General features: G+C 64.6%; 45 protein-coding genes, 2 tRNA genes and 3 rRNA genes (2 of these 50 running past the window's edge). 26 read left to right on the forward strand and 24 right to left on the reverse strand.

The genetic code is table 11. The features are described from left to right. Positions 1 to 646, reverse strand: partial view of a sensor domain-containing protein gene (locus tag RA164_RS00675; protein ID WP_329742069.1) — the 5' end (the start) only. The gene continues 1,844 nt to the left of window position 1, outside the view; the window shows 646 of its 2,490 coding nt (coding positions 1–646); its start codon is at positions 644 to 646; the stop codon falls past the left edge of the window. A gap of 73 nt (positions 647 to 719) precedes the next feature. Then, positions 720 to 1,853, reverse strand: coding sequence for a hypothetical protein (locus RA164_RS00680; protein ID WP_329742070.1), 1,134 nt, complete (start codon positions 1,851 to 1,853; stop codon positions 720 to 722). A 118-nt stretch (positions 1,854 to 1,971) separates the two neighbouring features. Between RA164_RS00680 and RA164_RS00685 the strand changes: the two genes are divergently transcribed. After that, on the forward strand, positions 1,972 to 3,261 hold the full coding sequence (locus tag RA164_RS00685) for an acetyl-CoA C-acetyltransferase (protein ID WP_329742071.1): 1,290 nt from the start codon (positions 1,972 to 1,974) through the stop codon (positions 3,259 to 3,261). Between the two features lie 11 nt (positions 3,262 to 3,272). Then, positions 3,273 to 3,821, forward strand: coding sequence for an energy transducer TonB family protein (locus RA164_RS00690; protein WP_329742072.1), 549 nt, complete (start codon positions 3,273 to 3,275; stop codon positions 3,819 to 3,821). 15 nt (positions 3,822 to 3,836) lie between these two features. Here RA164_RS00690 and RA164_RS00695 read toward each other — a convergent pair whose 3' ends face one another. The 5 genes from RA164_RS00695 to RA164_RS00715 form a co-directional block, all read right to left on the reverse strand. Then, complete coding sequence (locus tag RA164_RS00695; RefSeq protein ID WP_412731051.1) at positions 3,837 to 5,696, reverse strand: phospholipase D-like domain-containing protein; 1,860 nt, start codon at positions 5,694 to 5,696, stop codon at positions 3,837 to 3,839. Between the two features lie 50 nt (positions 5,697 to 5,746). Next, entirely contained in the window at positions 5,747 to 6,367 is a 621-nt protein-coding gene (locus RA164_RS00700) for a YceI family protein (protein ID WP_329742073.1), read from the reverse strand. 139 nt (positions 6,368 to 6,506) lie between these two features. Then, positions 6,507 to 6,980, reverse strand: coding sequence for a SixA phosphatase family protein (locus tag RA164_RS00705; RefSeq protein ID WP_329742074.1), 474 nt, complete (start codon positions 6,978 to 6,980; stop codon positions 6,507 to 6,509). Between the two features lie 22 nt (positions 6,981 to 7,002). Continuing rightward, positions 7,003 to 7,635, reverse strand: a complete 633-nt coding sequence (locus RA164_RS00710) for a ParA family protein (RefSeq protein ID WP_329742075.1) — start codon at positions 7,633 to 7,635, stop codon at positions 7,003 to 7,005. Positions 7,636 to 7,739: 104 nt separating this feature from the next. Then, positions 7,740 to 8,783 (reverse strand): hypothetical protein, encoded by a 1,044-nt coding sequence (locus tag RA164_RS00715; protein ID WP_329742076.1) that lies wholly within the window; start codon positions 8,781 to 8,783, stop codon positions 7,740 to 7,742. Between the two features lie 169 nt (positions 8,784 to 8,952). On the opposite strand from RA164_RS00715, the gene RA164_RS00720 reads away from it, so the two are divergent. Next, the gene (locus RA164_RS00720; RefSeq protein ID WP_329743580.1) at positions 8,953 to 9,129 is read left to right on the forward strand and encodes an antitermination protein NusB; all 177 of its coding nucleotides are present in this window, start codon (positions 8,953 to 8,955) and stop codon (positions 9,127 to 9,129) included. A 21-nt stretch (positions 9,130 to 9,150) separates the two neighbouring features. Here the strand turns inward: RA164_RS00720 and speE are convergent, their stop codons facing one another. Beyond that, positions 9,151 to 10,002: a polyamine aminopropyltransferase gene (gene speE, locus RA164_RS00725; protein ID WP_329742077.1), complete on the reverse strand. Its 852-nt coding sequence runs from the start codon at positions 10,000 to 10,002 to the stop codon at positions 9,151 to 9,153. A gap of 253 nt (positions 10,003 to 10,255) precedes the next feature. Between speE and speA the strand changes: the two genes are divergently transcribed. From speA to RA164_RS00745, 4 genes are all read left to right on the forward strand, one after another. Further along, entirely contained in the window at positions 10,256 to 12,142 is a 1,887-nt protein-coding gene (gene speA / locus RA164_RS00730; protein ID WP_329742078.1) for a biosynthetic arginine decarboxylase, read from the forward strand. A gap of 49 nt (positions 12,143 to 12,191) precedes the next feature. Then, positions 12,192 to 13,031, forward strand: coding sequence for an undecaprenyl-diphosphate phosphatase (locus RA164_RS00735; RefSeq protein ID WP_329742079.1), 840 nt, complete (start codon positions 12,192 to 12,194; stop codon positions 13,029 to 13,031). 69 nt (positions 13,032 to 13,100) lie between these two features. Continuing rightward, complete coding sequence (locus tag RA164_RS00740; RefSeq protein WP_329742080.1) at positions 13,101 to 13,886, forward strand: 3-hydroxybutyrate dehydrogenase; 786 nt, start codon at positions 13,101 to 13,103, stop codon at positions 13,884 to 13,886. Positions 13,887 to 13,891: 5 nt separating this feature from the next. Continuing rightward, positions 13,892 to 15,064, forward strand: a complete 1,173-nt coding sequence (locus RA164_RS00745) for a patatin-like phospholipase family protein (RefSeq protein ID WP_329742081.1) — start codon at positions 13,892 to 13,894, stop codon at positions 15,062 to 15,064. Positions 15,065 to 15,080: 16 nt separating this feature from the next. Here RA164_RS00745 and RA164_RS00750 read toward each other — a convergent pair whose 3' ends face one another. From RA164_RS00750 to radC, 4 genes are all read right to left on the reverse strand, one after another. Then, positions 15,081 to 15,833 carry an SDR family NAD(P)-dependent oxidoreductase gene (locus RA164_RS00750; protein WP_329742082.1) on the reverse strand — a complete coding sequence of 251 codons (753 nt, stop codon included), beginning with the start codon at positions 15,831 to 15,833 and terminating at the stop codon, positions 15,081 to 15,083. 105 nt (positions 15,834 to 15,938) lie between these two features. Continuing rightward, a complete protein-coding gene (locus tag RA164_RS00755) occupies positions 15,939 to 16,628 on the reverse strand; it encodes an SPOR domain-containing protein (protein WP_329742083.1) in 690 nt (229 codons plus the stop codon). Then, positions 16,628 to 18,316: an arginine--tRNA ligase gene (argS, locus tag RA164_RS00760; RefSeq protein ID WP_329742084.1), complete on the reverse strand. Its 1,689-nt coding sequence runs from the start codon at positions 18,314 to 18,316 to the stop codon at positions 16,628 to 16,630. The genes RA164_RS00755 and argS overlap by 1 nt, the downstream gene beginning before the upstream one ends. Before the next feature lie 487 nt (positions 18,317 to 18,803). After that, the gene (gene radC / locus RA164_RS00765; RefSeq protein ID WP_329742085.1) at positions 18,804 to 19,475 is read right to left on the reverse strand and encodes a RadC family protein; all 672 of its coding nucleotides are present in this window, start codon (positions 19,473 to 19,475) and stop codon (positions 18,804 to 18,806) included. Positions 19,476 to 19,571: 96 nt separating this feature from the next. On the opposite strand from radC, the gene coaBC reads away from it, so the two are divergent. The 3 genes from coaBC to RA164_RS00780 are packed head-to-tail and all read left to right on the forward strand — an operon-like array spanning position 19,572 to position 23,597. Beyond that, positions 19,572 to 20,777: a bifunctional phosphopantothenoylcysteine decarboxylase/phosphopantothenate--cysteine ligase CoaBC gene (gene coaBC, locus RA164_RS00770; protein ID WP_329742086.1), complete on the forward strand. Its 1,206-nt coding sequence runs from the start codon at positions 19,572 to 19,574 to the stop codon at positions 20,775 to 20,777. Further along, positions 20,774 to 21,229, forward strand: a complete 456-nt coding sequence (dut, locus tag RA164_RS00775; protein WP_329742087.1) for a dUTP diphosphatase — start codon at positions 20,774 to 20,776, stop codon at positions 21,227 to 21,229. Before coaBC ends, dut begins: the two co-directional genes overlap by 4 nt. 40 nt (positions 21,230 to 21,269) lie before the next feature. Beyond that, positions 21,270 to 23,597, forward strand: coding sequence for a phosphomannomutase/phosphoglucomutase (locus RA164_RS00780; protein ID WP_329742088.1), 2,328 nt, complete (start codon positions 21,270 to 21,272; stop codon positions 23,595 to 23,597). 49 nt (positions 23,598 to 23,646) lie between these two features. Here RA164_RS00780 and RA164_RS00785 read toward each other — a convergent pair whose 3' ends face one another. Continuing rightward, entirely contained in the window at positions 23,647 to 24,297 is a 651-nt protein-coding gene (locus RA164_RS00785; protein ID WP_329742089.1) for a DUF4124 domain-containing protein, read from the reverse strand. Between the two features lie 80 nt (positions 24,298 to 24,377). Beyond that, the gene (gene pyrE / locus RA164_RS00790) at positions 24,378 to 25,025 is read right to left on the reverse strand and encodes an orotate phosphoribosyltransferase (protein ID WP_329742090.1); all 648 of its coding nucleotides are present in this window, start codon (positions 25,023 to 25,025) and stop codon (positions 24,378 to 24,380) included. 142 nt (positions 25,026 to 25,167) lie between these two features. Between pyrE and RA164_RS00795 the strand changes: the two genes are divergently transcribed. The 3 genes from RA164_RS00795 to RA164_RS00805 all read left to right on the forward strand — a co-directional run bounded on the left by RA164_RS00795 (position 25,168) and on the right by RA164_RS00805 (position 27,633). After that, positions 25,168 to 25,938 carry an exodeoxyribonuclease III gene (locus tag RA164_RS00795; RefSeq protein ID WP_329742091.1) on the forward strand — a complete coding sequence of 257 codons (771 nt, stop codon included), beginning with the start codon at positions 25,168 to 25,170 and terminating at the stop codon, positions 25,936 to 25,938. Then, complete coding sequence (locus tag RA164_RS00800; RefSeq protein ID WP_329742092.1) at positions 25,928 to 27,181, forward strand: AmpG family muropeptide MFS transporter; 1,254 nt, start codon at positions 25,928 to 25,930, stop codon at positions 27,179 to 27,181. The genes RA164_RS00795 and RA164_RS00800 overlap by 11 nt, the downstream gene beginning before the upstream one ends. Positions 27,182 to 27,321: 140 nt before the next feature. Then, on the forward strand, positions 27,322 to 27,633 hold the full coding sequence (locus RA164_RS00805; protein WP_329742093.1) for a hypothetical protein: 312 nt from the start codon (positions 27,322 to 27,324) through the stop codon (positions 27,631 to 27,633). 21 nt (positions 27,634 to 27,654) lie between these two features. Here the strand turns inward: RA164_RS00805 and RA164_RS00810 are convergent, their stop codons facing one another. After that, positions 27,655 to 28,776: an anhydro-N-acetylmuramic acid kinase gene (locus tag RA164_RS00810; protein WP_329742094.1), complete on the reverse strand. Its 1,122-nt coding sequence runs from the start codon at positions 28,774 to 28,776 to the stop codon at positions 27,655 to 27,657. 17 nt (positions 28,777 to 28,793) lie between these two features. Next, entirely contained in the window at positions 28,794 to 30,215 is a 1,422-nt protein-coding gene (locus RA164_RS00815) for a peptidoglycan DD-metalloendopeptidase family protein (protein WP_329742095.1), read from the reverse strand. A 214-nt stretch (positions 30,216 to 30,429) separates the two neighbouring features. On the opposite strand from RA164_RS00815, the gene tyrS reads away from it, so the two are divergent. From tyrS to RA164_RS00855, 8 genes are all read left to right on the forward strand, one after another. Continuing rightward, entirely contained in the window at positions 30,430 to 31,641 is a 1,212-nt protein-coding gene (gene tyrS / locus RA164_RS00820; RefSeq protein ID WP_329742096.1) for a tyrosine--tRNA ligase, read from the forward strand. 439 nt (positions 31,642 to 32,080) lie between these two features. Beyond that, a 16S ribosomal RNA gene (locus tag RA164_RS00825) occupies positions 32,081 to 33,625 on the forward strand. A 100-nt stretch (positions 33,626 to 33,725) separates the two neighbouring features. Beyond that, positions 33,726 to 33,802, forward strand: a tRNA-Ile gene (locus tag RA164_RS00830). A 13-nt stretch (positions 33,803 to 33,815) separates the two neighbouring features. Next, a tRNA-Ala gene (locus RA164_RS00835) sits at positions 33,816 to 33,891 on the forward strand. Positions 33,892 to 34,073: 182 nt separating this feature from the next. Continuing rightward, positions 34,074 to 36,953 (forward strand): 23S ribosomal RNA (locus tag RA164_RS00840). A 111-nt stretch (positions 36,954 to 37,064) separates the two neighbouring features. Further along, positions 37,065 to 37,177: ribosomal RNA gene (rrf, locus tag RA164_RS00845) — 5S ribosomal RNA — on the forward strand. Together the 16S, 23S and 5S rRNA genes with 2 tRNA genes alongside form the textbook arrangement of a ribosomal RNA operon. 171 nt (positions 37,178 to 37,348) lie before the next feature. Further along, on the forward strand, positions 37,349 to 38,032 hold the full coding sequence (locus RA164_RS00850; RefSeq protein ID WP_329742097.1) for a rhomboid family intramembrane serine protease: 684 nt from the start codon (positions 37,349 to 37,351) through the stop codon (positions 38,030 to 38,032). Between the two features lie 10 nt (positions 38,033 to 38,042). Continuing rightward, complete coding sequence (locus tag RA164_RS00855) at positions 38,043 to 38,366, forward strand: DUF1820 family protein (protein ID WP_329742098.1); 324 nt, start codon at positions 38,043 to 38,045, stop codon at positions 38,364 to 38,366. Between the two features lie 26 nt (positions 38,367 to 38,392). Here RA164_RS00855 and RA164_RS00860 read toward each other — a convergent pair whose 3' ends face one another. Together RA164_RS00860 and RA164_RS00865 are read right to left on the reverse strand one after the other, a co-directional pair. Next, positions 38,393 to 39,115, reverse strand: coding sequence for a glutamine amidotransferase (locus RA164_RS00860; RefSeq protein ID WP_329742099.1), 723 nt, complete (start codon positions 39,113 to 39,115; stop codon positions 38,393 to 38,395). A gap of 23 nt (positions 39,116 to 39,138) precedes the next feature. After that, the gene (locus tag RA164_RS00865; RefSeq protein ID WP_329742100.1) at positions 39,139 to 40,950 is read right to left on the reverse strand and encodes a GspE/PulE family protein; all 1,812 of its coding nucleotides are present in this window, start codon (positions 40,948 to 40,950) and stop codon (positions 39,139 to 39,141) included. A gap of 97 nt (positions 40,951 to 41,047) precedes the next feature. On the opposite strand from RA164_RS00865, the gene glyQ reads away from it, so the two are divergent. Together glyQ and glyS are read left to right on the forward strand one after the other, a co-directional pair. Next, on the forward strand, positions 41,048 to 41,959 hold the full coding sequence (gene glyQ / locus RA164_RS00870) for a glycine--tRNA ligase subunit alpha (protein WP_329742101.1): 912 nt from the start codon (positions 41,048 to 41,050) through the stop codon (positions 41,957 to 41,959). Next, the gene (gene glyS, locus RA164_RS00875; protein WP_329742102.1) at positions 41,956 to 44,109 is read left to right on the forward strand and encodes a glycine--tRNA ligase subunit beta; all 2,154 of its coding nucleotides are present in this window, start codon (positions 41,956 to 41,958) and stop codon (positions 44,107 to 44,109) included. The genes glyQ and glyS overlap by 4 nt, the downstream gene beginning before the upstream one ends. Before the next feature lie 55 nt (positions 44,110 to 44,164). Here the strand turns inward: glyS and RA164_RS00880 are convergent, their stop codons facing one another. After that, positions 44,165 to 44,740: a helix-turn-helix domain-containing protein gene (locus tag RA164_RS00880; protein ID WP_329742103.1), complete on the reverse strand. Its 576-nt coding sequence runs from the start codon at positions 44,738 to 44,740 to the stop codon at positions 44,165 to 44,167. A 588-nt stretch (positions 44,741 to 45,328) separates the two neighbouring features. Here RA164_RS00880 and RA164_RS00885 point away from each other — a divergent pair. Next, positions 45,329 to 46,171 carry a YbaY family lipoprotein gene (locus RA164_RS00885; RefSeq protein WP_329742104.1) on the forward strand — a complete coding sequence of 281 codons (843 nt, stop codon included), beginning with the start codon at positions 45,329 to 45,331 and terminating at the stop codon, positions 46,169 to 46,171. 85 nt (positions 46,172 to 46,256) lie between these two features. On the opposite strand, the gene RA164_RS00890 is transcribed toward RA164_RS00885, so the two are convergent. The 4 genes from RA164_RS00890 to mnmG all read right to left on the reverse strand — a co-directional run bounded on the left by RA164_RS00890 (position 46,257) and on the right by mnmG (position 53,768). Next, positions 46,257 to 48,287, reverse strand: a complete 2,031-nt coding sequence (locus tag RA164_RS00890; RefSeq protein WP_329742105.1) for an autotransporter domain-containing protein — start codon at positions 48,285 to 48,287, stop codon at positions 46,257 to 46,259. A 276-nt stretch (positions 48,288 to 48,563) separates the two neighbouring features. After that, on the reverse strand, positions 48,564 to 50,894 hold the full coding sequence (locus RA164_RS00895) for a Tex family protein (protein WP_329742106.1): 2,331 nt from the start codon (positions 50,892 to 50,894) through the stop codon (positions 48,564 to 48,566). Positions 50,895 to 51,035: 141 nt separating this feature from the next. After that, positions 51,036 to 51,815 (reverse strand): RDD family protein, encoded by a 780-nt coding sequence (locus RA164_RS00900; protein WP_329742107.1) that lies wholly within the window; start codon positions 51,813 to 51,815, stop codon positions 51,036 to 51,038. A gap of 78 nt (positions 51,816 to 51,893) precedes the next feature. After that, positions 51,894 to 53,768, reverse strand: coding sequence for a tRNA uridine-5-carboxymethylaminomethyl(34) synthesis enzyme MnmG (mnmG, locus tag RA164_RS00905; protein ID WP_329742108.1), 1,875 nt, complete (start codon positions 53,766 to 53,768; stop codon positions 51,894 to 51,896). A 657-nt stretch (positions 53,769 to 54,425) separates the two neighbouring features. Here mnmG and RA164_RS00910 point away from each other — a divergent pair. Beyond that, positions 54,426 to 54,611 (forward strand): hypothetical protein, encoded by a 186-nt coding sequence (locus tag RA164_RS00910; RefSeq protein WP_329742109.1) that lies wholly within the window; start codon positions 54,426 to 54,428, stop codon positions 54,609 to 54,611. Positions 54,612 to 54,676: 65 nt separating this feature from the next. Here RA164_RS00910 and pepN read toward each other — a convergent pair whose 3' ends face one another. Then, positions 54,677 to 57,328, reverse strand: coding sequence for an aminopeptidase N (pepN, locus tag RA164_RS00915; protein ID WP_329742110.1), 2,652 nt, complete (start codon positions 57,326 to 57,328; stop codon positions 54,677 to 54,679). A 50-nt stretch (positions 57,329 to 57,378) separates the two neighbouring features. Between pepN and RA164_RS00920 the strand changes: the two genes are divergently transcribed. Then, positions 57,379 to 57,671, forward strand: the start of a protein-coding gene (locus tag RA164_RS00920; protein ID WP_329742111.1) for an aldose 1-epimerase. It continues 721 nt past the right edge of the window; the window shows 293 of its 1,014 coding nt (coding positions 1–293); its start codon is at positions 57,379 to 57,381; the stop codon falls past the right edge of the window.

Here is a 57,671-nt window from a genome sequence, read left to right on the forward strand (position 1 = left end):
AGGACTCGGCCCGGCCGCTGACCAGGCTGTCGATCTGGGCCATGTCGGCGACCAGGTCGTCCGGATGAGTGATCTCGGCCAGGGTCAGCTTGAGGAACTCGTCCTCGCTGTAGCCCAGCATGCGGCAGACCGCCTGGTTGACCCGCATGAAATGGCCGTCCGTGCTGATCAGGGCCATGCCGATGGCGGCGTGCTGGAAGGCGGTCTGGAAGCGCAGCTCGCTCTCGCGCAACTTGCGTTCCAGCGTGTAGCGCGCGGTGATGTCGGTGAATGCGGTGATCACGCCGCGCAGGTTGCCCTGTTCATCCAGGTCGGGCTGGAAACTGCCGTGCACGTAGCGCCGGGCGACGCCGCTGAACAGTTCGCCCTCGTAGCTGGCCGCGTGTCCCGCCAGCGCGCGGTGCAGCGTGGACTGCGCCTGGCGGTAACTGTCCTTGTCCATGACGTCGACCAGGTTCTTGCCGACCAGTTTCTCCGGTGCGATGCCGAACCAGCGCTGATGCGCGTCGTTGACGAAGCAGATGCGCTCGGAGGGGTCGATGTAGGCGATCAGCACGGGTGCATCGTGCAGCACCCGTGCGGCCAGTTCGGACGACGAGGCCGGAGCCGGTGGCCGGCTGCTGTTGGGCGACGCTGGCGCGGACATGCCCCTCCCCGATGGCTGGCCCCGTTCGCAGAACCTACATCATGCGCCAGCCCGGAAAGCTTTCAAAGGGGGGTCAGTGCAGCGACACGGCCGGTGCTCCGAGCCAGCCGCTTTCGTCCAGCACGATGCGTCCCAGCGCATGGATGTCGGTGGAAATGCCATGGCGGGCGGCCAGCACGGCGGCCAGCGGCCCCAGCGCCGCCGGATGCAGCGGGTAACCATGCGCCAGTGCGCGGGCGTGACCGCCCTGGCCGCGCTGGGCCACGGTAAGGGCCACGACACCCAGGCCGGGGGCTTCGTGAGCGAACAGTGCGGGCGGATCGTAACCCGGGTCGGTGTCCGCGAGCGGCTCCAGCAGGTAGCCGTCGGTTGCCGACGCCTCGCCGTTCTCCAGGCTTAGCGGAACATGGTGTGCGGCCAGCAGGGCGGCGTACTGGCGCAGCTCGAAGACCAGCCCGGCAAAGGCATGCGCGCGTTCAGCGGGGTCGCCGGCCTGATCGGCCAGCCATTGCGCGGGCGACCGGGCGTGGATGCCGTCGTGGGCGTAACGGAGTGCCAGGCCACGCGCGCTGAGGGTGGATTCCTCGCGGTAGGGCGTGAGCAGGGCAGTCTCCAGCAGTGTCCACAGCGGCGCCAGGTTCACGTGTTCGTATTGCACGCAGGTCAGCGCGATCAGGTCGTTGCGGCTGAGATAGCGCGCATGTTCCAGCTGTATGCCTAGCGTGCGCATCAGCCAGTCGGCGGTGCGGGCGCCGGTTTCGCCGCGGCCGACCAGTTGGACTTCCAGCTGCTCGGAAAGCTCGTCGGCCAGCGCTTCGGGCACCAGCAGGGACAGCGGCAGCAGGCGCATCGGTCCATCGGCATAGGCCTTTTCCGGTTCAAGCGGCTGGGCTGGCATGTGGCCGTCGTGCGTGCCGAAGGCGACCACGTTCTCCAGATGGCCTCGGGGGACGCGGCGGGCCAGCTCGTCCAGCGTGGCCCATACCGGGAAACCGGGACGCAGCAGCTCCACCGTGTCGAACAAGGCGCCCGCCACGGCGAGGCGGGCAGAGGCCACCTGCGGAATCAGGGCCTGCAGGTCGGCAGCGATCAGGCCCGCCAGCTCGGCGGCCTCGTCACGACTGAGCGTTGTCCGTGGCGGCACGACGCCGGCCGGGAGTTCCAGGGCCAGCACCACGGGCAGGGCTACAGGCTGCGAAGTCTCCACGTGAACAGCTCCGGAAAAGGCAAACGGGTGATTCTACCATTCACGGATTCGGGCTTTCGCCGAGGCAGCGCGCGGGTTAGCCTTGCCCAGTCAAGACGTATTTGGACAGCTGATGGCAATGGAAAACACGCAAAAGCAGCGCGTTGGCGTGATCGGCGGGGTTCGGATTCCGTTCTGTCGCAACAACACGGCCTATGCCGATGTCGGCAACTTCGGCATGTCGGTCAAGGTGCTCGGTGCGCTGGTCGAACGCTTCGGCCTGCACGGTCAGGAGCTGGGCGAGGTGGCGATGGGGGCGGTGCTCAAGCATGCCTCCGACTGGAACATCGCGCGCGAGGCGGTGCTGTCGTCCGGACTGGCGCCGACCACGCCGGGCATCACCACCGCGCGAGCCTGCGGCACCTCGCTGGACAACACCATCATCGTCGCCAACAAGATCGCCACCGGGCAGATCGAGGCGGGCATCGCCGGCGGTTCGGACACCACCAGCGACGTGCCCATCGTGTACAGCCCGCGTCTGCGCAAGCGCCTGCTGGCGATCAATCGCGCCAAGGGCTGGCAGGACAAGCTGGCCGCCGCAACCCGCGGTTTCGCGCTGAGCGAGCTGAAGCCGGCGTTCCCCGGCGTGGCCGAGCCGCGCACCGGCATGTCGATGGGCGACCACTGCGAGAAGATGGCGAAGGAGTGGCGCATCGGCCGCGAGGCACAGGATCAGCTGGCGCTGGAAAGCCATCGCAAGCTGGCCGCCGCCTATGACGCCGGCTTCTTCGAAGGGCTGGTGGTGCCGTTCCGCGGCCTGCAGCGCGACGGTTTCCTGCGGCCGGACTCCAGCATGGAGAAACTGGCCGCGCTGAAGCCCGCCTTCGACAAGATCTCGGGCCATGGCACGCTCACCGCGGGCAATTCCACCGGCCTGTCCGACGGAGCCGCGGCGGTGCTGCTGGGCAGTGACGAATGGGCTGCCAGCCACGGGCTCGCGGTGCAGGCCTATTTCCGCGATGCCGAGGTGGCTGCGGTGGACTTCGTGCACGGCGAGGGCCTGCTGATGGCGCCGACCGTGGCGGTGCCGCGCCTGCTCAAGCGCAATGGCCTGAGTCTGCAGGACTTCGACTTCTACGAGATCCACGAGGCGTTTGCGGCGCAGGTGCTGTGCACCCTGCGTGCGTGGGAAAGCCCGGACTACTGCCGCAACCGGCTGGGTCTGGATGCGCCGCTGGGCAGCATCGACACGGCCAGGCTCAACGTGCACGGTTCATCGCTGGCATCGGGCCACCCGTTCGCCGCCACTGGTGCGCGCATCGTCGCCACGCTGGCGAAGCTGCTGGAGCAGAAGGGTTCGGGCCGTGGCCTGATCTCGATCTGCACGGCGGGCGGCATGGGTGTCACGGCGATCCTGGAGCGGCCGTAAGCGGCCCGACGATGTTGCGTCTGCGCACCACCGCCAGCCTCAGCCTGCTTGCCTTGCTCATCGGCATCGGCGGAACGGCCTGGCTCAGCGCGCAGACTGCCGGATGGCCGGGGCCGCCGGCACATGCGGCGGTCTGGCCCAGATATCGTCCGCCGGCACAGGTTGCACGTGCCGTGCGGTCCCGGTCGCGTTCGCATGCGCCGTGGCTGGCGGTCCAGACCCGGCAGCATCGCGCCGTGCAGCAGAACGTGGCTGCCGTAGCGGCTGCGCCGGTCGAGCTGGTGCCGGTGGCGATGCCTTCGCGCCCAGTTCCGTACGAATCCATGCGTCATCACCTGCACGGCACGGTCGTGCTGCGTCTGCAGGTGGACGGACAAGGCGTGGTACGTGCCGCGGCCGTGGCAGTTTCCAGTGGCGATGCGGTGCTCGACGCGCATGCTGTCGACGTGGTGCGCGACTGGCGCTTCGCCGTGCCGCCCGGTCAACCTTCGGGCTTGAGCGGCGAGCTGCCGATGCGCTTCACGGTGGGTGACGGGCAGCGCCTGGCACAGGCCCCCTGAGCTCGCCTGCGCTGATCAAAGAATGCCTTTCACACCGGCGCCGAATGCGGTGATCAGCCGGGTGATGATCGACTTGCCCGACAGGGCCACGTCCGGAAAGTCCCCTACCGCCGTGTAGCAGGCATAGAATCCTGGCGCGTAGGGCGGCTTTGGCGTGCAACCGGGGTTGAGCTGGTAATCGGTGGCGTAACGGAACGGCCACAGGTCGAACAGGGGCAGCTTGGACGAGACATCGCCGATGAACTCGCTGATGCCGCCAAGTACCGGCACGTCCTGACGGCGCGGCGCGACGACCCAGGCGTTTTCCGGCTCGGTATCGCGCAGGATCGATGCGCGCAGTTCGCTGGCGAAGCGGGGGTCGAAAACGATCACGCCGGCCTCGGTGTTGAAGTGGTCCGAGCGTGGGTCGAAATTGTGCGAGCCGACCATCGCAAAGTGATCGTCGACCACCATCGACTTGGCGTGCAGGGCGAAGCGGCGCCCGGTGCTTTTCAGCGGAGCGGGCCGGTTGCGCCGGCCGCTGCTGCCGAACAGGCCGGGGCGGCGCTCGGTGCCGGGAAAGTGTCGGTGCGGGTGGCCGGGGACAATTGCCAGCGATTCGGTCGGTATCTGGTTGTCGGTCTGCTGGTTCGCCCGGTCGTAGGCGCGGATCGCGCTGGGCGGGTGCGGTTTCAGTTCGTGGATCTGGAAGCCAAACTGGGTCAGGTAACGCTTGCGGTGTTTGTACGACAGCGCATAGACCGCAAAGGCATCGGTCGAGGCCAGCGAATTGGTGGAAACAATGATGTGCGGCGCCGGTTTTTCCTTCCGCAGCTTCTTGAAAATCCGGCCCGCGCGGTTGCTCATCACCAGGTAGGGCGTCTGCAGCACCACTTCGTGTTTCGCATCCGCGACCATGTGCATCAGGTAGGACGTGAATTCGTGGTCGCTGCGCTTGTCCGGATCATCGGTCTTGGCCGGCAGATCGCTGAAGTAATCGACCTTGCCGGTGCGCAGGCCGGGGGCGATCAGGTGCTGCTTCAGCCAGTCCGGATTCTCGGCTTCGGCCTGCAGGCGTGCGACCCGTCGTGGGTCGAGGTAGTGCGGTGCCGGCCAGGTCGGTGCCACGGCATCGCTGCGGATGCGATGGTTCACGTCGCGCAGGCGGATCAGCGGCACCGAGCGCTTGTGGTGCCAGAACAAGGCGAAGCTGGCTGCCATCTGTTTGGCAGCGGCGCCGCCGACCATCACCTCGCGGTCGACGTAGTCGAAGTTCTCGTCCCAGTTGAAGTAGCGATCCTGATAGTTGCGACCGCCGGTGATGCCGATGCTGTTGTCCACCAGGAACAGCTTGTTGTGCATGCGCTGATTGAACTTCATGAAGCAGCACAGGATGCCGGCGGCGAACTCCAGCGGGGGCGTCTGCGCGTCGTCGAAGGTGGGGTTGTACAGCTTCACCTTCAGGTTGGGACTGACCCGTGCCAGACGGTCGAGCAGGCTGAGGTTCTCGAAGGAGAACAACTGGTCGGCGAGGATACGCACCTTGACGCCGCGGCGTGCCGCGCGCACCAGCTCGTCGAGCATCAGCTGGCCGACATCGTCCTGGTCCCAGATATAGGTCTGGATATCGATGCTGTGCTGTGCGGCGCGGATCAGGTTGACGCGCGCGGCCAGTGCCGGGGCGCTGTCGTCGAGCAGTGTGACGATGTTGACCGGGTGCTGCGGCGTGGAGTCGGCCAGGGCCTGATCGGCGGCCTTCAACAGTGGCGACGGCGTCGCGCAATGGTCGGCACGGTGGCATTCGGTCTGGCGGTCAGGGCTGGCGGCCACGATCGCGCGGGCTTCGCGGATCTGCGCGCGCGACACCGTGCAGCCCTGCAGCAGGGCCGCGCACATGAGGATCAGGAGGGCACACCAACGCAGACGCATCCCTACCATGATAAAGCTTATTGCGACTCGGTCATGGCATTTTCATGGCTGTCGGCGGGCCGTGGCGTGCCGGGCACGATCGGCAACAGCACGATGGCCAGGTTAAGCCTGACCCGGTTCGACAAGGTGGCGCGGTGGGCGGTCATGCCAAACTCGCTGCGTATCAGCGTGCCGTCCAGCTCGATCCGGCAGGGTGCCGGGGCCGGTCCGCTGCAGTGCATCGGGTGCAGGGTGAAATGTTCCGCGGCCGTCACGCCGCGTACGCTCAGTTTTCCCGGCAGTGGCCCGCCATGCTCCAGCGTGCTTCGCGGCACGGGGTCGGATATGAAGCGGATGGTGGGGTAGCTGGCGGCGTCGAAAAACTCCTTCGCCAGTACCCAGCGACGCATACGCGCGGAATCCATCGTCACGCTGTCCACATCGATATCGGCGGCCACGATCATCGAGTCGGCATGCGGCCCGGGCTGCACCGAACCCTTGATGTGGTGGAAGCTGCCACTGATTTCATGCAGCCAGAGCAGGCGGACGCCGAACACCGCCTGCGAGCTGTTGCTGTCGATGCGGTAACCGGCGGCATGGATCGGTGCCAGGGGCAGCAGCGGCAGCAGCCACGCCGCGACAGGTCGGTGCGGCCGCAACGTCCGTCGTGGCTGCGGGTGATGCGGAGGCAGCGTGCGACATCGGTCGGGACACAGCGCCCGAAGCGATGCCGCGAGCCTTGCCATCACCGGCGGCCGGCCTCGATCAGCGGTGGCAGGTGATGGCCGGAGTGGGGACTCATGGTGACCAGAAGGCATCCAGGCGGGCGCAACCCGGTTCCAGCGGGCCGTCCAGATGCAGCACCGCAAGCCCGGCTGGCGGCATGCCCCGGAATTCGTCCGAGCGACCTTCCACCAGCAGCGCGACCAGGCGCTCGATGCCGGGGTTGTGGCCGACCAGCATGAGTGTCCCCGCGTCTTCGTGCTGGTCCAGCAGCGCCAGCAGCTCGCCGGGCGTGGCGTCGTAGATCTCGTCCGCGGGCTGCACCTGTGGCGCGTCCGCGAATTCGGCCAGTGCCAGCGCAGCGGTGGTGCGGGTTCGCTCGGCCGGCGAGCAGAGCACACGGTCGGGACGCGATCCGTGACTCGCCAGCCATTTGCCGGCTGCGTGGGCTTCCTGTTCGCCGCGGCTGCTGAGTCGGCGTTGCGGGTCGGCGTTGCCCGCGCTGGCAGCCAGTGCTTCGGCGTGGCGCAGCAGGATGAGTTCGTGCATGGCGTGCTCCCGGTATTTCGGTTCAGTGCTGACGCTTGATCCAGCGCAGCAGTGGCATCCAGTCCTGCTGATGACTTCGGACCTGTTCCGAAGCGTAGTCGAAAATTCCTTTGCCGAGTGCGGTCAGCAGGACGTAGGCCTGGCTGTCGCGCAGCTGCGCCACGACCGGGTAGGGCGCCAGCTCGGCCAGCTCGGCCAGGGCGTCCTGGCTTGCGTGGGTCCATGGCTTGAGCCGGTTGGCGACCAGCGCCACCGGCAGTTTGCCGCGCTTGATGCGGTTGATGCCCTGCAGGTGGCCGAGGAAGTCCAGCGTGGCGTCGAGGTCGAAGGTCGAAGGCAGCACCGGCACCAGCAGCACGCTGGCCTGCTCGAGATAGGGCTCCAGGTCGCGCTCGTAGGCACCGGCAGGGGTGTCGATGAGCACCCGCTCGGTGTCCGAAGGAAGCTTATGCAGGCCCCTGCGACCGCCTTCCAGCCCGAGCACGCCGGGAACACTGTCCGGTCGGCGGGTGGCCCAGCGAAAGCTGGAGCCCTGCCGGTCGCCGTCGACGATGGCCGTGCGTCGGCCCTTCTGCGCCCAGCGCGATGCCAGCTGGGTCACGATCGTGCTCTTCCCGCAACCGCCCTTGCTGCTTGCCACCAGCACGGTCAGCATCGGCCCACCTCCATTGCGAAAGGTGGCCCAAGCCTACCGGGGTGTGGCGTCGCAGGGAACCATCTGCACAAAAGTCGCGGTCTGCACGATACCCGGTGCCGGATTTATTCGGCGGCCTTGGGCTTCCAGCCGGCCGGTGCTTCGGTCGGAATGCCGGCATCGCGCAATGCGGCAAGCATCAGGCTCATCTGGGTGCCGCCATTGCGCGCCAGCATCAGCAGGTGGATGGCTTCGGCGGGGTCGTCCTGGGCGTGGATGGCCAGTTCCGCAAAATTCTGCACCTGCCAGACCAGGTCGCGCCGGGCATCATGCAGGCTCTGTTGCTGGGACGGGTCGTTGCCGAAGGTGGCCGACAGGTACAGGCCCAGCGAACGCGACAGCGGGCTGGAGCCCCACTGCAGCAGCTGGCCGAGCTTGAGGCAGTCGGCCTTCACGCCCGGTTCGTCCGACTTGTCCTTGCACAGCCCGGCGACCACGCGCAGCGCCGGCTGCGGCTGGGCCGCAGCGAGGCCATAGGCGATCATCACCTGCACCCCGGCGGCACCGGCCTTGGCGGACGGGTCGATGGTGGCTGCGGGTGGAGGTAGCGTGGCGACCGCGTTGGCGAGTGCCTTGAGGCTGATGCCAGCGTAGTCGTCGTACAGCTTGGCGTTGGCGGCATGTGCCAGGTCGGCGAGCGCGTCTTTCTTGCGCATGTTGCGCACGTCCTGGCCCAGCTTGAGCAGCCAGACCGCGGCGTTGTCGGGCGCCTGCGTCGTCAGGTGCTCAAGAGCCTTGGCATTGGGGCAGGTTTCGGCCTTGCGGTCGCAGTCAGACAGCTGCGCCCAGGTCACGGCCGGACCGGCGTCGGAAGCCTGTGCCGCACGCGTGATCAGGGTGCGGAAGTTGTCGACCACGGGCTGGTCGGCAAGCGGTCGCGCCAACAGGGCGGCGCCGAGCAGGTGTTGCGCGTCGACGCGCGTCGCCAGCACGCTGACCAGGTCGCGCTGGAAGCCGGTCAGGGCCTTGTTGCGGGCGATCTGCTGCGCGCGGATCTGTTTCGCCGTCGAATGCTTCGGTGTTGTCGCATGGCTGCTGCTGGCTGCCATGGCCGGAATGGCGACCAGGCTGCAGGCAAGACCGAAGGCGAGAATGCGCAATCCACGCATGGGGTGCTCCATCACGTAAAACGCCAGCATAACGGTCGCTTGTTAAAGCGCGCCTGATTCGCCTTCCGGCGATGCGTACCGATGCCGGGAGCGGCTTGTTAGCATGATGGTTCCCCCGACGTGGTGCCGTGAGGCACGGGAGATCCAAGTGGTGGCATCGCTCGAGATGATGGCTGCGTCCGCACCCTGGTTTGCCGGCTGGGGCACGCTGGCACTGGTCAATGCGGGTCTGGCACAGGGCAAGAACCGCAGCGGATTGGCGTGGTTCCTGCTGTCGCTGCTGCTGGGGCCGGTCGCAACCCTGGCGCTGGTGTTGCTGCCGAAGCTGCGCGCCAAGATGTTCTGAACGGCCTGCCGGGCCGGGCGCTTATTCGCCCAGCGCCTCGCGCATGAACTCCGGCATCGCCAGCGCGCCCTTATGGATCTCGGCGTTGTAATAGCGGGTGGGGAAACTCTTGGCCGAGGCGCCACGCTCGCGGAAGCCGGCCAGGTCGCCGCCCTTGCGCGCCATGGTGCAGCTCCACCAGCCGGTGGGATAGCACGGCTGCGGGAACGGCAGCGTTTTCACCGCGTTGAAGCCGGCCGTGCGCATGGAGGCGCGCATCGACTTGATCAGCTCCAGGTGGGCCAGCGGGGATTCGGACTGCTGCACCAGGATGCCGCCATGGCGAAGCGCCTTGTGGCAGCTGGCGTAGAAGGCTGCATTGAACAGACCCTCGGCGGGGCCGATCGGGTCGGTGGAGTCGACGATGATCAGGTCCAGCGACTCCGGTTCCGCTTCGGCCATGTACTTGATGCCGTCGATGAACAGCAGCTCGGCGCGCGGATCGTCGTTGGATTCGCACAGTTCCGGGAAGTACTGCTCGGCCAGGCGGGTGACGCGCTCGTCGATCTCCACCTGGGTGGCCTTTTCCACTTCCTCATGGCGCAGCACCTCGCGCAGGGTGCCGCAGTCGCCGCCGCCGATGATCACCACGCGCTTGGCGCGCGCATGGGTGAACAGCGCCGGATGGGTCATCATCTCGTGGTACAGGAAGTTGTCGCGGCTGGTCAGCATGACGCAGCCGTCGATCACCATCAGGTTGCCCCAGTCGGTGGTCTGGTGGATCTCGATGGTCTGGAACGGGGTTTTCTCGGCATGCAGCAGCTTCTCCACGCGGTATCCGATGGAGGAGCCGGAGGCCTGATGGGCCTCGGTGAACCAGCTGGGCTGCGACATGGCGGGTGTTCCTGACGATGCGGGGAAGGTTAAAGAAGTGCAATTGTAGCCGGTTCCGCGGTGGGTGCGGGTCCGCACATCGTCATGGAGCGCCGTTACAATAGAGCGATTCCGCCCCCGTCACGGGGGCTGCGTCTGTCCGGCCCCGCGGCGTGCGAGGCTTCCGGCCGGCAGGCCGCTCCACCGTCAAGGCTCGCCGCTGCGACGACATGTTCCATGTGCGCCCATGCACGCCCACAAGGAGATGCTTTCCATGTCGAAGCCTTGGACCGTCGACAGTGCCCGCCATACCTATGCCGTGGCCCACTGGAGCGACGGTTATGTCGACGTCGGCGAAACCGGCGATATCGTGATGCGTCCGCGCGGGGCGAATGGCCCGGCGCTGTCGTTGCCGGCCATCGTCCAGCGGGCCTGCGCCGAAGGGCTCCGCCTGCCCCTGCTGGTGCGCTTTCCGGACATTCTCGCCGACCGCCTCGCACGCCTCCAGGGCGCCTTTGCCAAGGCCATCGACGAATGGAGCTATGCCGGCGGCTATACCGCCATCTATCCGATCAAGGTGAACCAGCAGCGTGGCGTGGCCGGCGAGCTGGTGGCCGCGGGTGTCGAGGGTTTCGGCCTCGAAGCGGGCTCCAAGCCCGAGCTGATGGCCGTGCTGGCGATGGCCCGGCCCGGGTCCATCGTCATCTGCAACGGCTACAAGGATCGCGAGTACATCCGCCTGGCGCTGATCGGTCGCAAGCTGGGCCTGCGCGTGCACATCGTGATCGAGAAGCTGTCCGAGCTGGACCACGTGTTTGCCGAAGCCCGCGCGCTGGACGTGGAGCCGCTGCTCGGCGTGCGCGTGCGGCTGGCCTCGATCGGTGCCGGCAAATGGCAGAACACCGGTGGCGACAAGGGCAAGTTCGGACTCTCGCCCGCGCAGGTGCTGACCCTGGTCGAGCGGCTGGACAAGGCCGGCCTCAAGCACACGCTGAAGCTGCAGCATTTCCACATGGGCTCGCAGATCTCCAACGTGCGCGACATCGCCAACGGCATGCGCGAGGCCACCCGCTATTTCGTCGAGCTGATCCGGCTGGGCGTGCCGCTGGAGATCGTCGACGTGGGCGGTGGCCTGGGTGTCGACTACGAAGGGTCGCGCTCGCGCAGCCACAACTCGATCAACTACTCGATCGAGCAGTACGCCGCCACCATCGTGCAGTCGCTGGCCGAGGCGGTGCAGGCGGAAGGCCTGCAGGCGCCGCACATCCTTACCGAAGCCGGTCGCGCGATGACCGCGCACCATGCGGTGCTGGTGGTCAATGTCAGCGAGGTCGAGCCGGTGCCGACCGGGCATCTGCCGGCACAGCGCGATGACGAGCCGGTGGTGCTGCGGCACCTGCGCGAGGTGCACGCCGAGCTCGACCAGCGTCCGCCGCTGGAGTTGTACCACGAGGCGCAGCATCACCTGGCCGAGGGTCAGACGCTGTACGCGCTGGGGCAGCTCTCGCTGGCCGACCGCGCGCGCCTGGACGAGCTTTACTACGCCATCGTCAATGCCGTGCGTGCCCGCCTGACGCCGGTCGAGCGCGCGCACCGGCAGGCGCTGGACGAGCTGGACGAAAAGCTGGTCGACAAGTATTTCGTCAACTTCTCGGTGTTCGAGTCGGTGCCGGACATCTGGGCGATCGACCAGATCTTCCCGATCGCACCGATCGCGCGCCTGGACGAGCAGCCGACCCGGCGTGGGGTGATCGTCGATCTCACCTGCGATTCGGATGGCCGCATCGATCATTACGTGGATGCCGAAGGTGTGGACGTGAGCCTGCCGCTGCACGCGCTGGAACCCGGCGAAAGCTATCGCCTGGGCATCTTCATGGTCGGCGCGTACCAGGAGACCCTGGGCGACATCCACAACCTGTTCGGCGATACCGATGCGGTGAACGTGCGCGCAGAGGGCGATGGCTACACCTTCGCCCATACCCGTCGCGGCGACACCACCGACCTGATGCTCGACTATGTCGGCTATGACCTCGAGGTGCTGCGCACAAGCTATCGCGAGCGCATCGCCGCAGCCGGCATCAGCGGCGAGACGGCGGCGGCGCTGTATGCCACCCTCGACGCCGGCCTGACCGCCTACACCTACCTCGCCGAGTCGCCCTGACCTGTGATCGGCGCGTGCTGCCACCCTTCCTATCGACCCGACCATCACGATGAGCCTTCTCCTGCTGATTTTCCTGAGCGTGCTGCAGGGCGTGACCGAGCTGTTCCCGGTCAGCAGCCTCGGCCACACCTTGCTGGTGCCAGCCGTGCTCGGTGTGCGGCTTGACCGGCATGCCCCTGCATTGCTGCCTTTCCTGGTCGCCTTGCATCTGGGTACCGCGCTGGCGCTGCTGCTGTATTTCCGGACCCGCTGGATCGCGCTGGCGAAAGGTTTCCTGGGCAGTCTGCGCGGTCGGCACAGCGCCGACGGGCATCTTGCGTGGGGGCTGATCGTCGGCACGATTCCGGCCGGGCTGGTCGGCCTGCTTCTGGAAAAGCCGCTGGCGCACCTGTTCCATGACCTGAAAGTGGTCGCCCTGGCGCTGATGATCAACGGCATCGTGCTTAGGCTCGGTGGCCGCAGGGATGCCGATGCCGCGCCGGCATCGCCGCCCGTCGAGGCGCAGCGCCTGACCCTGCGCCAGGCCGCCCTGGTGGGGCTGGCCCAGGTCGGCGCGCTGATTCCCGGGTTCTCGCGCAGCGGACTGACCATGGTCGCCGGCCTGCGTGCGGGCCTGAGCCGCGCGGCGGCGGCGGAGTTTTCCTTTCTGCTCGGCACGCCGATCATCCTGGCCGCCTGCGTGCTCGAGCTGCCCAAGCTGCGCCACCATCACACCCAGTTGGCCAGTGCCGCGCTGGGTGGCCTGCTGACCGGACTGGCCGCCTATCTCAGCGTGCGCTTCCTGATGCGTTACTTCGAAGGCCGTGGTCGGCTTGCCACATTCGGCGCCTATTGCCTGGTGGCCGGCGCGCTGTGCCTGGGCTGGCTGGCCTGGCATCCATTGGTCTGACTGGCCACCGGTCCGGCCGTGCAGGTCCTATCATGAGGGTTCCCTCCCCCCCATGCTTAGGAGTGCGACATGACAGGTCTGGACGGCAAGGTTGCCTTGATCACGGGCGCGGCCAGCGGTATCGGCAAGGCGATCGCCGAGCTCTACGCCAAGCACGGTGCGAAAGTCGCGATCTGCGACATCAACCAGCAGGCTGCCGATGCGGCCGCCGCCGAGATCAACGCAGCCGGTGGCCAGGCGATCGGTATCGCCATGGACGTCACCGACGAGGCTGCCGTGGATGCGGGCACCGACAAGGTGGTCGAGGCGTTCGGTGCGCTGGACATCCTGATTTCCAACGCCGGCGTGCAGATCATCAACCCGATCGACCAGTTCGCGTTCGCCGACTGGAAGAAGATGCTGGCGATCCATCTCGATGGCGGCTTCCTGACCACCCGCGCGGCGCTCAGGCACATGTACAAGGGTGACCGTGGCGGCATCGTCATCTACATGGGTTCGGTGCACTCGCACGAGGCGTCGAAGCTGAAGGCGCCGTATGTCACCGCCAAGCACGGCCTGCTGGGCCTGGCCCGCACGCTGGCGAAGGAAGGTGCGGCACACAACGTGCGTTCGCATGTGATCTGCCCCGGTTTTGTCCGCACGCCACTGGTGGAACGGCAGATTCCCGAGCAGGCCAAGGAGCTGGGCATCAGCGAGGACGAGGTGGTCAGGAACGTGATGCTGAAGGACACGGTGGATGGGACGTTCACCACCGTCGACGACATCGCCGAAACCGCGCTCTTTCTGGCCACATTCCCGTCGGCGGCACTGACCGGGCAGAGTTTCGTGGTCAGCCACGGCTGGTACATGCAGTAAGCGCCGTGGCGGGCGACAAACAGGCGCCGCCGCTGGCCGAGGCGGTGGCGCGCGATTACCGGACCGTGGCCCTGGTGCTGCAGGGCGGCGGCGCGCTGGGCGCCTATCAGGCGGGCGTGGTCGAGGCGATGGCGGGCGCCGGCCTGTGGCCGACCTGGGTGGCCGGCATCTCGATCGGTGCGTTGAATGCGGCGATCATCGCGGGCAACCCGCCGGAGCAGCGGGTTGCCAGGCTGCGCACGTTCTGGCGGACGATATGTCAGTCGCCGCTCTGGCCATCGGTGCCGGCGCCGCCATGGTTCGACGACGAGGCATGGCCGCTGGCCGTGCGTAGTGGTCTCAGTGGACTGGCCGCCTGGCGCGCGCTGGTCGCCGGGCAGACGGGCTTCTTCCGACCGCGCCTGCCGGCGCCGGTGCTGCAGGCGCATGCCGGTCCGGCCAGCACCAGCTGGTACGACACCGCGCCGTTGCGCTCCACGCTGGAGCGTCTGGTGGATTTCGATCGCATCAACGATCCGCGCGGCATGCGCGTGTCGGTGGGTGCAGTGAATGTGCGAACCGGCAATTTCGCCTATTTCGACAGCACCCGGGAGCGCTTGCGGCCCGAACATTTCATGGCCTCCGGTGCGCTGCCGCCGGGGTTTCCCGCGGTCGAGATCGATGGCGAGTTCTACTGGGACGGCGGTATGGTTTCCAACACGCCGCTGTATCAGGTGCTGACCGAGCGGCCGCATCGCGACATGCTGGTGTTCCAGGTGGATCTATGGAGTGCGAGGGGTGGGCTGCCGCGCGACATGGCGGGCGTGGCCGAGCGGGTAAAGGACATCCAGTACTCCAGCCGGACCCGCCTGGTGACCGAGTACATGCGGCAGAGTCGCGAGCAGCAGCGGTTGCTGCATGCCCTGATGGAGCTGGTGCCGCCGGAACGGCGCGACACCCCGGTCTGGCGCTGCGCCGAGTCGGCGGCCAACGGTTCGTTGACCAACCTGATCCACTTGATCTACCAGGACAAGCCCTACGAGGGCCACTTCAAGGACTACGAGTTCAGCCTGTCCAGCATGAACAGCCACTGGCAGAGCGGCATGGACGACATGCGGCACACGCTGGCGCATCCGCAGTGGTTTGCCGCACCGCCGGTGGAGCAGCCGTTCGTCAGCCACGACGTGCATCGCGGCTGAGCGGGTTTCGACAGGATCAGCCGCGGTGGACCTGCAGGCCCGCCGCGGACTGGCTGACCGGCATGACCTCGATGCGGTTGACGTTGAGATGCGGCGGCAGGTTGGCGATCCACCACAGCGTGCCGGCGATGTCGTCGGCGGTGATCGGGTGGCTGCCGGCGTAGAGCTTGTCCGAGGCGGCCTGGTCGCCGCCCGTGCGGACCAGCGTGAACTCGGTTTCGGCCATGCCGGGTTCGACCGAGGTCACGCGCACGCCGGTGCCGTGCAGGTCGGTGCGCAGTCCCAGCGAAAACTGGGTGACAAAGGCCTTGGTGCCACCGTAGACGTTGCCGCCCGGGTAGGGGTAGCTGCCCGAGATCGAGCTGATGTTGATGATCGCGCCGCGGCGTGCGATCAGTCGTGGCAGCAGCAGGCGGGTCATCGTCACCAGGGCGGTGACGTTGGTGTCGATCATCTGCTTCCACTGCGCCAGATCGGCCTGCTGTGCCGGCGCCGTTCCCAGCGCCAGCCCTGCATTGTTCACCAGCAGGTCGATGTCGGCGAAGTCGGCCGGCAGGTTAGCGATGGCCTTGCGCATGGCGGCTTCGTCGCGGATGTCGAAAGCCAGCGGAAGCACGTGGTCGGAACCATGCGTGTCGACCAGTGCCTGCAGGCGTTCGGCGCGTCGGCCGCTGGCGATCACACGCCATCCACCGGCGACGAAACGCTCCACGGTGGCGGCACCAAAACCGGCTGTGGCACCGGTGATCCAGGCAATCTTGCTAGTCATCCGCGAAGTGTAACGGCACGGACGCGGTGATGTGTCATTTCATGACACAAGGGCCGCACCATGGGTGCGGCCCTTGTGGGAGTCGACAGGTATTGCCGGTCGACTTCAGTGGCCTTCTTTCAGCGCGATCGCGGGAATGCCGGCCTTGGCCAGCCGCTGCTTCACCGCTTCCAGTGCCATGGCGGACTGGAACGGGCCGAGGCGGACGCGGTGGTAGGTCTGCCCGCCGACATTCACCGTCCGCACATTGGCGACGAAGCCCTGCAGCGCCAGCTTGGCCTTCAGCGTTTCCGCGTCGGCGGGGTTCGGGAAGGCGCCGACCTGCAGCAGGTAGCCGCTGCCCGACGAGGCCTGCACGCTGGCCTGGGGCGCCGCCGTCACGTTCTGGCTGGTCACACCCGGCGTCCCTGCGGGGGCTGCGCTCGGCGCGGCGGTGGTCGTCGGCGATGCCTGGGCTGCCGCTTGCTGCTTCTGTTGCTCGGCGCGTGCCTGCGCGCTCAGCTCGGCGTCCGGAATGCGCACCTCCTTTTCCGACAACACCGAGTAGAAATCGTATTTCGGCTTCTGCGGCGTGCTGGACGAGGGTTGCAGGCCGGTGTCGCTGTCTTGCTGGGCGGTGGCCTGGGGGTTGGGGTGGGGGCCAGGCTTGGCACTCATCGGCACCAGCGAGTGGCGCAGCAGCACGACCACCACCAGCGCGCCGATCAGAATGCCGACCAGCAGGCCCGCCCAGCTGGGCAGGCCGCCACTGTTGTTCCGCACGGCCTGCCGGCCCTTGCCCTTGCGTGTTGCCATTACATGCTCTCCGGGGCGTTCAGGCCCAGCAAATCCAGTCCGTTGCGCAAGACCTGCCGCGTCGCCACCACCAGCGCCAGGCGCGCGTCGCGCAGGTTCTTGTCGTCGACCAGGAACTGGTGCGAGTTGTAGTAGGTGTGCAGGGCGTTGGCCAGCTCACGCAGCCAGTTGGCGAGCAGGTGCGGTTCGAGGTTCGTCGCGGCGGCCTCGACCACCTCGGGATACTTCGACAGCTCGGTCAGCAGGATCTGCTCGTGCTCGTTGTCCAGCCGCGCGAGATGCGCCAGGCCATTATCCGGCTCGAACGTGAACCCCTTATCGACGGCCTGACGCAGCACGCTGCAGACGCGGGCGTGGGCGTACTGGATGTAGTACACCGGGTTGTCGTTCGACTGCGAACGGGCCAGGTCGATGTCGAACACCAGCTGCGAGTCGCCCTTGCGCGAAATCAGGAAGTAGCGCGTGGCGTCGCGGCCGACTTCGTCGATCAGGTCGCGCAGGGTCACGTAGCTGCCGGCGCGCTTGGAGATCTTCACCTCCTCGCCGCCGCGCATCACCGTGACCATCTGGTACAGCATGTAGTCCGGATAGCCCTTGGGAATGCCGCAGTCCAGCGCCTGCAGGCCAGCCTTCACGCGGGCCAGCGAGCCGTGGTGGTCGGAACCGAGAACGGTGATCGCCTTCTCGTAGCCGCGTTGCCACTTGCTGAGGTGATAGGCCACGTCCGGCACGAAGTAGGTGTAGGTGCCGTCGGACTTGCGCATCACGCGGTCCTTGTCGTCACCGAAGTCGGTGGTACGCAGCCACAGCGCGCCGCCCTCCTCGTAAGTGTGACCGTGGGCGGTCAGCCCATGCACGGTTTCCTCCACCTTGCCGTCGGCGTACAGCGACGACTCCAGGTAATAGGTGTCGAAGGCCACGCCGAAGGCCTTCAGGTCCAGGTCCTGCTCGCGGCGCAGGTAAGCCACCGCGAAGGCACGGATCGCCTCGAGGTTCTCCGGGTCCTTCGCGCCGATGACCGTGTGGTCTTCCACGGTCACGCTGTCGCCGGCCAGGTAGGCCTTTGCCACGTCGGCGATGTAGTCGCCGCGGTAGCCGTTTTCCGGCCAGCCGGTATCGCCAGGGGCCACGCCGCGTGCACGTGCCTGCGTCGAGACCGCCAGGTTGGCGATCTGCACGCCGGCGTCGTTGTAGTAGAACTCGCGTTTCACGTTCCAGCCGCTGGCTGCCAGCAGGCGGCTCACGCAGTCGCCCAGTGCCGCGTTGCGGCCGTGACCGACATGCAGCGGCCCGGTGGGGTTGGCCGAGACGAATTCCACGCCGACGGTGTGGCCGCCACCGCTGGTGTTGCGGCCGTAGGCTTCGCCGTCGGCCATGATCCGGCGGACCTCGGCGTGGTAGGCATCGGGCGCCAGGAAGAAGTTGATGAAGCCGGGTCCGGCGATCTCCACCTTGTCGATCAGGGTGTTGACCGGCAGCGCGGCGACCAGCTTTTCGGCCAGCTCGCGCGGTTTGGCGCGTGCCGGCTTGGCCAGCAGCATGGCCAGGTTGGTGGCGAAATCACCGTGCTCGCGGCTGCGCGCACGTTCGATCACGAACCCGGGTGGGTCGAGGTCGGCGGGCAGGGTGCCGTCGTTCCGCAGGGCCTGGAGGGCCCGCAGCAGCAGGTCGCGCAGCGGTTGCTTCATGGAAGGTGCGTCGTCGAGGTTTGATTGAACCGCGCACTTTAACAGACCGCGCCGCGGCCGGCCCGCGAGTGGCGGCCTTCGTTGCGGACATTTGCGTGGTGTCCGGGTCGCCCGGCCGCCTTGTGGATAACTCTGTGGGGAAAGTTTGCCACCCGGTCGGCAAACGCGGCCCGGCATCGCCGCCAGGCCGCATGACAGGAATAAAAATCAACAAAAACAAATAGATGAAATGTGAATTTCATATCACTCCCAACGAAGGAGCTGCAGGCCCCGTGGTTGTGGGAATGTGCATAACTAAGGCGGTAACAAAATGACCTGCGGGCGTCATCGGATGGTCACAGGCGCTGCCCATACTTGCTCGCGTATCCCCCGGGCCTCCCCCTCGGCGAGATACGGCGACGGCTGCACCCCTCCCCGGCAGCGTCACGGCGCGACCCATGCGGTTCGCGCCGTTTTTTTTGGCATGCCCTCTGCCTGAGTACTTTCCTCAGATCAGTCCACGGGCTGCCATCGAGACCGGTGCGCCGGCACCGATCACCAGATGATCGAGCACCCGTACCCCCACCAGTTGAAGGGCATGGCTAAGTTCGCGCGTGATCGAGCGGTCGGCCTGACTGGGCTCGGCCACGCCACTGGGGTGATTGTGCGCGAAGATCACCGCACAGGCGTTGTGGTGCAGGCAGGCACGGACCACCTCGCGTGGATGCACGCTGGCACCGTCCACCGTGCCACGGAACAGTTCCTCGAAGGCAAGCACGCGGTGACGGTTGTCCAGATAGAGGCAGCCGAACACCTCGTAGGGAAGATGGCGCAGGCGGGCACTGAGGTAGGCACCGCTGTCGCCCGGGTTGGCCAGTGCAGGACGCTCGACCAGCTGTTCGGCAAGGCTGCGTCGGGCAAGCTCCAGTGCGGCGGCTATACGTGCGCGCTTCGCCGGCCCCAGGCCGGGCAATTGCATGTGCTGTTCCGGACGGCCCAGCAGCGCGTTTAGGCTTCCCGCCTGCATCAGCAGTTCGCGTCCAAGGGTGATCGCATCCTTGCCGCGCGTGCCGCTGCCCAGCAGCACCGCCAGCAGCTCCGCATCGGAAAGCACGGCACTGCCGTGGGACAGCAGTTTCTCGCGGGGACGCTCGCCTTCGGGCCAGTGGCGGATGCTCATGAAGCCAGCATGCCCAGCGGGGCGCTGGCAGGGCAGGAGCGGCGCGGCACGAATCCGGTAAGCTAGCGGCCTGTACGTAAGTCAGGCCGTACCTACATGAGTCTTGCCCATCGCCGCATATTGCTTGGAGTGTCGGGCGGCATTGCCGCCTACAAGTCCTGCGAACTGGTCCGTCGCCTGCGCGACCTCGGTGCCGAGGTGCGCGTGGTGATGACCGGGAGCGCCACGCATTTCGTGGGTGCGGCCACATTCCAGGCGCTTTCCGGTCAGCCGGTGCGTACCAGTCTGTGGGACGAGCAGGCCGAAGCGGCGATGGGGCATATCGAGCTGGCGCGGTGGGCAGAGCGCATCCTGATCGCGCCAGCTACGGCGGACGTGATCGCGCGCCTGGCGCAGGGGCACGCCGACGATCTGATCACCACGCTGTGCCTTGCCAGTGCCGCGCCGCTGTATCTAGCGCCGGCAATGAACCAGCAGATGTGGGCGCATCCGGCGGTGCAGGCCAACCTGGCCACATTGCGCCGGCATGGCGCTACCGTGCTGGGCCCGGCAGCGGGCGAGCAGGCCTGCGGCGATGTGGGGTCCGGTCGCATGCTCGAGCCGCTCGAACTGCGCGACGCCCTGGTGGCTTCCTTCGGTCACGGCGAGCTGGCCGGGCTGAAAGTGGTGGTCAGTGCGGGGCCCACGTTCGAAGACATCGACCCGGTGCGTTTCATCGGTAATCGCAGCTCCGGGAAAATGGGCTTCGCCGTGGCGGCCGCCGCGGCAGCGGCCGGTGCGCAGGTGACCCTGGTCGCCGGTCCGGTAAGTCTGGCCACCCCGCAGGGGGTGATGCAGCGCATCGACGTGCGCAGTGCGGCGCAGATGCAGGTCGCGGTACTCGAGGCATGTGCACAGGCGGATATCTATGTGGGTGCCGCGGCCGTGGGCGATTACCGCCCCGTCTGCGTCGCCGGCCAGAAGCTGAAAAAGCAGGCTGGCGCCGATCTGGTGTTGCAGCTGGCGGAAAACCCGGACATCCTCGCCAGCCTCTCGGCACAGTCGAAGCGGCCATTTCTGGTCGGGTTTGCCGCCGAGACCCACGACGTGGCGAACTACGCGCGCGGCAAGCTGGAGCGCAAGGGACTGGACATGATTGCAGCCAACCAGGTTGGCGAAGGGCTGGGTTTCGAGACGGCCGACAATGCGTTGACGCTCTACTGGCACGGTGGCGAAGCGGAATTGCCGCGCACCGACAAGGCCACCCTGGCGCGTCAACTGGTGACCCATGTGGCCGAACGCTACAAGGTGGCGCGGGCATGATCGATGTCGAGCTGAAGATCCTCGACCCGCGCCTGGGCGAATCGATTCCGCTGCCCGAGGCGGCGACCGCCGGCAGCGCCGGCATGGATCTGCGTGCGGCCATCGACCAGCCGCTGACCTTGCAGCCCGGCGACAGCGTGCTGGTGCCCAGCGGCCTCGCCATCCATATCGGCGATCCGGGCTGGTGTGCACTGATCGTGCCGCGCTCGGGCCTGGGGCATAAGCATGGCGTGGTGATGGGTAATCTGGTCGGCGTGATCGATGCCGACTACCAGGGGCCGCTGATGATTTCGTGCTGGAATCGCAGTGCGCAGCCCTACACCATTGCGGTGGGCGAGCGTGTTGCCCAACTGCTGCTGGTACCGGTGGCGCAGGTACGATTGAAACAGGTGACGGCGTTCACGCCTTCCGCTCGCGGGGAGGGCGGTTTCGGTTCTACCGGGCGACACTGACGATTTGCGGCTGACTCTGGCTGCGGGGGGATGACGTGGCATGGCAATGAAACCTGCACAAGGCCGACGATCTGAGCTGGACTGGCGCAGCCTGTTGCCTCTGGCGCTCGCCACGCTGTTCCTGCTGGGCGGGCTGTTCTGCGCATGGCAGACCTGGCTGATTGCCGATCAGGGACGGGCGATGGCGCAGGCCCGCGCGGCACAGAGCCAGGCGGCAAAAGAGCTTGCAGCCGAGCTTGCGAGCGAACGCGCCGATGTAGCCAAGGTGCTTGCGAGCGTCGACCCGGTGATGCTGCAGAACAGTCCGGCACAGGCCGTGACCTGGCTGAAACAGCGTCTGCCACAGGTGCTCCAGCTGGACCTCTACAGCGGTAGCCTGAATGAGGTGCTTCACGCGAATTATCGCCAGTTCGGATACGCCAAGGCGGCGCAGTTGATGGCGGCCCAGGATGCCGATGGCGTGCCGCCGATGCAGACCCTGTTCCATGGCGCTCACGATCGGCGCATGAGTCTGGTGATGCCGCTGGGCTCGCCCGATCAGCCGCTGGCGTGGGCCTGGATCGAACTGCCATTCGCGCCGCTGGGGCATCGTTTCGACACGGTTCGGGTGCCGGCAGGCAAACTGCTGCTGCAACAGAACAGCGATGGCGGCCCCATGCTGCTGTCGTCGAGAGGCTACTCCAGCGGCGAAGCCGAGACGTCCAGTGTGACGGTGCCCGGCAGCACGCTGAGCATTGCGATCGTGCCGCCGGGAGCCTACATCGTGTTGCCCCACACATTGTGGTTGGCGGTGCTGCTCAGCCTGTTGGGTCTGGGTGGCGGTATCTACCTGTTGAAGTGGCGTGCGCGGATGCGTGCATCGCACGCCCGGCCGGATCCACTCATCGAGGAGCTTGTTGTGCCTGAACCCGTTATCCCGTCGCCCAAGGTCAAGGTGGCAACCCGGCCGGTGGCGACCGCCAAGCCGCCAGCGGTGAGTCCGGCCGAGATCGATTCGAGCATATTCCGCGCCTACGATGTGCGCGGGGTCGTCGGCAAGACGCTGACCGCCGAGGTGGCCAGGCTGCTGGGTCAGGCCATTGGTGCGGTGATGCGCGAAAAGGGACTGCACGAGATCGTGGTCGGGCGCGATGGCCGTCTGTCGGGCCCGGAGCTGGCCGGTGCGCTGGGTGAAGGATTGCGCTCGGCCGGCATCGACGTGATCGACATTGGTGCGGCTCCGACCCCGGTGGTCTATTTCGCGGCCTATCGTTTCAATACGGGCAGCTGCGTGGCCGTCACGGGCAGTCATAACCCGCCCGATTACAACGGCTTCAAGATCGTGGTCGGTGGCGAAACGCTGTCCGAGGATGCGATCCAGGATCTTTATCGTCGGATTGTGTCTGGCGCACTGGAGCACGGCGGCGACCAGGGTGGCCTGCGCCACGTCGACACGGTGCCCGAATACATCGAGCGGATCGCTTCGGATGTACAGGCCGAGCGTAGCCTCAAGGTCGTGGTGGACTGCGGCAACGGCATTCCGGGCGCGGTCGCGCCGCAGGTGCTGGAGTCCATCGGTTGCGAGGTCCTGCCGCTTTATTGCGAGGTGGATGGCACCTTCCCCAACCACCATCCCGATCCGTCCGACCCGCATAACCTCGAGGATCTGATCCTGGCGGTGAAGCAGTCCGGGGCGGACCTGGGCGTGGCCTTCGATGGCGATGGCGACCGCCTGGGGGTGGTGACCAAGGACGGCGAAATCATCTTCCCCGACCGTCTGCTGATGCTGTTTGCGCGCGATGTGCTCTCGCGCCAGCCGGGCGCCACCATCATCTATGACGTGAAGTGCACGGGTCATCTGCGCGGTCAGGTGCTCGATGCCGGCGGCAGCCCGCTGATGTGGCGTACGGGCCATTCGCTGATCAAGGCGAAGATGCGCGAGACCGGCGCCGAGCTGGCCGGCGAGATGAGCGGCCACTTCTTCTTCAAGGAGCGCTGGTACGGTTTCGACGACGGCATCTATGCCGGGGCGCGGCTGCTGGAAATCATTGCCGGCGATCCGGAGGAGCGTACGCCCGAGGAGATCTTCGCCACGCTGCCGAAGGGGGTGTCCACGCCAGAGCTGAAGATCGAGATGAGCGAAGGCGAGCATTACCGCTTCATCGAGCAGTTCAAGGCCAAGGCAACGTTCGACGATGCAACCCTGGTCACGATCGATGGTGTGCGTGCCGACTGGGCGGATGGTTGGGGTCTGGTGCGTGCGTCCAACACCACGCCGGTGCTGGTGCTGCGCTTCGATGCGGACAGCCCGGAGGCACTCAAGCGCATCCAGCATGTCTTCCGGACCCAGTTGCGGGCCATCGACCCGAAGCTGAAACTTCCTTTCTGAGGCTTGCCCTGGAAGGGCAGGGGGCGCGCAACGGCCCCCTGCACACCGGTCAGTAACCGCGGTCCTGCTTTTCCTTCGCCTTCAGCTCGATGAAGTGCTGCAGCTGCTGGGCCTGCTGTTGCTTCAGCGCGGCACGGTCGCTCTGCTGCTGGGCCAGTGTCGCCCGCTGCGTACTCACGACGTTGCGTTGGGCCGAGATGCGGTCGGTGAGGAACTTGGGTACCGGTTCCTTGCCGTTCTGGAGATCCGCGGCGCGAGCCAGCAGCTGGGCCAGGGATTGCTCCTGGCTGTGCAGGTTGATCTTGGTGTCATCGATCTGTTCGTCGACGCCTTCCATGGTTTGTTGCAGTGCCTTCTCGTAGGCGGCCGCTGTGGGGTAGGTGTTGAGCAGTTGGATGTCGTTGCGCTCGTTCTGTGCGGCCACGCGTCGTGCGGCCGACTGTTGCGCGGCGAGTTTCTGCGCGGCGATACGCTCCTGGGGCGAAAGCGTCTTTTCCACGTGCTGGATCACCATGCCTTGGTTGTTCAGCACGTCGTAGCCGTATTTGATCGCGCTTTCGCTGAGGCTGTCGCTGAAATGCGGGAGCCCTTTGGCATCGACCCAGCGATAGCGGATGCCGCTGCCCTGGAGCTGCTGTGCATGGGCTGTCAGGCTGCATGTGAGTGCAGCGAGCGCGACAACCAGAACCTGTGTACGCATGTATCTATCTCCCTCCCTGCGCGAGTATAGCCCGCGCATGATGCCGGCGCGGGACATCGGTCACGTCCCGGCGCCCCGGTTCAGCCCTGCACGCCGTAACGTTCGCGATAGGCCACCAGCCGTGCATGCTCAGCGGCCAGTTCGGGGCGTTCGCCGGCATAGGCGAGTACATCGGCCAGGCTGGTGATGGCGATCACCGGAATGCCGTGGTCGCGCTGGACCTCCTGCGCTGCCGACAGGTCGCCCTGGCCGCGTTCCTGCCGGTCCAGCGCAATCAGCACGCCTGCCGGTTCGGCACCGTGTGCGCGGATCAGCGCCAGCGATTCGCGGACCGCGGTGCCGGCAGTCATGACGTCGTCGACGATCAGCACGCGGCCCTTCAGCGGTGCACCGACCAGTACGCCGCCCTCGCCATGGTCCTTGGCCTCCTTGCGGTTGTAGGCCCAGGGCAGGTCGCGCTGGTGCTGGTCGGCCAGCGCGATGGCGGTGGCGGCGGCCAGCGCGATGCCCTTGTAGGCCGGTCCGAACAGCATGTCGGCCTCGACGCCTGACTTCATCATGCTGGCGGCGTAGGCACGCCCCAGCCGGGCCAGCGACGCGCCGGAGTCGATGCGCCCCATGTTGAAGAAATACGGGCTCTGCCGACCGGACTTCAGGGTGAACTCGCCGAAGCGGAGCACTTCGCGTTGCAGGGTCAAGTCGATGAAATCACGCTGGTAATCGTGCATGGGGCGCTCTCTTGGGGACGGTGGGCGCTGCGGGGTCTGCGCAGGGCGGCTTTGCATGGTAACGCGAGGCCGTGGGCCAGGTGGCAGGGCACAGGCGCCAGGGTGTGGTTGCTATGATGCCCGCATTGTCACAGGAGTCCGCATGCGCATCATCAGCCTGAACGCCAACGGCATCCGCTCGGCTGCGAGCAAGGGCGTGTTCGAATGGTTGCGCGGCCAGCGCGCCGACGTCGTCTGCCTGCAGGAGACCAAGGCGCAGGAAGAGCAGCTTGCCGATCCGATGTTCCGTCCCGACGGGCACCATTGTTTTTACCGCGATGCCACCAGCAAGAAGGGCTACTCCGGTGTGGCGATCTATGCCCGGCGCGAGCCCGACGAGGTGCTGACCGAGCTGGGCTGGGACGAATTCGACAACGAGGGCCGCTACATCGAGGCGCGTTTCGGCAAGCTGAGCGTGGTGTCGCTGTACTTTCCGTCGGGCTCCTCCGGCGAGGAGCGGCAGCAGTTCAAGTTCCGGGCGATGGACTGGATCGCGCCGATCTTCGACGAGTGGCGCGGAAGCGGTCGCGACTATGTGATCTGCGGCGACTGGAACATCGTACGTGGCGAGAAGGACATCAAGAACTGGAAGTCGAACCAGAAGAATTCGGGTTGCCTGCCGGAGGAGCGCAGCTGGCTCAACACCCTGGTCGATGCCCATGGCTGGGTGGACAGCTACCGCACGCTGCACCCAGAGGGGCAGGACTACACGTGGTGGTCGAACCGTGGCCGGGCGCGGGAGAACAATGTGGGGTGGCGCATCGACTACCAGATCTGCACGCCCGCGCTGGGCGATCGCCTGAAAGCCTGCTCGATCTATCGCGACCAGCGCTTCTCCGACCATGCTCCGTACACCGTCGACTATGCCGACTGAGTCCGTCTCACCAGCACCTGGTCGCCACTGGCGTATCTTCAGCGTTGGTCTGCTCGGTTTCTCTTCAGGGCTGCCGCTGGCCTTGTCCGGCAGCACCTTGCAGGCATGGTTCACCACGGCGGGGATGAGCCTGCGCGATATCGGCTGGATCACGGTCATCGGCCAAGCGTATGTGTACAAGTTCCTCTGGGCGCCCCTGCTCGACAGAATGCGGCTGCCGTGGCTCGGACGCCGCCGTGGCTGGGTCTTGCTGATGCAGGTCGTCTGTGCGCTGGCACTGTTCGACATGAGTTTCCACACGCCCCAAGGGGCGGCCGGTACGCTGGCTTTCCTGGCGGTCGTGCTGGCATTCGCTTCGGCGACTCAGGACATCGCCTACGACGCCCATCGAACTGACCTGCTTCGGCCCGAGGAGCGAGGCCCGGGCATCGGCCTGATGCAAGTCGGGTATCGACTTGCGATGCTAGTGTCTGGCGCCTTCGCACTGATTTTGGCCGATCGGGTGGGTTGGGGCTGGACCTATCGCGCGATGGGCTGCCTCATGCTGGCGGTGACCGCCGTGACCGTTTTCTCGCCCGATGCTCCGGACGAACAACCGGCACGCAGTTTTACCGAGGCGGTGGTTGAGCCATTCGCCGACCTGTTTCACCGCTACGGCAAGCTGGCCTTTGCCTGGCTGCTTTTTGTGGTGCTTTATAAGCTGTGCGACGCATTCGCGCTCTCGCTGTCCACTACGTTCCTTTTGCGGGTGCCGAAATTTTCGCTGACCCAGGTCGGTACGGTCAGCAAGACCTTCGGCCTGGCGGCCGGCCTGCTTGGAGCCGTTGGCGGCGGGTGGCTGGTGACGAAGATGCGCCTGTACCCTGCGCTCTTGATACTGGGAATTTGCCAGGCGCTGGTGAATCTGGGCTACATCGTGCTCGTGCATAGCGGGCCGGACGTGAGTGTGATGGCCGCGGTGGTGTCCGCCGAGTATTTCTTCAGCGGTCTGGGCAGTACGGCATTCGTAGTGCTCGTGACAGCACTCTGCAATGTACGGTACTCGGCCACTCAGTTCGCGCTGCTGTCGGCTTTGGCGGCCATTGGACGGGTGTTCCTGGGCCCGGTGGCCGCCTGGCTGGTGCCCCAGGTCGGGTGGTCCACCTTTTTCCTGATCACGGCGCTGTCAGCGATACCCGGTCTTCTGCTTGTCGTCGCCATGCGGGGCGCGATCGGTGGTGCCGAGAAGACTCGGGTGCATTGAGTGCATGGTCTTCAAGGCATGGAACACGAATTCGCATGCGAACTGGATCGTGCTTCGCTCGATCAGCACTTGTATGTCCTGCCAGCTACGCATCAACATGAACGGCACAGGGGGCATGACGTGGCTGTGGAGCAACGCCGATGCCTGATCTCACCATCAAGCACATCGACAACCTCATGGCCGAGCGCATCAAGTCGCTGGCCAAGGGACGCCGCTGGTCGATCAACGACGTGGTGCTGCATGCATTGCGACATGGCCTGGGTATGTCCGACGGGTCCAACATCTTCGCCGAGACCATGCTCGATCCGGGCGCGATGACCGTGCTCAGCGGTCAGTGGGATGCCAGCGAGAAAGCGGCCTTCCAGGACGCGATGCAGGCCTTGGCGCAGGCACCCTCCGAGCAGCTGGCACCCGGCAATCTCGACGACGTCCTGCTCGAAGATCCGAAGTGACCCGGAGCCGGTTTCCGTCGGTTATGGGCGATGGGCGGCGTGGATCGCGCCCAGCACTCTCGGGCCGCGCGCACCGGTAACGGCCGGCAGGTTGCCGGGGCGCCCAAGCAGGCGCTGGCGGGCCAGCCAGGCAAAGGCGTTGGCCTCCAGGTAATCCGGGTCGATGCCCACTGTGGCAGTGCTGATGACGCGGCGCGGTGCCAGCAAGGCCCCCAGCCGGTTCATCAATACCGGATTGTGCACACCGCCACCGCAGACCAGCACATCCTCGGCCGATGACGCATGTGCAAGGATGGATTCCGCCACGCTTTGCGCCGTCAACTCGAGCAGCGTGGCCTGTACGTCGGCGGCGGGCAGCGTGGTCGCGCCTGGGTGTCTCTCCAGCCAGTCCAGATGAAAATGTTCGCGCCCGGTGCTCTTGGGTGGCGGCTGTGCGAAATAGGCATCGGCCAGCAGCGCCTGCAGCAGGTCGGCATGAACGTGACCGCTGGCGGCAAACCGGCCGTCGCGATCGAACGCCTCGCCGCGATGGCGCAGGCACCAGGCATCGAGCAGTCCGTTCGCCGGGCCGGTGTCGAAGCCGAGCACGCTGCCGTCGGCGCCGAGTGTCGTGATATTCGCGATGCCACCAAGGTTGAGCACCACTCGTGCGTGGCCGGGCCGGGCCAACAGCATGGCGTGCAGTGCTGGCAACAGCGGGGCGCCCTGACCGCCGGCGGCCACATCAGCGCGGCGGAAGTCTGCGACGACATCGATGCCACAGCGTTCGGCGATCACGCTGGGGTCGCCCACCTGCAGGGTGAACGGGTGCTCGCCCTGTGGACGGTGTCGCAGGGTCTGTCCATGCGAACCGATCGCCCGAACGGCTGATGCCGGTGTGCCGCTTTGCTGTAGCAGTTGCAGGACGGCATCGGCAAAACAGGCGCCGATGGCGACGTCGAGGCGGCCGTAGGCATCAAGATCCAGTCGGGTCTGGTCCTGTGCCACGGCGAGAATGCGCTCACGCAGCGCATCGGGCCAGGGGTGGACCAGGGCGTCGACCGGTTGCGGCATGTCCTGATCGAATCGCACCAGTGCCGCGTCGACGCCGTCGGCGCTGGTGCCGGAAATCAGGCCGATATAGAGCGCAGATTCGTCATCCATGCGAACAGGACTTTCGCTCAATTGTCGCTGGCGGTGTTCGGGCTCTTCTCACGCGCCATCTGGTAATGCCGGTTGACCACGTTGAGCTGCGCCAGCTCCGGCTTCACCACGGTGGCTTTGAAAATGGCCAGCTGTGCCGAGGGCAGGGGGTTGGGTTTTGGCATCGTCACGGTCAGTGGGTTGACTGGCCGGCCGTTGATGCGCACCTCGTAGTGCAAATGTGGCCCGGTGGCCCAGCCGGTTTCGCCGACGTAGCCGATGACCTGGCCCTGTTCCACGTGCGAGCCGACATGCAGGCCGGGCGCGAATCGCGACATATGCCCATAGCCGGTGCTGTAGGCAGGCGTGTTGCGGATGCGGATATAGCGACCATAGCCACGCACCCAGCCACGGATCGTGATGACGCCGTTGCCGGCGGCGTGGATCGGCGTGCCCATGGGTGCGGCCAGGTCGACGCCGGCGTGCAGGTGTTCGCTGTGCAGCACCGGGTCCATGCGCATGCCGAAGCGCGAGGAGATGCGCGAGAACTTCAGCGGCGTGCGCAGCAGTGCTTTCTGCAGCGGTCGTCCGTCCTCGCTGTAGTAGGCATAGTTGCCATCGGACTTCTTGTAGCGGAATGCGGTGAAGTGATGACCGTTGTTGACGAACTCGGCGGCGATGATGTTACCGCTGTGCAGATATCTGCCGTCGCGCCAGACGTTGTCGTAGATCACGGTGAAGCTGTCGCCCGGTCGCACTTCGCGCGCCAGGTCGATGTCGAACTTGAACACGTCGGCCAGCTTGATCACCATCGCGTCGCTGAGGCCGGCGCGGGCGGCAGCGGCGAACAGCGAGTTGTGGATGACGCCGCGCGCGATTTCCTGGCGTACCTCCAGCTCGCGCTGCTCGCTGGAGACCACGGGCTGCCCGCTGACGAAGCGCACGACGGTGCGGGTGTCCACGTTCTTGTCGAAACGGAAGCCCTGCAGTTCGCCCGCAGGCCCGAGCAGGAAGCCAAACTCTTCACCCGGGTGGATCATGCGCAGCTGGGTCGGGTCGCTGGTTGCCTGGACGATCTGGTTCAGGTCCGTGAGGCTTGCGCCCTGACTCTGGAAGATATCGGAGAGGGTCTGTCCCGGCTTTACGCGCACGACATGCCAGGCTTCGGTGTGAGGCTGGTCGCTGATCGATGCGGTGGACAGTTTCGGAACCGCGAGCGGGAGCAGCGTGTGTGCAACGGCCGGCGCGGTCGGTCGCATGGCACTGGCCCAGGCCGGAATCAGGATGCCGGAAAGCAGCGTGATCAACAGGGCGGTGCCCGCCAGCATCCAGCGTTCGCGGTGCCAGCGGATCGGTTCGGCCTCGGTATGCGCGGGGCTGCTCAATGACCAGTGCGCGCAGCGCTGATAGAAGTGGGAGTGGCGACGTTGCGTCTTGCGACAGATCGCGCGCTTGCGCATCACGCGCCTGCCCCGTTTGCCCTCACCCATGTTCAGCCGCCCCGCTGCGCTACAAAGTATCAACCGGCAGGTACCATAGCGAGCTTGTGTAAAGGGCGTCAATGCCTTTTTTATCAATGGTTTGCGCGGCGCTTCTGATTAACGCACAATTAACGGCAACAACACGCTACCCGCCCTGGGTCGTGTGACCCCACTCCCACATTTCGAGGATTGCATGAGCGAGCTTGACCAGGCGCTGGCCACCATCGCGCGCGGCGCGGACGAGATCATCAAGCAGGAAGAGCTGATCGAGAGGCTCAAGCTTGGGCGCCCGCTGCGGATCAAGGCGGGCTTCGACCCGACTGCGCCAGACCTGCATCTGGGACACACGGTGCTGCTGAACAAGATGCGCCAGTTCCAGGATCTGGGGCATCAAGTGATCTTCCTGATCGGCGATTTCACCGGGATGATCGGCGACCCCACCGGCAAGAACATCACGCGCAAACCGCTCAGCCGGGAAGATGTGTTGAAGAACGCCGAAACCTATGCTGCCCAGGTCTACAAGGTGCTCGATCGGGACAAGACCGAGTTGCGCTTCAATTCCGAGTGGTTCGGCAAGATGGGTGCAGCCGACATGATCAAGCTGGCGGCACAGCACACAGTGGCCCGCATGCTGGAGCGCGACGATTTCGCCAAGCGCTATACATCGCAGCAGCCCATCGCCATCCATGAATTCCTGTATCCACTGGTGCAGGGCTACGACTCGGTGGCCTTGCAGTGCGATGTCGAGCTTGGCGGTACCGATCAGAAGTTCAACCTGCTGATGGGGCGCGCGCTGCAGGAACATCATGGCCAGCCGCCGCAGATCGTGCTGACCATGCCGTTGCTGGAGGGGCTCGACGGCGTCAACAAGATGTCGAAGTCGCTGGGCAACTACATAGGTATCGATGAGCCGGCGATCGACATGGTCACCAAGACTATGAAGATCGGTGACGAACTGATGTGGCGATGGTTCGAGCTGCTCAGTTTCGAAGTGTCGCTTGATGAGCTGGCGACGATGAAGCGCGATATCGCCGGCGGAGCCCTGAACCCTCGTGATGCCAAGCTTCGCCTGGCGCGCGAGTTGACGACGCGCTTCCATGGGGCCGAGGCCGCCGAGCAGGCGATTGCCGGCTGGCATGCAGTCGTCCGCGGCGAAGGCGACACCTCACTGCTGCCGCTCACCGAAATCGCGATTCCTGCAGAAGGGCTGCGCTTGCCGGCATTGCTCACCGCCGCTGGACTGACGGCGAGCAACTCCGAAGCCAACCGCAAGCTCAAGGAGCGCGCGGTACGCATCGACGGGGATGTCGTCGAGGATGCGCAGCGTGTGTTCCAGGCGGGCTTCGAGGGCGTGCTTCAGGTGGGCAAGCGCAACTTCGCCAGGATTTCCCTCAAGGTCTCCTGAAGGCGCGTGCGTTGGCGGCGCGCCAGTGCGCGCCACGTTTGCTGCGCAGACAATGACTTGCGAAAAACTTCGAAAAAAATCTGAAAAAACGCTTGCCAAAAACGGGGGGTGTACCTAGTATTCGCCGCCCCGCCGCTGCAGCTTCTTTCGCACGGCAACCCCTCGAAAAAAAGATTGTTTGAGGGTGTTGACGGAAAGAGAAAGAGATGTAGAATGGGCGGCTCACCCGGGACGAAACGTCAACGGGGCGATCTGAAGAAAAGGTCGCAAGTGATTGATCTTTGACAGTGTGCGCAGGTGACTTGTGTGGGCGCCTTGCAGTGGACGAAGTGACTGTCCAAGTAATGCAAGCGTCTAACCAAAAGTCAATTCAAAAGCTTGACGTTTATGGTTAGGAAAAACGCTTCAGAAAGATAGATGGCTTCGGTCATCGAAAACTTAAGTGAAGAGTTTGATCCTGGCTCAGATTGAACGCTGGCGGCATGCCTAACACATGCAAGTCGAACGGCAGCACAGTGAAGCTTGCTTCACGGGTGGCGAGTGGCGGACGGGTGAGTAATGCATCGGGACCTGCCCAGACGTGGGGGATAACGTAGGGAAACTTACGCTAATACCGCATACGTCCTACGGGAGAAAGCGGGGGATCTTCGGACCTCGCGCGGTTGGATGGACCGATGTTCGATTAGCTAGTTGGTGAGGTAACGGCTCACCAAGGCGACGATCGATAGCTGGTCTGAGAGGATGATCAGCCACACTGGGACTGAGACACGGCCCAGACTCCTACGGGAGGCAGCAGTGGGGAATATTGGACAATGGGCGCAAGCCTGATCCAGCAATGCCGCGTGTGTGAAGAAGGCCTTCGGGTTGTAAAGCACTTTTATCAGGAGCGAAAACCTGTCGGTTAATACCCGGCGGGCCTGACGGTACCTGAGGAATAAGCACCGGCTAACTTCGTGCCAGCAGCCGCGGTAATACGAAGGGTGCAAGCGTTAATCGGAATTACTGGGCGTAAAGCGTGCGTAGGCGGTTTGTTAAGTCTGCTGTGAAATCCCCGGGCTCAACCTGGGAATGGCAGTGGATACTGGCAAGCTAGAGTGTGTCAGAGGGTGGTGGAATTCCCGGTGTAGCGGTGAAATGCGTAGAGATCGGGAGGAACATCAGTGGCGAAGGCGGCCACCTGGGACAACACTGACGCTGAGGCACGAAAGCGTGGGGAGCAAACAGGATTAGATACCCTGGTAGTCCACGCCCTAAACGATGCGAACTGGATGTTGGTCTCAACTCGGAGATCAGTGTCGAAGCTAACGCGTTAAGTTCGCCGCCTGGGGAGTACGGTCGCAAGACTGAAACTCAAAGGAATTGACGGGGGCCCGCACAAGCGGTGGAGTATGTGGTTTAATTCGATGCAACGCGAAGAACCTTACCTGGCCTTGACATGTCTGGAATCCTGCAGAGATGCGGGAGTGCCTTCGGGAATCAGAACACAGGTGCTGCATGGCTGTCGTCAGCTCGTGTCGTGAGATGTTGGGTTAAGTCCCGCAACGAGCGCAACCCTTGTCCTTAGTTGCCAGCACGTAATGGTGGGAACTCTAAGGAGACTGCCGGTGACAAACCGGAGGAAGGTGGGGATGACGTCAAGTCATCATGGCCCTTACGGCCAGGGCTACACACGTACTACAATGGTCGGTACAGAGGGTTGCAATACCGCGAGGTGGAGCCAATCCCAGAAAGCCGATCCCAGTCCGGATCGAAGTCTGCAACTCGACTTCGTGAAGTCGGAATCGCTAGTAATCGCAGATCAGCTATGCTGCGGTGAATACGTTCCCGGGCCTTGTACACACCGCCCGTCACACCATGGGAGTGAGTTGCTCCAGAAGCCGTTAGCCTAACCGCAAGGAGGGCGACGACCACGGAGTGGTTCATGACTGGGGTGAAGTCGTAACAAGGTAGCCGTATCGGAAGGTGCGGCTGGATCACCTCCTTTCGAGCAAGGCAGCCTTTGTTGCTGCAAGACGCCCACACAAGACACCTGCACATCCAACATGCCACACGGCATGAGGGGCCTGAGGTCCCATAAAGTTTATGGGTCTGTAGCTCAGGTGGTTAGAGCGCACCCCTGATAAGGGTGAGGCCGGTGGTTCGAGTCCTCCCAGACCCACCACTCTCAAGCACCTGGGGCCATAGCTCAGCTGGGAGAGCACCTGCTTTGCAAGCAGGGGGTCGTCGGTTCGATCCCGACTGGCTCCACCAGTTTTTTGGATGTGTAGCGCACACGAAGATATTGAAAGCCGACCGGCGTTGAGGCCGCGAGGTGTTCTTTGAAAATGTAAACGAGTGACAAGCGTCTTGGTTCGAAACCGAATCGAGATGTGTCGTTGAGGCAACGGCGAATGCGTCGTTTGGCATAACTTCGAGGCGACTTGGGGTTATATGGTCAAGCGACCAAGCGTATACGGTGGATGCCTTGGCGGTCAGAGGCGATGAAGGACGTGGCAGCCTGCGAAAAGTGTCGGGGAGCTGGCAACAAGCTTTGATCCGGCAATGTCCGAATGGGGAAACCCACCTCTTAGGAGGTATCGTGCACTGAATACATAGGTGTACGAAGCGAACCCGGGGAACTGAAATATCTAAGTACCCGGAGGAAAAGAAATCAACCGAGATTCCCTCAGTAGCGACGAGCGAACGGGGAGCAGCCCAAAAGCACAGTACATTTTAGTCGAACGCTCTGGAAAGTGCGGCCGTAGCGGGTGATAGCCCCGTAGGCGAAAGGGTGCATTGTGTGAAATTGAGTAGGGCGGGGCACGAGAAACCCTGTCTGAACATGGGGGGACCATCCTCCAAGGCTAAATACTCCTGACCGACCGATAGCGAACAAGTACCGTGAGGGAAAGGCGAAAAGAACCCCGGAGAGGGGAGTGAAATAGACCCTGAAACCGTATACGTACAAGCAGTGGAAGCCCTTCGGGGTGACTGCGTACCTTTTGTATAATGGGTCAGCGACTTACTGTCAGTGGCGAGCTTAACCGTCTAGGGGAGGCGAAGGGAAACCGAGTCTGAATAGGGCGCATAGTCTCTGGCAGTAGACCCGAAACCGAGTGATCTAGCCTTGGCCAGGTTGAAGGTGCGGTAACACGCACTGGAGGACCGAACCCACATCTGTTGCAATAGATGGGGATGAGCTGAGGTTAGGAGTGAAAGGCTAAACAAACTCGGAGATAGCTGGTTCTCCTCGAAAGCTATTTAGGTAGCGCCTCGGACGAATCTTCCTGGGGGTAGAGCACTGTTATGGCTAGCGGGTCATCGCGACTTAGCAAACCATGGCAAACTCCGAATACCAGGACAGACTATCCGGGAGACACACGGCGGGTGCTAACGTCCGTCGTGAAAAGGGAAACAACCCAGACCCGCAGCTAAGGTCCCCAAGTCATAGCTAAGTGGAAAACGATGTGGAAAGGCATAGACAGCCAGGAGGTTGGCTTAGAAGCAGCCACCCTTTAAAGAAAGCGTAATAGCTCACTGGTCGAGTCGGTCTGCGCGGAAGATTTAACGGGGCTAAGCTATGCACCGAAGCTCGGGGTGTGCACTTTGTGCACGCGGTAGAGGAGCGTTCCGTACGCCTGCGAAGGTGGATCGTAAGGTCTGCTGGAGGTATCGGAAGTGCGAATGCTGACATGAGTAACGATAAGAGAGGTGAAAAGCCTCTCCGCCGAAAGCCCAAGGTTTCCTCGCGCAACGTTCATCGGCGCAGGGTGAGTCGGCCCCTAAGGCGAGGCAGAAATGCGTAGTCGATGGGAAGCTGGTTAATATTCCAGCACTTTTCTTAAGTGCGATGTGGGGACGGAGAAAGTTAGGTCTACCGGGCGTTGGTTGTCCCGGGGAAAGGCGGTAGGCATGTGGATTAGGCAAATCCGGTCCACTTTATGCCGAGCACCGAGACGAGCCCTTATTGGGCGAAGTGACTGATACTACGCTTCCAGGAAAAGCCACTAAGCTTCAGCTTAAGAAAAACCGTACCGTAAACCGACACTGGTAGGCAGGGTGAGAATCCCAAGGCGCTTGAGAGAACTCGGGTGAAGGAACTAGGCAAAATGGCACCGTAACTTCGGGAGAAGGTGCGCCCTCCGGTGTGGCTACATGCGTAGCTGAGCACTAGAGGGTCGCAGTAACCTGGCCGCTGCGACTGTTTATCAAAAACACAGCACTCTGCAAACACGAAAGTGGACGTATAGGGTGTGACGCCTGCCCGGTGCTGGAAGGTTAATTGATGGGGTCAGCCGCAAGGCGAAGCTCTTGATCGAAGCCCCAGTAAACGGCGGCCGTAACTATAACGGTCCTAAGGTAGCGAAATTCCTTGTCGGGTAAGTTCCGACCTGCACGAATGGCGTAACGACAGCGGCGCTGTCTCCACCCGAGACTCAGTGAAATTGAAATCGCTGTGAAGATGCAGCGTTCCCGCGGCAAGACGGAAAGACCCCGTGAACCTTTACTACAGCTTCACACTGAACGTTGAGTTCTTCTGTGTAGGATAGGTGGGAGGCTATGAAACCAGGACGCCAGTCTTGGTGGAGCCATCCTTGAAATACCACCCTGAAGTGCTTGACGTTCTAACCTAGGTCCGTTATCCGGATCAGGGACCGTGTGTGGTGGGTAGTTTGACTGGGGCGGTCTCCTCCCAAAGCGTAACGGAGGAGCACGAAGGTACGCTCAGCGCGGTCGGACATCGCGCACTGTGTGCAAAGGCATAAGCGTGCTTGACTGCAAGATCGACGGATCAAGCAGGTACGAAAGTAGGTCTTAGTGATCCGGTGGTTCTGTATGGAAGGGCCATCGCTCAACGGATAAAAGGTACTCCGGGGATAACAGGCTGATACCGCCCAAGAGTTCATATCGACGGCGGTGTTTGGCACCTCGATGTCGGCTCATCACATCCTGGGGCTGTAGCCGGTCCCAAGGGTATGGCTGTTCGCCATTTAAAGTGGTACGCGAGCTGGGTTCAGAACGTCGTGAGACAGTTCGGTCCCTATCTGTCGTGGGCGTTGGAGATTTGAGGGGGGCTGCTCCTAGTACGAGAGGACCGGAGTGGACGTTCCGCTGGTGTTCGGGTTGTCTCGCCAGAGGCATTGCCCGGTAGCTACGAACGGAAGTGATAACCGCTGAAAGCATCTAAGCGGGAAGCACGCCCCAAGATGAGATCTCCCGAGAGCTCGACTCTCCTTAAGGCACCATCTAGACCAGGTGGTTGATAGGTCAGGTGTGGAAGCGCAGCAATGCGTTGAGCTAACTGATACTAATGAGCCGTGCGGCTTGACCATATAACCCCAAGACGCTTCGCAGTTCTCGCGACGCATCCCGATTCACAAGACGCTTGTCACTCGTTTACCCCTTTGCGGGTCCGGCGCTTTAAGCGCTGACCCCACCCCTTCCCTGGCGGCCATAGCGCTGTGGTCCCACCCGATCCCATCCCGAACTCGGAAGTGAAACGCAGCCGCGCCGATGGTAGTGTGCACTTGCATGCAAGAGTAGGTCACCGCCAGGGGCTTTATCCTTGAAACCCTCGATCACTTCCGTGATCGGGGGTTTTGTTTTGCATCAACAATTAGCATGTGCCGGTGGCACGGACTTGTTGGACCGAACTTGAGCAGGCCCGCATGCGACGTCTAGCCGAGCCGTTATGATGATCGGAGAGATATTCGTCCGCGGGAGTGCCGTGTTCATACAGGTCGAAACCAAACGCCGTCGGCGCACACCGTGGGCCACGTTGCTGCTGGTCTGCCTGTGCGTACTCGCCTTTGTCGGATTGGCACTGACGCCCGCACCACAACGCGTGTCGCTACTGCTCGAGTGGGGGACCATTCCCGCGAATATCTTTCATCGGCACCAGTCGCTCCTGCAGCAGTTGCATGATCCCGCGCTGTTGCGACTGTTCACTGCGCTGTTCATCCATGTGGCGTGGCTGCATCTGCTGAGTAATCTGCTGTTTCTGGTGATCTTCGGCCTGCCGGCCGAACGGACGCTGGGTTCGCTGCGATTCCTGTTCCTGTTTCTGGTCGGCGGGGTGGTGGCGAATCTGATGGGGGCGCTTTCGCTGGCCGGCATGGGGCGCCCGATCATCGGCTGCAGCGGTGCGGTGTCGGCGGTGCTCGGCACCTACCTTGCCCTGTTTCCGCGAGCTCGCCTCGGGCTGGTATTGCCGTTGGGGCTTTACATGGAATTCGTGCGCGTACCGGCATTCCTGCTTATAGGTATCTGGGTCTTGCTGCAGTTGCTGTTCAGCTATGCGGGGCCCAGCTACGGCGCGGTCGTGTGGTGGACACACATTGCCGGTTTCCTGTTCGGGGTGATCTTCGCATTGGTGTCGCGGCGATCGATCGCGCGCGGGTTACGCGGCTAACATATGCATCATGCGCACACGAAAACTCTACAAAGTCAGCTTCCTGCACCTGGGCAAAAGCTACGAGCTCTATGCACGCCATGTAGCGACGAGTGCGCTCTGGGGCTTTACCGAAATCGGCGAACTTGAATTCGAACCCGTGGGCGAAGGTCTCGTGGTCGACCCGACCGAGGAACGGCTGCGCGACGAGTTCAAGGACACACGTGTCCTGCATCTACCGATGCAGGCCGTGCTGCGTATCGAGGAAGTGGAGCGCAAGGGCAGCCTGGCCATCCGTGATGCGACGGACGGTCAGAAAGTGATGCCGTTCCCGATGCCGCCGAAATCGCGCTGACTACTGAAACGCTCGTAACACGGTTTTCAGCGTCGGCTGTCCAGCCGGTGGTGACGCGCGAACGTGCGGAGTAGTCGGCGAGCCACCGGTGTGGGTGCAACCTGGCGGAATACCTGTTGTGGATCGCTCCCTTCGCGACGCATGACGTCGGACTTGCGCCGTATGTAGGCGCGCATCACGTCGGCATTGAATTCGGGATGGAACTGCAGGCTCACTGCATTTCGGCCATAGCGGAGCAGGTGGTGAGGGTCCCTGGAGGAGCTGGCCAGAACGGCGCTCCCGGCGGGAGGCTCGAGCACGCTTTGCTCGTGCGTGGTGTGCGCACGGAACGCTTGGGGTAGTGTCACCAGCAGCGGGTCGTCCCCAGCCTGCGGCGTTAACTCGATCGGCATCGTGCCGATCTCACGGCCGCCGGGAAGATAGTCGACCCGACCGCCCAGCGCATGCGCCATCAATTGATGCCCGTAGCAGACACCGAGCAGGGGCAGTTCCACGTCCATGGCGTCACGGATCCAGCCCGCCGTGTGTTCGCTCCATGCCGCACGTTCGGTGACCATCGCCGCCGAACCGGTGATCAGGGCGCCGGCGACGGCTTTCGGCGACGGCAGTGCCTCGCCAGCCGTCACGTCGACCACCTGCAACGGGCCGCCCAGGCGTGCGCCGGTCAGGAACCAATGATGGAAATCGCCATGGCGCGCACGGATATTGTCCGGCGCCCGGCCGGTACAGACGATCAGGACGGGTTTCATGCAAGGGTGTTTGGCGGAGGGGACTACTCGACGTCGATTGTATCGATGGGCGGCAACACTGTAAGCACTTCCTGGACTGTCGTCAGTCCCTTCGCGACCTGGTCGGCGGCGGAGATGCGCAGGGGGCGCAGACCATCCCTGAGTGCCGCTCCACTGAACTGCCCAAGATCCAGTTGCGACGAGATCAGGCCGCGCAGCCGCGGGGAAAGCAACATCATTTCGTAGATACCGGTGCGGCCGGTGAAGCCGGTCTTGCGGCATTCCAGGCAGCCAACCGGCCGGTACACCTGCGTCGGCACGGGCAGATCCCAACCGTGGACCAGGGCCGCCCATTCGTGCGGGTCCTGTTCCGCGGGCTCCTTGCAATGGGGACAGAGCGTGCGGACCAGCCGCTGTGCGATGGCGCCCGTCAGCGTGGACTGGATGAGATAGTGCGGCACGCCCAGGTCCAGCAGGCGGGTGACCGCGCTGGGTGCATCGTTGGTGTGCAGGGTGGACAACACCAGGTGGCCGGTGAGCGATGCCTGCACGGCCATCTGCGCGGTCTCAAGGTCGCGGATTTCGCCGACCATGATGATGTCGGGATCCTGGCGCAGCAGCGTGCGCACGCCGGTTGCAAAGTCGAGGTCGATGGCCGGCTGCACCTGCATCTGGTTGAACTCGGGGCTGACCATCTCGATCGGGTCTTCCACCGTGCACACGTTGATCTCGGGTGTGGCCAGATGCTTCAACGTGGAATACAAGGTGGTGGTCTTGCCCGAACCGGTCGGCCCGGTGACCAGGACGATGCCGTGGGGCCGCTCCACCATGCCGCGCCAGGTGGCCGCTTCCTGCGCCGAAAAGCCAAGCTGTGCGAAGTCCTTGGCGACGATGTCGGGATCGAAGATGCGCATCACCACCTTTTCGCCGAAAGCGGTAGGCATGTTGGAGATGCGCAGCTCCACTTCACGACCGGCGGCCGAACGGGTCTTGATGCGGCCGTCCTGCGGTCGCCGCTTCTCGGCCACATCCATGCGCGCGAGAATCTTGATGCGAGCCGTCACCGCCGTCATGACCGGTGGCGGCAGCTCGAAAACCTTGTGCATGACACCGTCGATGCGGAACCGGATCAGGCCGGCTTCGCGACGCGGTTCCAGGTGGATGTCGGAGGCGCGCTGCTCGAAGGCGTACTGCAACAGCCAATCGACGATGTGCACCACGTGGCGATCGTCGGCGCCCACTTCGCCGGCCTTGCCCAGTTCGACCAGCTGCTCGAAATTGAGCAGGGCGGAGCTGTCCTGGCCCTTGGCATCCTGGGCCAGCTGGATCGACCGCTGGACGCCGTAGAACTCCTGCAGATAGCGGTTGATGTCGAGCGGGCTGGACACCACCCGGTGAACATCGCGCCTGAGCATGTGGGCCAGGTCGGGCGCCCAGGCGTCGTCGAACGGCTCGCAGGTGGCAAAGGTCACCTCGCCTGGCGAGCTGATCACCGGCAGGATCCGGTGGCGCTGCGCGTAGGCGTGGCTCACCACCTGTGTCACCGCCGCAGCGTTGATCTTCATCGGGTCGATCTTGAGATACGGCAGCTTTGCCGCGCCGGCGAGCCATTCGGTAAGGCTCTCCAGACCCAGCGGGCGGCCCGGGTCCTGCTGGTTGGGCAGTTTGGCATTGGCGATCAGCACCAGTGGATGCAGCTCCACCGTGCTGCGTCCGGCGCGTGCGCCGATGCGTACCTGCTTGGCGTCCTCGGCAACCAGATAGCCGTCCACTACGAGCGCGGCCAGCGTTTCGTCCAGGGTCAGGCGTCCACGGCGGCGACCGAGCAGTGAGCGGGTGTGCGGTTGGGCAGACATGCGATGCGTGCTTCCGGAAGTGGGCTCGGGCCGGACAGCCGGCGGGCAGCCAAGCTGGGGCTATACTAACGCGCTTTATCCACGGTCACGGAACGCCATGTCCGCACCTACCTTCCAGGATGTGATTCAGACCCTCAACCGCTACTGGGGCGAACAGGGCTGCGTGTTGCTGCAGCCGCTCGACACCGAGGTCGGCGCGGGCACATTCCACCCGGCAACGTTCCTGCGATCGCTGGGTCCGGAGCCGTGGGCTGCCGCCTATGTACAGCCGTCGCGTCGGCCCACCGATGGCCGTTACGGCGAGAACCCCAACCGGCTGCAGCACTACTACCAGTATCAGGTTGTCATGAAGCCGAATCCGGAGAACATCCTGGAGCTGTATATCGGCTCGCTGAAGGAACTGGGTCTGGACCCGCAGGTGCACGATCTGCGCTTTGTCGAAGACAACTGGGAGTCCCCCACCCTGGGCGCCTGGGGCCTGGGCTGGGAGGTATGGCTGAACGGCATGGAGGTCACCCAGTTCACCTATTTCCAGCAGGCCGGCGGTCTGGAGTGCCGGCCGGTGACCGGTGAGATCACCTATGGCCTGGAACGTCTGACGATGTACCTGCAGAACGTGGACAACGTCTACGACCTGGTCTGGACGCAGGGGCCGCATGGAACGGTGACCTATGGCGACGTGTTCCATCAGAACGAGGTGGAACAGAGCACCTACAACTTCGAACACGCCAACGTGCCCGAGCTGCTGCGCTGGTTCGACGTCTGCGAAGCCACCGCGACCCAGCTGATTGCCGCGGGCCTGCCGCTGCCAGCCTATGAGCAGGTGATGAAGGCCAGCCATACCTTCAACCTGCTGGATGCGCGTCGCGCGATCAGCGTGACCGAGCGCCAGCGCTACATCTTGCGCGTGCGTACGCTTTCGCGCAGCGTTGCCGAAACCTATGTGGCGCAGCGCGAGAAACTCGGCTTTCCGGGCCTGAAGAACACGTCCAAGGAGCAGGCCGCATGAGCGCCGCCGACAAGTCACTGCTGATCGAGCTGGGCACCGAGGAACTGCCGCCGAAGGCGCTGGACGAACTGTCTGCTGCCTTCCTGCGCGGCATCTGCGATGGCCTGGCCAAGCGCGGTATCGAGGCTGCGCTGGACAGGGCGACTGCATACTGCACGCCGCGTCGTCTGGCCGTGCTGGTGCCGGAGGTATCCAGGGCCCAGCCCGAGCAGGCGATCGAGCGCCGCGGCCCTGCGGCAAGTGCCGGATTGGATGCCGACGGACAGCCATCCAAAGCCTTGCAGGGCTTCGCGAGCTCCTGCGGCGTCGCCGTCGAGCAGCTGGAAAAGCTAGAGACCGACAAGGGTGCCTGGTTCGTCTATCGCAGCGTCCAGCCCGGCCAGTCGCTGGCCGCGTTACTGCCGGCCATCGTGGAAGATGCGCTGAAAGGGCTGCCGATTCCGCGTCCGATGCGTTGGGCTGACCACGACTACACCTTCGTGCGCCCCGTCCACTGGCTGGTGATGCTGCACGGTGATGCGATCATCGATGGCGAGGTGCTTGGCCTGAAAAGCGGGCGCAAGTCGCGGGGTCATCGCTTCATGCATGCCAATCCGGTACACGTGCTGGATGCCGACAGCTGGCTCGACGCACTCAGGGCCGCCAAGGTGCTTGCCGATCCGGCTGAGCGTCGCCAGCGCATTCGCGAGGAAATCAGCCGCGCTGGCCTGAAGACCCACGGCGTGCCACGCATGGACGATGCCCTGCTCGACGAAATCGCCAACCTCACCGAGTGGCCGGTGGCCGTGGCCTGTGCCTTCGATAGCGACTTCCTCGCGGTGCCGCCGGAGGCGCTGGTCACCACCATGGAGACCAACCAGAAATTTGTGCCGGTCTTCGATGCCGCAGGCAAGCTCACTGAGCACTTCATCGGCATCGCCAACATCGAGTCGAAGGACCCGGCGGAGATCCGCAAGGGTTATGAGCGAGTGATCCGTCCGCGCTTCGCCGATGCCAAGTTCTTCTGGGACGAAGACCTGAAGACGCCGCTGGCGGACTACCAGGAGCAGCTCAAGAACGTCACCTACCAGCAGGCGCTGGGCAGCGTATGGGACAAGAGCGTGCGCGTGGCCGAGCTGGCGAGGGTGATCGCCAATCGCGTGGGCGTCGATGCCGGCGCAGCCACCCGTGCGGCGTCCCTGAGCAAGTGTGACTTGCTGACCCGCATGGTCGGGGAGTTTCCCGAGCTGCAGGGCGTCATGGGCCGCTACTACGCACGGCATCATGGCGAAGCCGACGATGTGGCCGATGCGCTGGACCACTACTACCAGCCCCGTCACTCGGGCGATTCGATTGCCGATGGCCGGCTGGCACGCGTGCTGGCCGTCGCCGAACGTCTGGACACGCTTGCCGGCATCTTTGCCGTGGGCATGAAACCCAGCGGCAACAAGGATCCCTTCGCGCTTCGCCGCGCAGCACTTGGCCTGGCCCGTACCCTGATCGAGGGCAAGCTCGACCTCGACCTGAAAGCCCTGTTCGCCGAGTCGCTGGACCTGCTGCCGGATGCCGCATTGGCCGCGGGCATCAAGCCGGGCAAGGACGGCAAGCCGGCCGAGCTGGATGCGGGTGCGCGTCGCGCCGAACTGCTCGGTGCACTCTACGATTTCGTGATCGAGCGCCTGCGCGGGTACTTCACCGAGCGAGGGTTCACGGTGGAGCAGTTCGAGGCCGTACACGCGGTGGCACCGGCCAGCCTGTATGACTTTGATCGTCGCCTGCGCGCGGTCGCCGCGTTCGGCCAGCGGCCAGAGGCTGCCAATCTTGCCGCGGCCAACAAGCGCGTGGCGAACATCCTGCGCAAAAGCGCCGAGGGCGATGACGAGGCAGCAACGGAGTCGCGGGTGGTGGATCCGGGCTTTTTCGAGTCGCCGGCCGAATTCGCTTTGGCGCAGGCGCTGGGCGCAGCGCATCGCGATACCGCGCAGGCGCTGCGCCGTGGTGACTATGCCGAAGCGCTGGCACGGTTGGCGTTGCTGCAGGCGCCGGTCGATGCGTTTTTCGAAGGCGTGATGGTGAACGCCGACGATGCTCGTGTGCGTGCCAATCGCCTCGCCCTGCTCGGCCAGCTGCGGGCCCAGTTCGGCGCGGTCGCCGATATTTCAAGACTGTGAGGACACCGTGCCGGTTGCGCGGCAACCGGCACGAACGGGCTGGCGGAGAGGTTTATCAGGCCGTGGCCGAGTGAGCGTGGCGAATGCGCTCGGCCAAGCGGTGATTGAATGTCACGATGGCGCTGGTGTCCACGCCTTTGCCGGCCGGACCGAGGATGCTGTAAAGCTCGACCAGCAAGTCGGCATTGTCGGCCAGTGAAAGCTGGCTCTGTCCGATGTCCAGTTCGGACTGCAGGATTTTCAGCGCGCTATTGAGCCGGTCCGGGTCCATGGCCAGGCCACTGGCCTGCAGCGTGCTGGCGGCGCTGTGCAGCCGGGTCCGATGCCTTTGCGAGTGCAGGGTTTCGGCACTGGTCTGGTCGTCCGGCGATGGCGACACGAGACTATCGGCCTGCATGGCGCCTTCGCCTGCAACCAGCCATACGAGAGAAATGCCCAGGGTGCGGGCAAGCGTGACGCAGCGGGCGCGGGACGGATCGGTGTGGCCGTCACGCCAGCTGCGCACAACGCCTTCGGAGAAGCCGCACATTCGTGCGATCTCGGTCACGCTGCCCACCTTGTGAATCAGCATCTTTATGCGATCGGCGAAGGTCGCGGCAGACTCGGGGATCGCATACTTCGGTGCTTTCATACGATGTTCCATGGTCAGCGAAAATCATCACGTGCGCGGACAATCCAGACGAGTTTACCGAATGGCATCCGCCGGTACTTGGCTCGGGCATTGCCGGTACATGCCGCACAGCATCGCTGAGAGCTGTGGGTTGGACAGCGTCATGTCGATCCGGTTCAAGGTTAAACGTTGCGGTGGGCCGTACGTTGACATGCATGAGGCGTGTATCCATGCGGATCGATCGAGACCTTGGCGCGTCGAAAATTCCAGGTGATGGTTCAGCAGGAACATTCGGCTGGAAGGAAATCCAGCGCGCAAGTTTCTTGGAGAAAGCATGCCGGGCACGCGTCCGTGCGTGGGCTGGCATGCAAATGGGCTGCTCGTCGTGCGGCTCCGCACGGATGTCAGTTGGGCCGACGTGACGAGCGGGTAGCGATGGCTTGGTGAGGGCCTTTGACGCCGTTGTTTACGGTCAAATTGGTCTGCACTTCTTGACATTTTGCTTTCGGCTGTTTTTCGCTTAATCTATCGACTTCCCCCGCGAAACCAAGATGGCCATCGTGCCGACAAGGATCGCGCCCCGACTTGACCGTAGATTGAGGTTTTCCCATGCGTACGATGATTTGGCCGCTTGCGGCGGTGGTTTCGCTGGCGCTCGCCGGCTGCAATTCCTCGGGCTCGTCGTCGCAGCAGGCGGCGGCACCGGCTCCGGTAGCTCATTCCGTGAGCGGCACGGTGACGATCCGCGGCAACGACCAGCCGTCGGCCAACGACAAGCTCACCATCAGTCTGGTCGACGTGTCTCAGCAGGGTGCGGCGCCGCTGGCGACCAAGACCATCGCGCCGGCGACCACCTTCCCGCTCTCGTTCGAGCTGGACTTCAGCCCGTCGGACGTGGTGGCGCATGACCTCTACGTGGTCAAGGCCGAGCTGGTCGATGGCGATCGCAAGTACGAAATGCCTCTGCAGGCACCGGTGCTGACCAAGAACAACCCGACGACCAACGTGTCGATCCAGCTGGTGCCGCAGCAGACGCCGGGCGAAAAGGAACTGGCGGCATTCAAGAGCGTGCAGGAACAGCTCGGTGCGATGCAGATCCGCAACGGCACGAAGCTCGAGAAGGACGTGTCCTACGCCTGGCAGGTGTTCCGCCAGAACGACCAGGTACAGTTCATTCGTGCGCGTGCCGATCGCGGCAAGAAGGGCTTCACCAATACCGACTTCGCCTTCAAGGCCGGCAAGCCGTGGGTCGTGGTGCAGCAGCAGAAGACCGACCAGAACGCGAAGCCGACGTCGATCGAGCGCGCCGGCTGGGCCGATGATGGCACGCTGGTGCTCAAGCAGGACGTGGTGGGTGGCAAGGTGTCGCCGCTCTCCGCTGACGAAGCCAGCAGCCTCAAGCAGCAGGCGCTCGACATGCTGAAGATGGTGACGGGCGGCAAGGGCAAGTAAGCCCCGCCTGACGCACGCGATCAGTGCATGAAAAAGCCGTCCGCATTGCGGACGGCTTTTTTGTGGGCGGAGTCCGCTAGTCGGCTTAGAAGCCGACCCGGAATCCGAGGTTGACGCTGCTGTACTTCTGGCTGCTGTCCGCGAAGCGGCCGTTATAGCCGATCCAGGTGGTGATGTTGGAATCGAACTTGGCGGAAATACCCAGGGTGGCCGTTCCCCACGACTTGTCCGGGTTGAAACCCGGCATTTCGAAGCTGCCGTTCATGCTGTTCAGGCCCGCGGTGATCATTTCCGGCTTGGCCTTGCTGTCATGGTTCCAGGCAACCGAGACGCACGGCGAAAGCGTGGCCTGATTGACCTTCCAGGTGCCTTCCAGGCGCCAGCCCAGCGTGCTGATCAGCGCATCGCGCTGCTGGCGGCCGAACCACATGGCGCTGCTGTCGTTGCCGTCTTCGGCATAGCCGTTGACCTTGGCGGTTTCCCACTCGATGTTGGCGAACGGGCCGGTGCGCAGGCTGCTGACATGGAACCACCAGCCGCCATTCAGACCACCGCCGAGGTGCGAACCGTCTGCCTTGCTGGCTGATTCGTTGCGCTGCAGGGCACCCAGCTGGATGCGGCGATTGATGTCCGAGAAGTTATTCTGGCCGAAGTTGCCGTAGGCACCGATGTAGCCACCCGCGGCATGCCAGGTCAGGTAGCCCAGGCCGGTGAGGCCCTGCATCGAGTAGCCGCCACCACCACTGAAGCCGGCATTCTGGTGCGACACGCCCAGGGCGACGCCGATCGACAGATTGTCGTTGACCTGCGCATCCGCGCCGATCGTCAGGTTGGCATTGTTACTGGTGGTCTTCGGCGAATTGTTGGTCGCGTCATAGCGCTGGTGGGCGTAGTCGAGGCGTGCGAAGGTGCGGGTGCCGGCGCCGGTGCTGTCGGCCGTCATCTCGTCGCGGATCGCTCGCGTATCCATGGTGCTGTCGGTCAGCGCGGCCTGCCCCAGCAGCGAGGCATAGCCCGGCGCGGCGATTTCAGCCTGCACGTATTCCGCCAGCATGTAATCGGCGGCCGTCGTGGGATGCACACCGTCGGCGAACAGGTAGGTATTGTTGGTACCGGCCGCGTAGGTGTACGGCAGACCGGAACCGGCTGGGCCGCACTCGACCGAGCTGGACCCCGCACCGCACGCCGGGGTGGTGACGTTGGTGAAGCCGAAGGCCGTCGGGTTGGCAATGACTTCGTTGATCAGGGCGTAGGTGTTGACCGGAATGATGCCCTTGCCAAGCATCGCCAGACCGCTGTTGAGTTCGTTGTTGTAGATCAGGCTGAGGCCGGTGAGCGAGGCTGCGGCAGCGGCGCCCTGAGCCGTGGCCGACGGCGTCACGCCGATATTCGGCAGGTTGAAGACCAGGATGTTCTTCACGCCGGCCGCCTGCAGTTCGCCGATCAGCTTCACTTCCTGCTGGCCTGCCGCGGCGACCGCGGCCTGTGCCTGTGCCGCGGTTTCCAGGCTGGAGACCCCGGCCTTGGCAGCGACGGCGGCGGTGACCTGGGCGGTCACGGTGGGCGTGATCTGCGCGGTGAAAGCCGCGATCGCGGTGGAGTTGTTCGGAATCAGGTTGGCGGCGATCGCCTGCGCGACCTGTGCCGAAATCGTCTGGCTGATCAGCTGCTGTGCAGTGGCCGCTGCGCCGGCTGCCGTGGCGTTGTAGAAAATGTCGTTGGCACCGCCCCAGATCGAGTACAGCGCGTTGCTGTCCACGCTGCCGCCAGCAAGGTAGCTGTTGACCTGGTCGGTAATCGTGGGCACACCGCTCGGCGTGCCGGGCGAATTGTTGAAGATGCCGGCGCCGCCCCAGGCGTAATCGGTACCGCCAGCCAGCGAGGCGGTCAGCGTGTAATTGAAGTCGTTGGCAATGTTCTGTACGGCGACATTGCCCGGGTTGGTCGTGAACTTCAGCGGCGGCTGCACACTTGGATTGGTGGCCAGCGAGATATTGCCTGCATCACTCAGGCTGTCGCCGAACACCACCATCTTGCTGAAATCGGTCGCGGAGGCGCTGGCGCTGAACACCAGGGCAGCGACGATAGCGCCGGCCAAATAGGAAGTACGAGGCATGGCAACAGAACTCCTTGGAGGATGGGTTTTGTTAGAACGCGGTTACGTTAATGCATATCCATACGTCAGCGCATGCTGCGTTGCACCGCAGCGTAAGGATAGGCCGATTTGAATCGTGGGTTGTCCGATCAGGCTGCCGGACGCGCCGATGCAGGGACGGGGTGCATCCGTGCATCGGCGTTCGGGCCCAAGGCCTGGCGGTGAGTGCGCCAGCTGCGGCACTGCTGGCGGTTGCCTCGTCAGATGACTTGGCGAGAGCCCGTTCGTGGCGGTCGCTCAGCGCTGCTTGGCGCGCAGCAGCGCGTCGGCGAACGCGCTGTTGATCGGAGGTGCGGACGGCTTCGGCTGGTTGCCGCCCGGACGGGGGCCGCGGTTGTCGCGACGGCCGTCGCCACCCTGGTTGCCCTGGCGGCCGCGGCTCTGGCCCGGCTCGTCGTCCAGTCGCATCGACAGGCCGATGCGCTGGCGCGGAATGTCCACCTCCATCACCTTGACCTTGACGATGTCACCGGCCTTCACCGCATCGCGGGGATCCTTCACGAAGGTGTGCGAGAGCGCCGAGACATGGACCAGACCATCCTGATGAACGCCGATGTCGACGAAGGCGCCGAACGCGGCGACGTTGGTCACGCGACCTTCGAGGATCATGCCGGGGCGCAGGTCCTTCACGTCTTCCACGCCCTCGGCGAAGCTCGGTGCGACGAACTCGGGACGCGGATCGCGGCCGGGCTTTTCCAGTTCCTTGAGGATGTCGCGCACGGTCGGCACGCCGAACTGCTCGTCGGTGTACTGCTCGGCCTTGAGGCCGCGCAGGAAGCCGGAGTCGCCGATGATGTTGCGTACCTCGCGACCGCACTGGGCGATGATCCGTTCGACCACCGGATAGGCTTCCGGATGCACCGCGCTGGCGTCCAGCGGATTGTCGCCGTTGGGCACGCGCAGGAAGCCGGCGCACTGCTCGAACGCCTTGTCGCCCAGGCGCGGCACCTTGAGCAGCGCCTTGCGGTTGGCGAACGGGCCATTGGCATCGCGATGCTTTACCACGTTTTCGGCGACCGAGGTGCTGAGGCCGGCCACGCGCGAGAGCAGGGCCGCCGAGGCGGTGTTCACGTCCACGCCGACTGCGTTCACGCAGTCCTCGACGCGGGCATCCAGTGCGCGCGCCAGCTTCACCTGGTTGACGTCGTGCTGGTACTGGCCCACGCCGATCGCCTTGGGTTCGATCTTCACCAGCTCGGCCAGCGGGTCCTGCAGTCGGCGCGCGATGGAGACGGCGCCGCGCAGGCTTACGTCGAGGTTGGGGAATTCTTTGGCTGCGGTTTCGGAGGCCGAGTACACCGAGGCGCCTGCCTCGCTGACCACGACCTTCGACAGCTTGTGCTCCGGATGGCTCTTGGCCAGGCCCTTGATCAGTTCGCCGGCCAGCTTGTCGGTCTCGCGCGAGGCGGTACCGTTGCCGATCGCGATCAGGTCGACATTGTGCTTCTGGCACAGGCGTGCCAGTGCGGCCAGCGACTCGTTCCACTGCCGGCGCGGCTCGTGCGGGTAGATGGTGTCGGTGGCGACCAGCTTGCCGGTCGTGTCCACCACGGCGACCTTCACGCCGGTGCGGATGCCCGGGTCCAGGCCCATCACGCTCTTGGCGCCGGCCGGCGCGGCCAGCATCAGGTCTTTCAGGTTGTCGCCGAACACGCGGATCGCCTCGTCCTCGGCGCCTTCACGCACGCGGCCGAACAGGTCCAGCGTGAGGTGCAGGTGCAGCTTCACCCGCCAGGTCAGGCGCACCGTCTCGCGCAGCCAGGCGTCGGCGGCGCGACCGCGGTCGACGATGCCGGCGTGCGAGGCGACGCGGCCTTCGCCCTCGGCATGACCCTGGTCGGGGTCGAGCGCGGGAGCCAGTTCAAGCTCGATCACGCCTTCGTTGCGCGCGCGCATCAGCGCCAGCAGGCGGTGCGAGGGAATCTTGCCGATCGGTTCGACGTGGTCGAAGTAGTCACGGAACTTGGCGCCCTCGTTCTCCTTGCCTTCGACCACCTTCGCGCGGATCTGGCCCTTGTCCCACAGCCAGTCGCGCAGCTCGCCGACCAGATGCGCGTCTTCGGCGATCGATTCCATCAGGATGGCGCGCGCGCCATCGAGCGCGGCACGCACGTCGGTCACACCCTTTTCCGCGTCGACGAAGTCGGCGGCGAAGCCTTCCGGATCGCGTGACGGGTCTTCGCGCAGGCCCAGCGCCAGCGGTTCCAGGCCGGCTTCCCGGGCGATCTGCGCCTTGGTACGACGCTTGGGCTTGTACGGCAGGTACAGATCTTCCAGTCGCGCCTTGGTGTCGGCGGTGAGGATGTCGTTTTTCAGCGCATCGGTCAGCTTGCCCTGCTCATCGATGCTGGCGAGGATCGTCTCGCGCCGCTCTTCCAGTTCGCGCAGGTAGCGCAGGCGCTCTTCCAGCAGACGCAACTGGGTGTCGTCGAGACCGCCGGTGACTTCCTTGCGGTAGCGCGCGATGAACGGCACGGTGGCGCCGCCGTCCAGCAGGTCGACCGCCGCGTGCACCTGTTCGGGCTTGGCGGCGATGTCCTGGGCAATGCGTTGTTCGATGCTGAGCATGAGGCTGATTCGATTCCTGGCGATGATTCACCGCGGGAACGGCGGTGGGGGGCGAATGGTAACAAGTGCCTGTCGGCTGGATGTGGTCCGAAAAGCAAACGGCGCCGGTCATGGCCGGCGCCGTTTGCTTGGTCGATCGGGTCAGGCGTTGAACGAGCTGCCGTCACCCGTGTTGCCGGATGCCTGCGCGTTGTCCTTGAAGTCGCTGGCGCGGCCGTTCAGTACCAGCGTACGAGCCATCATGTCGTGCAGGCCCTGCTTGCGCGCGTTCCATGCCACCGTGAGGTAGCAGATCAGCGGCAGCAGGAAGGTCACGATGTTGACGAGCCGGATCGCATTGCGACCCAGGCTACGGCCCAGGCTGATGCGTCGGCCATCAAGGTCGGTGACGCGCATGCCGACCGCGAGTTTCCCGGGTGTCGCCTGCCATGCGGAGGATTCGCAGATGGCGTAGTAGAGGAAGCCGATCACCAGCGCGATCATGGTGGCGGGGCGCACGGCCTTGCTGTAGACCATCGCGGCTGCGGCCGGATCCGTGCCGCCATGGATCTGGGTCATCAGGTGCTCGAACGCCGCGCTGGCGCCCATCGAGGATGCAATGACGGCCGTCGGCACCAGCAGGATCAGGTAGTCGATCACCCATGCGCCGAAGCGCCGCCAGAACCCGGCGTGATCCTCCAGTATTGCCGTGCCGCCACGCGGCAGGGCGGCAGGGGCGGGTGCTGCACCGACGCTCTGGCTGCTGCTGGATTCAGTCGGCCGCTCGCCCGGGAACAGCACCGAGAGGGGCTGCCAGTCGGCCAGGCCGTCATACCAGCCCAGGTCATCGCTGCTGACTTGTCCGCTGCGCAGCCATTGGCGCACCTCGTCTTCCTTGTAGGGTCCGTGTCGCTCACCATTCCGACCGATCCAGACTTCCATTGCGCACTCCCCTGTTGATAGGTGTCGAGCGTGCATGATGCCACGAGCGCGGTGCCGAACGCCTGCCAGCGCTGCCGCTCAGGCGGCGTGGCGCTTCAGGTGAACCAGCAGCAGGGAGATCGCCGCTGGCGTAACGCCGCTGATGCGTGCGGCCTGACCGATGGTCGCGGGCAGGCTGCGCTTGAGCTTGGCGAGTACTTCGGCCGACAGGCCACGCACCTTGTCGTAGTCGAAGCCGGTTGGAATCGCGGTGTGCTCGTGGCGGCGCTGGCGTTCGATTTCCTCGCGCTGGCGTTCGAGATAGCCCGCATACTTCACCTGCACCTCGACCTGTGCGGCCACATCCTCCTGGTCCACCGCAGGTGCGAAGCCCTCGACGGCGGTCAGTGCGGCGTAACCGATCTCGGGCCGGCGCAGCAGGTCCAGGCCACTGGTTTCGCGGCTCAGGCTGATGCCGAGCTGGCGTTCCACAGCGGCGCCGAGCGGGTTGACCGGTGCGGCCCACAGGCCGCCCAGGCGTTGCGTTTCGCGCTCCACCGCATCGCGCTTATGGCGCAGTGCGTCGAAGCGTGTCGCCGGCACCACGCCCAGCTCGAAGCCCTTTTCGGTGAGGCGCAGGTCGGCGTTGTCCTCGCGCAGGTGCAGCCGGTACTCGGCGCGCGACGTGAACATGCGGTACGGCTCGATGGTGCCATTACTGGTCAGGTCGTCCACCAGCACGCCCAGGTAGGCTTCGTCGCGGCGCGGATACCACGGCGCCTTGCCCTGCACGGCGAGTGCGGCGTTCAAGCCGGCCAGCAGACCTTGTGCGGCGGCTTCTTCATAGCCGGTGGTGCCGTTGATCTGGCCGGCGAAATACAGCCCGGCGATAGCCTTGGTTTCCAGCCACGGGTTGAGACCGCGCGGATCGAAATAATCGTATTCGATGGCGTAGCCCGGGCGCGTGATGTGGGCGCGTTCGAAGCCCGGAATGGACTGCACGACTTCGATCTGCACGTCGAACGGCAGCGACGTCGAGATGCCGTTCGGATAGATCTCGACGGTGTCCAGCCCTTCCGGCTCGATGAAGATCTGGTGCGAAGCCTTGTCGGCGAAACGCACCACCTTGTCTTCGATCGACGGGCAATAGCGCGGTCCGGTGCCCTCGATCTGTCCGGTGAACAACGGCGAGCGGTCCAGCGCGCCCTGGATGATCTCGTGCGTGCGTGCGGTGGTATGGGTGATCCAGCAGCTGACCTGCGGCGGATGCGTGTCGCGCGAGCCCAGGTAAGAGAACACCGGGGCCGGATCGTCGCCGGGCTGCTCCTCCAGGCCGGTGAAGTCGATGCTGCGCCGGTCGATGCGCGGCGGAGTGCCGGTCTTCAGACGATCGGCACCCAGGGGCAGTTCGCGCAGTCGCTGCGCCAGCGTGCTGGCCGGCGGGTCACCCGCGCGGCCCCCAGCGTATTGGGCCGGGCCGATATGGATCTTGCCGGCCAGGAAGGTGCCGGCGGTGAGCACAACGGACCGGGCGTGGAAGGAAACGCCCATCTGCGTCACCACGCCGGTCACGCGTCCGCCCTGCACGATCAGGTCATCCGCCGCCTGCTGGAAGAGTTCCAGATTCGGCTGCGATTCGACAATGTGGCGGATCGCAGCCTTGTACAGCGCGCGGTCGGCCTGGCAGCGGGTGGCACGCACGGCAGGTCCCTTCGACGCATTCAGGGTGCGCCACTGGATACCCGCACGATCCGCCGCATGGGCCATCGCACCACCCAGCGCATCGATTTCCTTGACCAGGTGGCCCTTGCCGATGCCGCCGATGGCCGGGTTGCAGCTCATCTGGCCGATGGTCTCGATGTTGTGGCTCAGCAGCAAGGTGCGCGCACCGGCCCGGGCCGCAGCCAGCGCGGCTTCGGTGCCGGCATGGCCGCCGCCGATCACGATCACGTCATAGTGGGTGGGGTGGAGCATGGGATGGCTCGCAGGCACGCAGTGGTGGCCGGGTGGATACATCCGGCCGGGATATCATTCAAAACAATTCGTTATGGTAACCCACTGCAAGTGTCGGCACGATCACGACGATGTCATGGCACGTCTCGTGCTTGATCTTCCGTGCACTTTCACGGGCAGACGCTGCGCAGTCAACGCGCGCCGAGGTCGAACGGACAGGGGTTCGATCGCGTACCGGGAAAGGAAGCAAGGCGGCGCTCCGGGATGATCCCGGGGCGCCGTCGTCTTTTTGGGGCATCGCGTTTGGGGTATCGGGCATCCGCGGCCCTGCCACGCCGGCAATAAAAAGGCCGCGCATGGCGCGGCCAGATAGAGATCTGGCGTCCGGCGGTCTCAGGAACAGGGGGAATCCAGGATGACCGTGGTGCCGGACGCCAGAAACCGTAGAAAGGTGACGCAGAGCAACCAAGATTGCCCCGTGGCGTGACTCGATCATCATCCCGGTCGCGTGAACATGAAGTGACTGATGCGTAAATTTGTGCCGGATCGCGGCAGCTGCTGACACTGCGTGTCAGCGCGAACTAGGAATCCGGAGGAAATGTGATCCGCGTCACGTTGTTGGCACGCCTGTTGCTCCAGTCCCGATACCAACGGACAACCACGCAAAAAGGCATCGTCATGGACTTTCAGAACGAAATCGCACCGGGTTACATGCATCACGATCTGTTGATCGAAATCGGCAAGGTCGAGATGGCCATGGACTACCTCAACGAACACGACATGGCCCGCCAGGAACAGCTGCTTGCTCGTCTGCAGGCCAAGATGAGCCACCTGCGCGAAGAGCTGATGCAGCTGGCAAGCTGAGTCGGGGGCATCATGGGGATCGGCGACGCGGCCGACCCCCGACAATGCCGCAGGTACGGTCGGGCTCAGTCCTGCAGCATATTGCCTAGGATCTCACCGAGGTTGCGCGAGAGATCCCCACGGGCGAGCAGATGGGCCATGGCCAGCCGGGCCGCTTCGCGACGTACCGGCTCCAGCCGCTTCCAGCCATTGAAGGCCGTGGCCAGACGTGCGGCAATCTGCGGATTCAGCGCGTCCAGTTGCGCCAGCCGTTCGGCAAAAAACACATAGCCTGCGCCGTCCGCACGGTGAAAACCGCTGGGATTGGCGCTGGCGAAGACGCCCAGCAACGCACGGGCGCGGTTGGGATTCTTCAACGTGAACTTCGGATCGGACTCGAGCGCCTTGATCCGCTCCAGCGCAGGTTCGCCCGGAATCTGCGCCTGCACCATGAACCATTTGTCCAGCGCCAGCGCGTTGTCGTCGTAGCGTGCACGGAAATGGGCCAGTGCCGTCGTGGCTTGGGGGGCCTGGGCGCGTACCAGCACGCCAAGCGCGGCGAGCCGGTCGGTCATGCCTGGGGCCTGGTCGTACTGGCTCGATGCCAGCATGTAGGCTCGTTCGGGATCGACCATTGCCAGCAGCTCGAGCACGCAGCGCTTGAGTCGGCGTGAGGCCTGGCTGGCGGCATCCAGATCAATGGTGGTCTGTGCGGCCAGAGTGCGGTAGCGCTGGTACAGCGGTTCGGCACCGAGCCGCCGGGCCAGGTGCTGCTGCAGCACTCGCCGCAATTCGTGGATACGCGACGGATCGGCCTCGAGCTGTCGATCGGCCAGTACGAGCTCGCCGGGGGGCGTCAGCAGATCGGCCAGCAGGGCCGCATCGACCGACTCCCCGCTGAAAAGAGCCGAGAGCGCCCCGCACCATGCATCCACCGCCGCGTTGCCGGTGCCGTCGCGCAAGGCATCGAAAGCCAGCGCAGCCAGTTGCTGGCCGGCCTCCCAGCGGTTGAAGCCGTCCGGGTCGTGGGTCAGCAGCAGGGCCAGGGCTTTCGGCGTGTAGTCGCACTCCAGGATCACGGGTGCGGAAAATCCGCGCAGCAGGGATGGTACCGGCGGCTGGTCGACATCGCGGAAGACGAAGTCTTGTTCGGCCCGGTCGAGGATGACCACGGCTTCGTTGCCCTGGCTGGCGGCACGGCCATCCAGATGCAGCGCAAGCATGCGTCCGTCCTGGCCGAACAGGGCCAGCTTGACCGGGATCGGCACCGGCTGCTTGTGCGGTTGCCCATGGGTGGGGGGCGTGTGCTGGGACAGGGTCAGCGTGTACTCGCGACGGCTGCTGTCGTAACGGCCATGGGCCTTCAGCCTCGGCGTGCCGGCCTGCGCGTACCAGGCGAGGTAGGGCGAAAGGTCGATGTCGTTGGCGCTGCCCAGCGCATCGAGGAAGTCCTCGATGGTGGCGGCGCGGCCGTCGTTGCGTTCGAAATAGCGGTCCATGCCGCGACGGAAGCCCTCGCGGCCCAGCCGGCCGGCGATCATGCGGACCAGCTCGGAACCCTTCTCATACACCGTGGCGGTGTAGAAGTTGTTGATCTCGCGGTATTCGGACGGCCGCACCGGGTGAGCCAGCGGACCGGCGTCTTCGGTGAACTGGGCGCGGCGCAGCAGCGCCACGTCCTCGATGCGCTTGAGCGGTGCCGAATTCATGTCGGCCGAGAAGCTCTGCTCGCGGAACACGGTCAGGCCTTCCTTCAGCGACAACTGGAACCAGTCGCGGCAGGTGACGCGGTTGCCGCTCCAGTTGTGGAAGTACTCGTGCGCCACCACGGCTTCCACCCCGCGGTACTCGTCGTCGGTGGTCGAATCGGGGTCGGCCAGCAGGTACTTGGCGTTGAAGATGTTGAGACCCTTGTTCTCCATCGCGCCCATGTTGAAGTCATGGGTGGCCACGACATGGAACACGTCGAGGTCGTAATTGCGTCCGTAGGTCTGCTCGTCCCAGCGCATCGAGCGTTCCAGCGCATCCAGCGCGTAGTGACAGCGGTCGATCACGTTCGGTTCGGACCACATCACCAGTTTCACCGCACGTTTGTCGGCGGTGACATAGTCGCGCTCGAGTTTTTCCAGCCGGCCGGCGACCAGGGCGAACAGGTAGCTTGGCCTGGGGTGCGGGTCGACGAAGCGGGCCCAGTGGCGGCCGTCGTCCAGTTCGCCCGCGCCGTCCGGGTTGCCGCCGGCCAGCAGTACCGGGAAGCGGGTGCGGTCGGCGCGCAGGGTCACCGTGAATTTCGCCAGCACGTCGGGCCGGTCGGGGAAGAAGGTGATGTGTCGGAAGCCCTCGGCCTCGCACTGCGTGAGCAGGAAGCCGGCTTCGCGCGAACCGGACAGGTACAGACCTTCCAGCGCGGTGTTCTCGGCCGGCTTCAGGCGCACGCGGGTTTCCAGCACGCTGCCGTCCCGGGCGCCATCCACTTCCAGCACGTTCTCGGCGTAACGGTAGGCGCCGGCGTCGAGCGGGTGGTCATCCAGGGCGATGGCGAGCAGTTCGAGGCCTTCGCCATCCAGTCGCAGCGGCTGGTCCTGGGCAGGGTCACGCTGCAGGTGAAGGCGCGCCACGACCTCGGTGCTGTCGATACCCAGGTCGAACGTCAGTTCCACCGTGTCGACCCGCCAGGCGGGCGCGCGGTAGTCGTCGAGGCGGGTGGGTACGGGAGCGTTTTCGGGGCGGGCACTCATGATCTCGAACCAGGGAAAGGGAGACGGATCAGGCTAACATGGAGTCTGTGATGCACAGGAAAAAGCCGATGGGTGGATATCTCGCGGAACGTGGCCTGCTGGGCACGCAGCCGGTGGTGGTACTGGGCGATCAGACGGGCCGACGCGTGAGCATCGCCATGCATGGCGCAGCGCTGGTCCGCTTCGAGGTGCCGCGCGGCAATGGCGTGTTCGATATCGCCGATGGTTATCGCGACGACGCCGAAATCGTGGCGCGCTCCGGTTCGCGTTTCGCGATCATGGCGCCCTTCGCCGGGCGCATCGCCGATGCGCGCTACCGTTTCGACGGCCAGGCCGAGGATCT

The organism is Dyella sp. A6 (genome assembly GCF_036320485.1).
GTDB lineage: Bacteria > Pseudomonadota > Gammaproteobacteria > Xanthomonadales > Rhodanobacteraceae > Rhodanobacter_A > Rhodanobacter_A aluminiiresistens.

Coding starts and splice junctions, on each gene's coding strand:
- RA164_RS00685 (WP_329742071.1), top strand. CDS start 1,972: ATGGAAAACACGCAAAAGCAGCGCGTTGGCGTGATCGGCGGGGTTCGG.
- RA164_RS00690 (WP_329742072.1), top strand. CDS start 3,273: ATGTTGCGTCTGCGCACCACCGCCAGCCTCAGCCTGCTTGCCTTGCTC.
- RA164_RS00695 (WP_412731051.1), bottom strand. CDS start 5,696: ATGTGCGCGGCCCTGCTGCAGGGCTGCACGGTGTCGCGCGCGCAGATC.
- RA164_RS00705 (WP_329742074.1), bottom strand. CDS start 6,980: ATGCACGAACTCATCCTGCTGCGCCACGCCGAAGCACTGGCTGCCAGC.
- RA164_RS00710 (WP_329742075.1), bottom strand. CDS start 7,635: ATGCTGACCGTGCTGGTGGCAAGCAGCAAGGGCGGTTGCGGGAAGAGC.
- RA164_RS00715 (WP_329742076.1), bottom strand. CDS start 8,783: ATGCGTGGATTGCGCATTCTCGCCTTCGGTCTTGCCTGCAGCCTGGTC.
- RA164_RS00720 (WP_329743580.1), top strand. CDS start 8,953: ATGGCTGCGTCCGCACCCTGGTTTGCCGGCTGGGGCACGCTGGCACTG.
- speE (WP_329742077.1), bottom strand. CDS start 10,002: ATGTCGCAGCCCAGCTGGTTCACCGAGGCCCATCAGGCCTCCGGCTCC.
- speA (WP_329742078.1), top strand. CDS start 10,256: ATGTCGAAGCCTTGGACCGTCGACAGTGCCCGCCATACCTATGCCGTG.
- RA164_RS00735 (WP_329742079.1), top strand. CDS start 12,192: ATGAGCCTTCTCCTGCTGATTTTCCTGAGCGTGCTGCAGGGCGTGACC.
- RA164_RS00740 (WP_329742080.1), top strand. CDS start 13,101: ATGACAGGTCTGGACGGCAAGGTTGCCTTGATCACGGGCGCGGCCAGC.
- RA164_RS00750 (WP_329742082.1), bottom strand. CDS start 15,833: ATGACTAGCAAGATTGCCTGGATCACCGGTGCCACAGCCGGTTTTGGT.
- RA164_RS00755 (WP_329742083.1), bottom strand. CDS start 16,628: ATGGCAACACGCAAGGGCAAGGGCCGGCAGGCCGTGCGGAACAACAGT.
- argS (WP_329742084.1), bottom strand. CDS start 18,316: ATGAAGCAACCGCTGCGCGACCTGCTGCTGCGGGCCCTCCAGGCCCTG.
- radC (WP_329742085.1), bottom strand. CDS start 19,475: ATGAGCATCCGCCACTGGCCCGAAGGCGAGCGTCCCCGCGAGAAACTG.
- coaBC (WP_329742086.1), top strand. CDS start 19,572: ATGAGTCTTGCCCATCGCCGCATATTGCTTGGAGTGTCGGGCGGCATT.
- dut (WP_329742087.1), top strand. CDS start 20,774: ATGATCGATGTCGAGCTGAAGATCCTCGACCCGCGCCTGGGCGAATCG.
- RA164_RS00780 (WP_329742088.1), top strand. CDS start 21,270: ATGGCAATGAAACCTGCACAAGGCCGACGATCTGAGCTGGACTGGCGC.
- RA164_RS00785 (WP_329742089.1), bottom strand. CDS start 24,297: ATGCGTACACAGGTTCTGGTTGTCGCGCTCGCTGCACTCACATGCAGC.
- pyrE (WP_329742090.1), bottom strand. CDS start 25,025: ATGCACGATTACCAGCGTGATTTCATCGACTTGACCCTGCAACGCGAA.
- RA164_RS00795 (WP_329742091.1), top strand. CDS start 25,168: ATGCGCATCATCAGCCTGAACGCCAACGGCATCCGCTCGGCTGCGAGC.
- RA164_RS00800 (WP_329742092.1), top strand. CDS start 25,928: ATGCCGACTGAGTCCGTCTCACCAGCACCTGGTCGCCACTGGCGTATC.
- RA164_RS00805 (WP_329742093.1), top strand. CDS start 27,322: ATGCCTGATCTCACCATCAAGCACATCGACAACCTCATGGCCGAGCGC.
- RA164_RS00810 (WP_329742094.1), bottom strand. CDS start 28,776: ATGGATGACGAATCTGCGCTCTATATCGGCCTGATTTCCGGCACCAGC.
- RA164_RS00815 (WP_329742095.1), bottom strand. CDS start 30,215: ATGCGCAAGCGCGCGATCTGTCGCAAGACGCAACGTCGCCACTCCCAC.
- tyrS (WP_329742096.1), top strand. CDS start 30,430: ATGAGCGAGCTTGACCAGGCGCTGGCCACCATCGCGCGCGGCGCGGAC.
- RA164_RS00855 (WP_329742098.1), top strand. CDS start 38,043: ATGCGCACACGAAAACTCTACAAAGTCAGCTTCCTGCACCTGGGCAAA.
- RA164_RS00860 (WP_329742099.1), bottom strand. CDS start 39,115: ATGAAACCCGTCCTGATCGTCTGTACCGGCCGGGCGCCGGACAATATC.
- RA164_RS00865 (WP_329742100.1), bottom strand. CDS start 40,950: ATGTCTGCCCAACCGCACACCCGCTCACTGCTCGGTCGCCGCCGTGGA.
- glyQ (WP_329742101.1), top strand. CDS start 41,048: ATGTCCGCACCTACCTTCCAGGATGTGATTCAGACCCTCAACCGCTAC.
- glyS (WP_329742102.1), top strand. CDS start 41,956: ATGAGCGCCGCCGACAAGTCACTGCTGATCGAGCTGGGCACCGAGGAA.
- RA164_RS00880 (WP_329742103.1), bottom strand. CDS start 44,740: ATGAAAGCACCGAAGTATGCGATCCCCGAGTCTGCCGCGACCTTCGCC.
- RA164_RS00885 (WP_329742104.1), top strand. CDS start 45,329: ATGCGTACGATGATTTGGCCGCTTGCGGCGGTGGTTTCGCTGGCGCTC.
- RA164_RS00890 (WP_329742105.1), bottom strand. CDS start 48,287: ATGCCTCGTACTTCCTATTTGGCCGGCGCTATCGTCGCTGCCCTGGTG.
- RA164_RS00895 (WP_329742106.1), bottom strand. CDS start 50,894: ATGCTCAGCATCGAACAACGCATTGCCCAGGACATCGCCGCCAAGCCC.
- RA164_RS00900 (WP_329742107.1), bottom strand. CDS start 51,815: ATGGAAGTCTGGATCGGTCGGAATGGTGAGCGACACGGACCCTACAAG.
- mnmG (WP_329742108.1), bottom strand. CDS start 53,768: ATGCTCCACCCCACCCACTATGACGTGATCGTGATCGGCGGCGGCCAT.
- RA164_RS00910 (WP_329742109.1), top strand. CDS start 54,426: ATGGACTTTCAGAACGAAATCGCACCGGGTTACATGCATCACGATCTG.
- pepN (WP_329742110.1), bottom strand. CDS start 57,328: ATGAGTGCCCGCCCCGAAAACGCTCCCGTACCCACCCGCCTCGACGAC.